Source organism: Mycobacterium sp. NPDC050041 (assembly GCF_049541695.1).
Lineage (GTDB): Bacteria > Actinomycetota > Actinomycetes > Mycobacteriales > Mycobacteriaceae > Mycobacterium.
Map to the genome: position 1 here is coordinate 570,211 of NZ_JBMVDG010000003.1, position 54,106 is coordinate 624,316.

General features: G+C 68.8%; 63 protein-coding genes (2 of these 63 running past the window's edge). 26 read left to right on the forward strand and 37 right to left on the reverse strand.

The features are described from left to right. From ACPCHZ_RS13130 to ACPCHZ_RS13145, 4 genes are all read left to right on the forward strand, one after another. A protein-coding gene (locus tag ACPCHZ_RS13130; protein WP_423485136.1) for an EamA family transporter crosses the window boundary here: on the forward strand, nt 1-1,001 show its 3' portion. It extends 46 nt beyond the left edge of the window; the window shows 1,001 of its 1,047 coding nt (coding positions 47-1,047); its start codon lies off the left edge, out of view; its stop codon occupies nt 999-1,001. Between the two features lie 23 nt (nt 1,002-1,024). Further along, nucleotides 1,025-1,693, forward strand: a complete 669-nt coding sequence (locus ACPCHZ_RS13135; protein ID WP_423485137.1) for a cutinase family protein — start codon at nt 1,025-1,027, stop codon at nt 1,691-1,693. Nucleotides 1,694-1,789: 96 nt separating this feature from the next. Further along, the gene (locus ACPCHZ_RS13140; RefSeq protein ID WP_423485379.1) at nt 1,790-2,380 is read left to right on the forward strand and encodes a cutinase family protein; all 591 of its coding nucleotides are present in this window, start codon (nt 1,790-1,792) and stop codon (nt 2,378-2,380) included. 49 nt (nt 2,381-2,429) lie between these two features. After that, nucleotides 2,430-3,110, forward strand: a complete 681-nt coding sequence (locus tag ACPCHZ_RS13145; protein ID WP_423485138.1) for a cutinase family protein — start codon at nt 2,430-2,432, stop codon at nt 3,108-3,110. Nucleotides 3,111-3,112: 2 nt separating this feature from the next. On the opposite strand, the gene truA is transcribed toward ACPCHZ_RS13145, so the two are convergent. From truA to infA, 8 genes are all read right to left on the reverse strand, one after another. Next, on the reverse strand, nt 3,113-3,976 hold the full coding sequence (gene truA, locus ACPCHZ_RS13150; RefSeq protein ID WP_423485139.1) for a tRNA pseudouridine(38-40) synthase TruA: 864 nt from the start codon (nt 3,974-3,976) through the stop codon (nt 3,113-3,115). A gap of 13 nt (nt 3,977-3,989) precedes the next feature. Further along, on the reverse strand, nt 3,990-4,649 hold the full coding sequence (rplQ, locus tag ACPCHZ_RS13155; RefSeq protein ID WP_423485140.1) for a 50S ribosomal protein L17: 660 nt from the start codon (nt 4,647-4,649) through the stop codon (nt 3,990-3,992). Nucleotides 4,650-4,708: 59 nt separating this feature from the next. Continuing rightward, nucleotides 4,709-5,761 carry a DNA-directed RNA polymerase subunit alpha gene (locus ACPCHZ_RS13160; protein ID WP_364972462.1) on the reverse strand — a complete coding sequence of 351 codons (1,053 nt, stop codon included), beginning with the start codon at nt 5,759-5,761 and terminating at the stop codon, nt 4,709-4,711. 81 nt (nt 5,762-5,842) lie between these two features. Then, nucleotides 5,843-6,448, reverse strand: a complete 606-nt coding sequence (rpsD, locus tag ACPCHZ_RS13165) for a 30S ribosomal protein S4 (protein ID WP_269893769.1) — start codon at nt 6,446-6,448, stop codon at nt 5,843-5,845. Nucleotides 6,449-6,462: 14 nt separating this feature from the next. Beyond that, nucleotides 6,463-6,879, reverse strand: a complete 417-nt coding sequence (rpsK, locus tag ACPCHZ_RS13170; protein WP_264011143.1) for a 30S ribosomal protein S11 — start codon at nt 6,877-6,879, stop codon at nt 6,463-6,465. Nucleotides 6,880-6,885: 6 nt separating this feature from the next. After that, nucleotides 6,886-7,260: a 30S ribosomal protein S13 gene (gene rpsM / locus ACPCHZ_RS13175; protein WP_264011142.1), complete on the reverse strand. Its 375-nt coding sequence runs from the start codon at nt 7,258-7,260 to the stop codon at nt 6,886-6,888. 185 nt (nt 7,261-7,445) lie between these two features. Beyond that, the gene (rpmJ, locus tag ACPCHZ_RS13180) at nt 7,446-7,559 is read right to left on the reverse strand and encodes a 50S ribosomal protein L36 (RefSeq protein ID WP_003879483.1); all 114 of its coding nucleotides are present in this window, start codon (nt 7,557-7,559) and stop codon (nt 7,446-7,448) included. Between the two features lie 29 nt (nt 7,560-7,588). Then, complete coding sequence (infA, locus tag ACPCHZ_RS13185) at nt 7,589-7,810, reverse strand: translation initiation factor IF-1 (RefSeq protein WP_003418601.1); 222 nt, start codon at nt 7,808-7,810, stop codon at nt 7,589-7,591. Nucleotides 7,811-8,126: 316 nt separating this feature from the next. Here infA and ACPCHZ_RS13190 point away from each other — a divergent pair, with 316 nt between their 5' ends. Then, entirely contained in the window at nt 8,127-8,693 is a 567-nt protein-coding gene (locus ACPCHZ_RS13190) for a hypothetical protein (RefSeq protein WP_423485141.1), read from the forward strand. Between the two features lie 3 nt (nt 8,694-8,696). Beyond that, complete coding sequence (locus ACPCHZ_RS13195; protein ID WP_423485142.1) at nt 8,697-10,268, forward strand: flotillin family protein; 1,572 nt, start codon at nt 8,697-8,699, stop codon at nt 10,266-10,268. A gap of 8 nt (nt 10,269-10,276) precedes the next feature. Here ACPCHZ_RS13195 and ACPCHZ_RS13200 read toward each other — a convergent pair whose 3' ends face one another. Further along, nucleotides 10,277-11,548, reverse strand: a complete 1,272-nt coding sequence (locus ACPCHZ_RS13200) for an alpha/beta hydrolase family protein (RefSeq protein ID WP_423485143.1) — start codon at nt 11,546-11,548, stop codon at nt 10,277-10,279. A 78-nt stretch (nt 11,549-11,626) separates the two neighbouring features. Then, on the reverse strand, nt 11,627-12,106 hold the full coding sequence (locus ACPCHZ_RS13205; protein ID WP_423485144.1) for an SRPBCC family protein: 480 nt from the start codon (nt 12,104-12,106) through the stop codon (nt 11,627-11,629). A gap of 54 nt (nt 12,107-12,160) precedes the next feature. Between ACPCHZ_RS13205 and ACPCHZ_RS13210 the strand changes: the two genes are divergently transcribed. From ACPCHZ_RS13210 to mmsB, 9 genes are all read left to right on the forward strand, one after another. Next, on the forward strand, nt 12,161-13,861 hold the full coding sequence (locus ACPCHZ_RS13210) for an FAD-dependent oxidoreductase (RefSeq protein ID WP_423485145.1): 1,701 nt from the start codon (nt 12,161-12,163) through the stop codon (nt 13,859-13,861). Between the two features lie 12 nt (nt 13,862-13,873). Further along, the gene (locus ACPCHZ_RS13215) at nt 13,874-15,379 is read left to right on the forward strand and encodes an ATP-binding protein (protein WP_423485146.1); all 1,506 of its coding nucleotides are present in this window, start codon (nt 13,874-13,876) and stop codon (nt 15,377-15,379) included. Nucleotides 15,380-15,449: 70 nt separating this feature from the next. Then, on the forward strand, nt 15,450-16,295 hold the full coding sequence (locus ACPCHZ_RS13220; protein ID WP_423485147.1) for an LLM class F420-dependent oxidoreductase: 846 nt from the start codon (nt 15,450-15,452) through the stop codon (nt 16,293-16,295). Nucleotides 16,296-16,316: 21 nt separating this feature from the next. Next, the gene (locus tag ACPCHZ_RS13225) at nt 16,317-17,183 is read left to right on the forward strand and encodes an LLM class F420-dependent oxidoreductase (protein ID WP_423485148.1); all 867 of its coding nucleotides are present in this window, start codon (nt 16,317-16,319) and stop codon (nt 17,181-17,183) included. Nucleotides 17,184-17,230: 47 nt separating this feature from the next. Continuing rightward, nucleotides 17,231-18,223 carry a dTDP-glucose 4,6-dehydratase gene (gene rfbB, locus ACPCHZ_RS13230; RefSeq protein ID WP_423485149.1) on the forward strand — a complete coding sequence of 331 codons (993 nt, stop codon included), beginning with the start codon at nt 17,231-17,233 and terminating at the stop codon, nt 18,221-18,223. Continuing rightward, nucleotides 18,220-18,822, forward strand: a complete 603-nt coding sequence (locus ACPCHZ_RS13235) for a dTDP-4-dehydrorhamnose 3,5-epimerase family protein (RefSeq protein WP_423485150.1) — start codon at nt 18,220-18,222, stop codon at nt 18,820-18,822. Before rfbB ends, ACPCHZ_RS13235 begins: the two co-directional genes overlap by 4 nt. Before the next feature lie 106 nt (nt 18,823-18,928). Then, nucleotides 18,929-20,449, forward strand: a complete 1,521-nt coding sequence (locus ACPCHZ_RS13240; RefSeq protein ID WP_423485151.1) for a CoA-acylating methylmalonate-semialdehyde dehydrogenase — start codon at nt 18,929-18,931, stop codon at nt 20,447-20,449. Between the two features lie 13 nt (nt 20,450-20,462). Beyond that, a complete protein-coding gene (locus tag ACPCHZ_RS13245) occupies nt 20,463-21,620 on the forward strand; it encodes an acyl-CoA dehydrogenase family protein (RefSeq protein ID WP_423485380.1) in 1,158 nt (385 codons plus the stop codon). A 45-nt stretch (nt 21,621-21,665) separates the two neighbouring features. Beyond that, on the forward strand, nt 21,666-22,538 hold the full coding sequence (gene mmsB, locus ACPCHZ_RS13250; RefSeq protein ID WP_423485152.1) for a 3-hydroxyisobutyrate dehydrogenase: 873 nt from the start codon (nt 21,666-21,668) through the stop codon (nt 22,536-22,538). Here mmsB and ACPCHZ_RS13255 read toward each other — a convergent pair. After that, on the reverse strand, nt 22,527-23,336 hold the full coding sequence (locus ACPCHZ_RS13255) for an HAD family hydrolase (RefSeq protein WP_423485153.1): 810 nt from the start codon (nt 23,334-23,336) through the stop codon (nt 22,527-22,529). The genes mmsB and ACPCHZ_RS13255 overlap by 12 nt on opposite strands. Before the next feature lie 98 nt (nt 23,337-23,434). On the opposite strand from ACPCHZ_RS13255, the gene ACPCHZ_RS13260 reads away from it, so the two are divergent. Continuing rightward, nucleotides 23,435-24,097, forward strand: a complete 663-nt coding sequence (locus ACPCHZ_RS13260) for a response regulator (RefSeq protein WP_264011126.1) — start codon at nt 23,435-23,437, stop codon at nt 24,095-24,097. Then, the gene (locus tag ACPCHZ_RS13265; RefSeq protein ID WP_423485154.1) at nt 24,094-25,314 is read left to right on the forward strand and encodes a GAF domain-containing protein; all 1,221 of its coding nucleotides are present in this window, start codon (nt 24,094-24,096) and stop codon (nt 25,312-25,314) included. The genes ACPCHZ_RS13260 and ACPCHZ_RS13265 overlap by 4 nt, the downstream gene beginning before the upstream one ends. 9 nt (nt 25,315-25,323) lie before the next feature. Here ACPCHZ_RS13265 and ACPCHZ_RS13270 read toward each other — a convergent pair whose 3' ends face one another. Both ACPCHZ_RS13270 and ACPCHZ_RS13275 read right to left on the reverse strand, forming a co-directional pair. Continuing rightward, nucleotides 25,324-25,761, reverse strand: coding sequence for a hypothetical protein (locus ACPCHZ_RS13270; protein ID WP_423485155.1), 438 nt, complete (start codon nt 25,759-25,761; stop codon nt 25,324-25,326). 51 nt (nt 25,762-25,812) lie between these two features. Then, nucleotides 25,813-26,307, reverse strand: a complete 495-nt coding sequence (locus ACPCHZ_RS13275; protein ID WP_423485156.1) for a MarR family winged helix-turn-helix transcriptional regulator — start codon at nt 26,305-26,307, stop codon at nt 25,813-25,815. Nucleotides 26,308-26,391: 84 nt separating this feature from the next. Between ACPCHZ_RS13275 and ACPCHZ_RS13280 the strand changes: the two genes are divergently transcribed. Then, a complete protein-coding gene (locus tag ACPCHZ_RS13280; protein ID WP_423485157.1) occupies nt 26,392-27,351 on the forward strand; it encodes an NmrA/HSCARG family protein in 960 nt (319 codons plus the stop codon). On the opposite strand, the gene ACPCHZ_RS13285 is transcribed toward ACPCHZ_RS13280, so the two are convergent. Together ACPCHZ_RS13285 and ACPCHZ_RS13290 are read right to left on the reverse strand one after the other, a co-directional pair. Beyond that, nucleotides 27,348-27,854: a MarR family winged helix-turn-helix transcriptional regulator gene (locus ACPCHZ_RS13285; RefSeq protein WP_364972633.1), complete on the reverse strand. Its 507-nt coding sequence runs from the start codon at nt 27,852-27,854 to the stop codon at nt 27,348-27,350. The genes ACPCHZ_RS13280 and ACPCHZ_RS13285 overlap by 4 nt on opposite strands. Before the next feature lie 48 nt (nt 27,855-27,902). After that, complete coding sequence (locus tag ACPCHZ_RS13290; protein WP_423485158.1) at nt 27,903-29,399, reverse strand: potassium/proton antiporter; 1,497 nt, start codon at nt 29,397-29,399, stop codon at nt 27,903-27,905. Between the two features lie 82 nt (nt 29,400-29,481). Here ACPCHZ_RS13290 and ACPCHZ_RS13295 point away from each other — a divergent pair, with 82 nt between their 5' ends. Further along, nucleotides 29,482-30,150 carry a potassium channel family protein gene (locus ACPCHZ_RS13295; RefSeq protein WP_423485159.1) on the forward strand — a complete coding sequence of 223 codons (669 nt, stop codon included), beginning with the start codon at nt 29,482-29,484 and terminating at the stop codon, nt 30,148-30,150. A 25-nt stretch (nt 30,151-30,175) separates the two neighbouring features. Here ACPCHZ_RS13295 and map read toward each other — a convergent pair whose 3' ends face one another. The 8 genes from map to ACPCHZ_RS13335 form a co-directional block, all read right to left on the reverse strand. Beyond that, nucleotides 30,176-30,970 (reverse strand): type I methionyl aminopeptidase, encoded by a 795-nt coding sequence (gene map, locus ACPCHZ_RS13300; protein WP_423485160.1) that lies wholly within the window; start codon nt 30,968-30,970, stop codon nt 30,176-30,178. Between the two features lies 1 nt (nt 30,971). Then, a complete protein-coding gene (locus tag ACPCHZ_RS13305; protein WP_364972658.1) occupies nt 30,972-31,517 on the reverse strand; it encodes an adenylate kinase in 546 nt (181 codons plus the stop codon). Then, nucleotides 31,514-32,839 (reverse strand): preprotein translocase subunit SecY, encoded by a 1,326-nt coding sequence (secY, locus tag ACPCHZ_RS13310; protein WP_364972660.1) that lies wholly within the window; start codon nt 32,837-32,839, stop codon nt 31,514-31,516. Before secY ends, ACPCHZ_RS13305 begins: the two co-directional genes overlap by 4 nt. 217 nt (nt 32,840-33,056) lie before the next feature. Next, on the reverse strand, nt 33,057-34,019 hold the full coding sequence (locus ACPCHZ_RS13315; protein ID WP_423485161.1) for a MerR family transcriptional regulator: 963 nt from the start codon (nt 34,017-34,019) through the stop codon (nt 33,057-33,059). Nucleotides 34,020-34,022: 3 nt separating this feature from the next. Further along, nucleotides 34,023-35,513: a flavin-containing monooxygenase gene (locus ACPCHZ_RS13320; RefSeq protein WP_423485162.1), complete on the reverse strand. Its 1,491-nt coding sequence runs from the start codon at nt 35,511-35,513 to the stop codon at nt 34,023-34,025. A gap of 1 nt (nt 35,514) precedes the next feature. Beyond that, a complete protein-coding gene (locus ACPCHZ_RS13325) occupies nt 35,515-36,435 on the reverse strand; it encodes a ferritin-like domain-containing protein (protein ID WP_423485163.1) in 921 nt (306 codons plus the stop codon). Further along, nucleotides 36,432-37,295, reverse strand: coding sequence for an SDR family NAD(P)-dependent oxidoreductase (locus ACPCHZ_RS13330; RefSeq protein ID WP_423485381.1), 864 nt, complete (start codon nt 37,293-37,295; stop codon nt 36,432-36,434). Before ACPCHZ_RS13330 ends, ACPCHZ_RS13325 begins: the two co-directional genes overlap by 4 nt. 2 nt (nt 37,296-37,297) lie before the next feature. Then, nucleotides 37,298-38,335, reverse strand: a complete 1,038-nt coding sequence (locus ACPCHZ_RS13335) for an alpha/beta hydrolase (protein WP_423485164.1) — start codon at nt 38,333-38,335, stop codon at nt 37,298-37,300. A 149-nt stretch (nt 38,336-38,484) separates the two neighbouring features. Between ACPCHZ_RS13335 and ACPCHZ_RS13340 the strand changes: the two genes are divergently transcribed. The 4 genes from ACPCHZ_RS13340 to ACPCHZ_RS13355 are packed head-to-tail and all read left to right on the forward strand — an operon-like array spanning nt 38,485 to nt 42,163. Next, nucleotides 38,485-39,411 carry a class I SAM-dependent methyltransferase gene (locus ACPCHZ_RS13340; RefSeq protein ID WP_423485165.1) on the forward strand — a complete coding sequence of 309 codons (927 nt, stop codon included), beginning with the start codon at nt 38,485-38,487 and terminating at the stop codon, nt 39,409-39,411. 9 nt (nt 39,412-39,420) lie between these two features. Next, nucleotides 39,421-40,332 (forward strand): class I SAM-dependent methyltransferase, encoded by a 912-nt coding sequence (locus ACPCHZ_RS13345; RefSeq protein WP_423485166.1) that lies wholly within the window; start codon nt 39,421-39,423, stop codon nt 40,330-40,332. A 9-nt stretch (nt 40,333-40,341) separates the two neighbouring features. Then, nucleotides 40,342-41,244, forward strand: a complete 903-nt coding sequence (locus tag ACPCHZ_RS13350) for a class I SAM-dependent methyltransferase (RefSeq protein WP_423485167.1) — start codon at nt 40,342-40,344, stop codon at nt 41,242-41,244. Between the two features lie 10 nt (nt 41,245-41,254). Beyond that, entirely contained in the window at nt 41,255-42,163 is a 909-nt protein-coding gene (locus tag ACPCHZ_RS13355; protein WP_423485168.1) for a class I SAM-dependent methyltransferase, read from the forward strand. On the opposite strand, the gene sppA is transcribed toward ACPCHZ_RS13355, so the two are convergent. After that, nucleotides 42,160-43,947 carry a signal peptide peptidase SppA gene (gene sppA, locus ACPCHZ_RS13360; protein WP_423485169.1) on the reverse strand — a complete coding sequence of 596 codons (1,788 nt, stop codon included), beginning with the start codon at nt 43,945-43,947 and terminating at the stop codon, nt 42,160-42,162. The genes ACPCHZ_RS13355 and sppA overlap by 4 nt on opposite strands. Before the next feature lie 56 nt (nt 43,948-44,003). Between sppA and ACPCHZ_RS13365 the strand changes: the two genes are divergently transcribed. The 3 genes from ACPCHZ_RS13365 to ACPCHZ_RS13375 all read left to right on the forward strand — a co-directional run bounded on the left by ACPCHZ_RS13365 (nt 44,004) and on the right by ACPCHZ_RS13375 (nt 47,922). Then, entirely contained in the window at nt 44,004-44,930 is a 927-nt protein-coding gene (locus ACPCHZ_RS13365; RefSeq protein ID WP_423485170.1) for an LLM class flavin-dependent oxidoreductase, read from the forward strand. A gap of 83 nt (nt 44,931-45,013) precedes the next feature. Continuing rightward, the gene (locus ACPCHZ_RS13370) at nt 45,014-46,561 is read left to right on the forward strand and encodes a DUF222 domain-containing protein (protein WP_423485171.1); all 1,548 of its coding nucleotides are present in this window, start codon (nt 45,014-45,016) and stop codon (nt 46,559-46,561) included. Between the two features lie 125 nt (nt 46,562-46,686). Then, nucleotides 46,687-47,922 carry a serine hydrolase domain-containing protein gene (locus ACPCHZ_RS13375; protein ID WP_423485172.1) on the forward strand — a complete coding sequence of 412 codons (1,236 nt, stop codon included), beginning with the start codon at nt 46,687-46,689 and terminating at the stop codon, nt 47,920-47,922. On the opposite strand, the gene ACPCHZ_RS13380 is transcribed toward ACPCHZ_RS13375, so the two are convergent. The 13 genes from ACPCHZ_RS13380 to ACPCHZ_RS13440 form a co-directional block, all read right to left on the reverse strand. Then, nucleotides 47,919-48,266, reverse strand: coding sequence for a DUF732 domain-containing protein (locus ACPCHZ_RS13380; protein ID WP_423485173.1), 348 nt, complete (start codon nt 48,264-48,266; stop codon nt 47,919-47,921). The two genes, ACPCHZ_RS13375 and ACPCHZ_RS13380, sit on opposite strands and share 4 nt — an antisense overlap. Nucleotides 48,267-48,376: 110 nt before the next feature. Continuing rightward, complete coding sequence (gene rplO, locus ACPCHZ_RS13385; protein WP_269893735.1) at nt 48,377-48,820, reverse strand: 50S ribosomal protein L15; 444 nt, start codon at nt 48,818-48,820, stop codon at nt 48,377-48,379. 2 nt (nt 48,821-48,822) lie between these two features. Further along, nucleotides 48,823-49,002, reverse strand: coding sequence for a 50S ribosomal protein L30 (rpmD, locus tag ACPCHZ_RS13390; RefSeq protein ID WP_364972694.1), 180 nt, complete (start codon nt 49,000-49,002; stop codon nt 48,823-48,825). A 1-nt stretch (nt 49,003) separates the two neighbouring features. Next, nucleotides 49,004-49,681, reverse strand: coding sequence for a 30S ribosomal protein S5 (gene rpsE / locus ACPCHZ_RS13395; protein WP_364972696.1), 678 nt, complete (start codon nt 49,679-49,681; stop codon nt 49,004-49,006). Between the two features lie 28 nt (nt 49,682-49,709). Then, nucleotides 49,710-50,117: a 50S ribosomal protein L18 gene (gene rplR, locus ACPCHZ_RS13400; protein WP_423485174.1), complete on the reverse strand. Its 408-nt coding sequence runs from the start codon at nt 50,115-50,117 to the stop codon at nt 49,710-49,712. A gap of 2 nt (nt 50,118-50,119) precedes the next feature. Beyond that, nucleotides 50,120-50,656: a 50S ribosomal protein L6 gene (rplF, locus tag ACPCHZ_RS13405; protein ID WP_364972699.1), complete on the reverse strand. Its 537-nt coding sequence runs from the start codon at nt 50,654-50,656 to the stop codon at nt 50,120-50,122. Between the two features lie 14 nt (nt 50,657-50,670). Further along, nucleotides 50,671-51,069 (reverse strand): 30S ribosomal protein S8, encoded by a 399-nt coding sequence (rpsH, locus tag ACPCHZ_RS13410; protein WP_264011091.1) that lies wholly within the window; start codon nt 51,067-51,069, stop codon nt 50,671-50,673. A gap of 98 nt (nt 51,070-51,167) precedes the next feature. Beyond that, the gene (locus ACPCHZ_RS13415) at nt 51,168-51,353 is read right to left on the reverse strand and encodes a type Z 30S ribosomal protein S14 (RefSeq protein ID WP_011558444.1); all 186 of its coding nucleotides are present in this window, start codon (nt 51,351-51,353) and stop codon (nt 51,168-51,170) included. Between the two features lie 4 nt (nt 51,354-51,357). Beyond that, entirely contained in the window at nt 51,358-51,930 is a 573-nt protein-coding gene (rplE, locus tag ACPCHZ_RS13420) for a 50S ribosomal protein L5 (RefSeq protein WP_364972703.1), read from the reverse strand. A gap of 3 nt (nt 51,931-51,933) precedes the next feature. Beyond that, nucleotides 51,934-52,251 carry a 50S ribosomal protein L24 gene (rplX, locus tag ACPCHZ_RS13425; protein ID WP_269893730.1) on the reverse strand — a complete coding sequence of 106 codons (318 nt, stop codon included), beginning with the start codon at nt 52,249-52,251 and terminating at the stop codon, nt 51,934-51,936. After that, complete coding sequence (rplN, locus tag ACPCHZ_RS13430) at nt 52,252-52,620, reverse strand: 50S ribosomal protein L14 (protein ID WP_137148880.1); 369 nt, start codon at nt 52,618-52,620, stop codon at nt 52,252-52,254. It abuts the gene before it with no gap. Nucleotides 52,621-52,856: 236 nt separating this feature from the next. Further along, nucleotides 52,857-53,552: a hypothetical protein gene (locus ACPCHZ_RS13435; RefSeq protein ID WP_423485175.1), complete on the reverse strand. Its 696-nt coding sequence runs from the start codon at nt 53,550-53,552 to the stop codon at nt 52,857-52,859. 2 nt (nt 53,553-53,554) lie between these two features. Continuing rightward, nucleotides 53,555-54,106 carry the 3' portion of an arylsulfatase gene (locus tag ACPCHZ_RS13440; protein ID WP_423485176.1) on the reverse strand. It continues 1,800 nt past the right edge of the window, so the window shows 552 of its 2,352 coding nt (coding positions 1,801-2,352); its start codon lies beyond the right edge, outside the window — the gene reads right to left on this strand; its stop codon occupies nt 53,555-53,557.

The following is a 54,106-nucleotide window of genomic DNA, read 5'->3' on the forward strand; positions in this document are numbered from 1 at the left end:
TCGGCCTGATGTTCGCCGTCGGGTCCGCCCTCGCGTTCGGCATGTCGGGCCCCCTCGGCAAGTCACTCATGGTTGCGGGCTGGAGCCCCACCGCTGCGGTCACCGCCAGGCTCGCCGGCGGCGCCCTGCTGATGGCGCTGTTCGCCACCGCCGTACGACCGGGCTGGTTTCGCGAGGCACTGACCCATCGCAGCACCGTCATCGCCTACGGCCTGGTGCCGATCGCCGGCGCGCAGCTGTTCTACTACAACGCCGTCGCCCACCTGTCGGTCGGCGTGGCGCTGCTGCTCGAGTACACCGCACCGGTCCTGGTGGTGGCCTGGCTATGGGTCACCACCAAGCGTCGGCCCAGCACGCTCACCCTCGCGGGCGCTGCCACTGCCGTCGGCGGCATCATGCTGGTGCTCGGCGTGGTCGGCGCAGGCGGACTGGCCGCCGCGCACATCAACATCGTCGGCGTCGGCTGGGGTCTGGCCGCGGCGGTCTGCGCGGCCTGCTACTTCCTGATGTCCGACAAGGTCGGCGGGCAACGGGCCGACGGCTCGGCCGGCCTGCATCCGATCACCCTTGCCGCCGGTGGGCTGGCAGTCGGCGCCGCCACCACCGCCCTGCTCGGCGTGACCGGTGTGATGCCGATGACGTTCACCGCACGCGACGCCGTCATCGCGGGATGGACCACGTCGTGGGTGATACCGGTGCTCGCCCTCGGCCTCATCCCCACCGCCGTGGCCTATTCGCTGGGCATCGTCGGCATCTCACGCCTGCGCCCGCGGTTCGCTTCTCTGGTCGGCCTGTCCGAGGTGATGTTCGCCGTGCTCGCCGCATGGCTGCTGCTCGGCGAGGCCATCACCGGAGTCCAGGCTCTCGGCGGCGCGGTGGTGCTGGTCGGCCTGGCCGTGGCCCGACTCGGCGACCGGAGCGACACTGCCGCGACGCAATCCGCGGAATGGCCGGACACATTGGGCGAGCTTCCTCACACGCAGTCCGTTGGCCGCGACTGACCGACGTGTGTGAGTATGAGCCGGTGACGTTGCTTAGCTCCGCTTCCCGTTTCGGCGCCGCCGCGGCGGCCGCGCTGTCGGCGGCCGCCCTCACCCTGGCAGGGCCCGCGCCGGTGGCCGCCGCCCAGGGTTGCTCCGATGTCGAGTTGATCTTCGCCCGCGGCACCAGCGAGCCGGGCGGCATCGGCCGGGTCGGCCAGGCACTCGCCGATCAGCTGCGGCCGCTGCTCGGTGGGCGCACGCTGAGCACCTACGGCGTGAACTATCCGGCCACCTACGACTTCCTGACCGCCGCCGAAGGTGCCAACGACGTCACCGCGCGCATCGCCTCGGTGTCGGCGCAGTGCCCCTCGACGCGATTCGTGCTCGGCGGCTACTCACAGGGCGCCGCAGTGATGGACATGCTGGCCGGCGTGCCGCCGCTGGGCAACAAGGTCGGCGACATCGGCTCGGCGCCGCCGCTGCCGGGCAATTACAACAGCAAGGTCGCCGCGGTCGCGGTCTTCGGCAACCCCTCGACGAAATTCGGCATCCCGCTCTCGGCGCGCGGCCTGTTCGCCGGCAAGAGCATCGACGCGTGCAGCGACGGAGACCCGATCTGCTCGGATGGCCGCAACCCGTTCGCCCACACCCACTACGAGTCCTCGCCCTTCGTCACCCAGGCCGCCACGTACGCGGCGGGACTGATTTAGCAACGTCGCGCGTTACACTTCGGCGTGAGCTTCGATCTTGTTCGACGCCGGGTCCTGCACCGGGCCATCGTCGTCACCGCCGCCGTCCTCTCGGCCATGGCCGCCGTCGTGGTGAGCGGACCGGCCATCGCGACGGCGCAGGACTGTCCCGACGTCGAGGTGGTGTTCGCCCGCGGCACGGACGAGGCGGCGGGGCTGGGCCGGATCGGCAACGCGTTCGTCGAGTCCCTGCGCGGCCGGGTCGGTGACCGGTCCGTCGGCGCCTACTCGGTGAACTACCCCGCGAGCTATGACTTCCTGGCTGCGGCCGCAGGCGCCAACGACGCCAGCGGCCACATCCAGTGGATGGTCGCCAACTGCCCGAACACTCGTCTGGTGCTCGGCGGTTACTCCCAGGGCGCCGCCGTCATCGACGTCATCGCCGCAGTTCCGGTGCCCGCCATCGGCTTCAATTCCCCGCTTCCGGCCAACGTGCCGGATCACGTTGCGGCCGTTGCGGTGTTCGGCAATCCGACGGCGAAACTGGGTCTCCCGCTCACCCGCAGCCCGGTTTACGGCGCCCGGGCGATCGACCTGTGCAACCCCGGCGACCCCATCTGCACCGACGGCGACAGCGTTGCCGCGCACCGCGACTACGCGGGTGCGGCGGCCGATCAGGCGGCCCGCTTTGCCGCCGGACTTCTCTAGCTTCGCCTCGCCGTCAATTTCTTTGGCTACTATCGGCTGGGTGAATGCTGTGAGCACCTTTGCCCGCCGGTGCGGCCTGGCCGCCTCCGCTGTCCTCGTCGCCGCCGGTCTGCTGGTCACGCCTGCCGCCGTCCCCGTCGATGGCGTCGCCCCCACCGCGTCGGCACAGGCCTGTCCGCAGGTCGAGGTGATCTTCGCCCGCGGACGGATCGAGTCGCCTGGAGCGGGGCTCATCGGCAACAATTTCGTCAGCGCCCTGCGCAACAAGTCTGACAGGGACATCGACCTCTACGCGGTGAACTACCCCGCCGACAGCGAGATCGACATCGGCGCCAACGACATGAGTTCCCGCATCCAGGACATGGCCGGCCGGTGCCCCGACACCCGGCTGGTACTCGGCGGCTACTCGTTGGGCGCCGCGGTCACCGACGTGGTGCTGGCCGCACCGATCGCGGCCTTCGGGTTCAAGAAGCCACTGCCCCCGGGCATGGACCAGAAGATCGCGGCCGTCGCGCTCTTCGGTAACGGCAGCGCCTGGGCAGGCCCGATCGGCGTGCTCAGCCCGCTCTACCGCGAGCGCACCATCGAGTTGTGCCACGGCGTCGACCCCATCTGCAACCCGGCCGATCCGAACACCTGGGAGAAGAACTGGGGTGACCACGCGGCCAAGGCCTACATCAACGCCGGGATGGTCAACCAGGCCGCCGACTTCGTCGCAGGCCGCATCTGACGTCAGTCGATCACGCGCAGCTCGCGGGTGACCGTGGTGCGGGCCGCCAGCTGGTCGTCGGGCGGATAATCCACACCGACCAGCGTGAGACCGTGCGGCGGCGCGGCGGCGAAGTCGCTCGACCGCCGGGAAGCCGTGAGCAGGCCCGCGCACCAACCGGGATCGCGGCGGCCCTCGCCGACCGCGAGCAGCGCGCCGACCAATGAGCGCACCATCGACCAGCAGAACGCGTCGGCGGTGACGTGGGCGGTGATCAGGTCACCGTCGCGAATCCAATCCAGCCGCTGCAGGTCGCGGATCGTGGTGGCGCCCTCGCGGTGCCGGCAGAACGCGGCGAAGTCGTGCAGGCCGATCAACGGCCGGGAGGCCACCGACATCGCGTCGACGTCCAGCGCGCGCGGCCAGGCCGTCACGAACCGGGACAGCTGCGGCATCACCCCGTACCGGGCGGTCGACAGCCGGTAGGTGTAGTGCCGGCGCAGCGCCGAGAACCGGGCATCGAAACCATCTGCGGCGCGGGCGATCTCGAGCACCCGGACGTCGTCGGGCAGGAACCGGCCCAACCGGCGCACCAGCGGGCCGAACTCGGTCTCCCCCGGCGGGCTGCGACGCGGGTAGGCGTGCGACAGCGCCGCGGCGGGCACGTCGACGTGGCCGACCTGACCGGTGGCGTGCACTCCGGTGTCGGTGCGGCCGGCGGCTCGCATCACCACCGGCGTGCGGAACACCGTGGACAGCGCCTCGTCCAGCACACCGGCGACCGTGCGCTGACCGACCTGCGCCGCCCAGCCCGCGAACGCGGTCCCGTCGTAGGCGATGTCGAGCCGAAGACGAACATGCCCGCCACCGGAGTCGATGGCGGGCATGTTCACAGCGTGTCTACTTGGCGTCGTCAGCCTTGCCGGCCTCGTCGGTCGCAGGCTCCTCGGCCGAGGCCTCGTCGGCGGTCGGATCGTCGGTCTCCGTGGACCGGGATGCCTCGGCGGCGGTGGTGTCCTCCGCCTCGGGCAGCTCGGCCACCGCGTCCGCGGTGTCGGGTGCCTCCGGGGTCGCGGCGTCATCGGCCGTCGGGCCCTCGGTGGCCTCCGGCTCGACCGCGGCCTGCGGTGCTGCCGCCGCGGCCACCGGAGCGGCCTTGGAGCCGGCCGACCGGCGCGCCCGGTTGGCCTCGGAGGTGACCGTGGTCTCCCGCACCAGCTCGATGACGGCCATCGGGGCGTTGTCGCCCTTGCGTGCCTCCACCTTGATGATCCGGGTGTAGCCACCGCTGCGATCGGCGAAGAACGGGCCGATCTCGGCGAACAGCGAGTGCACCACGTCCTTGTCGCGGATCTTCTTCATCACCTCACGCCGGTTGTGCAGCGTGCCCTTCTTGGCGTGGGTGATCAGCTTCTCCGCGTAGGGCCGCAACGCCCGCGCCTTCGGCTCGGTGGTCTTGATCCGGCCGTGCTCGAAAAGCGCGGTGGCCAGGTTGGCCAGCAGCGCCTTCTGGTGCGACGACGACCCGCCGAGGCGAGCACCCTTCGTGGGCTTGGGCATGGCGACTATCTCCTAAATGGGGCCGGTCCCCGTATCAGGTAGGACCGGGACGAATTGACTTAGAGCTGTTCGGTTTCGGCGAAGTCCTGATCGGCGTCCAGGTCGTAGCCCGCGTCGCTGTTCCAGGTGCCGGTGGCGGCGTCGTAACCGGCGACCTCCGACGGATCGAACGTGGCGGGGCTGTCCTTGAGCGAGAGACCCAGCTGGTGCAGCTTGATCTTCACCTCGTCGATGGACTTCTGGCCGAAGTTACGGATGTCCAGCAGATCGGACTCCGTGCGGGCGACGAGCTCGCCCACCGTGTGCACACCCTCGCGCTTGAGGCAGTTGTAGGACCGCACCGTCAGGTCGAGGTCGTCGATCGGCAGCGCGAAGCTGGCGATGTGATCGGCCTCGGCCGGCGACGGCCCGATCTCGATGCCCTCGGCCTCGACGTTGAGTTCCCGTGCCAGACCGAACAACTCGACCAGCGTCTTACCGGCCGACGCCAGTGCGTCGCGCGGCGTGATCGAGTTCTTGGACTCGACGTCGAGGATCAGCTTGTCGAAGTCGGTGCGCTGCTCGACACGGGTGGCCTCCACCTTGTAGGTCACCTTGAGCACCGGCGAGTAGATCGAGTCGACCGGGATGCGGCCGATCTCGGCGCCCGACGCCTTGTTCTGCACGGCGGGGACGTAGCCGCGGCCACGCTCGACGACGAGCTCGACCTCGAGCTTGCCCTTGTCGTTCAGGGTGGCGATGTGCATCTCGGGGTTGTGCACCGTCACACCGGCGGGCGGCACGATGTCACCCGCGGTGACCTCGCCCGGACCCTGCTTGCGCAGGTACATGGTCACCGGCTCGTCCTCCTCGGACGACACGACCAGGCCCTTGAGGTTCAGGATGATGTCGGTGACGTCTTCCTTGACACCCGGCACGGTGGTGAACTCGTGCAGCACACCGTCGATGCGGATGCTGGTGACCGCGGCGCCCGGGATGGACGACAGCAGCGTGCGCCGCAGCGAGTTGCCCAGCGTGTAGCCGAAGCCCGGCTCCAGCGGCTCGATGACGAACCGCGAACGGTTCTCGGCGACGGTCTCTTCGGACAGTGTGGGGCGCTGAGAAATCAGCATGTTCTTCTATCTCCTTCTCGGCATCCGCTATTTGATGCCGGTCAGTGAACTGCGACGCCCGGGATCGGGCGTGCAGAGGTGTTACTTCGAGTAGAACTCGACGATGAGCTGCTCGGCGAGCGGCACGTCGATCTGCGCCCGCTCGGGCAGCTGGTGCACCAGGATGCGCTGACGCTCGCCGACGACCTGCAGCCACGACGGGATCGGACGGTCACCCGCGGTCTCCCGCGCGATCACGAACGGATCGGTGTTCAGCGACTTGTCCTTGACGTCGATGATGTCGTACTGCGACACCCGGTAGCTCGGGATGTCGACCTTGACACCGTTGACGGTGAAGTGGCCGTGGCTGACGAGCTGACGCGCCATGCGGCGGGTCCGGGCGAGCCCGGCGCGGTACACGACGTTGTCGAGCCGGCTCTCCAGGATCTGGAGCAGGTTCTCGCCGGTCTTGCCCGCGACGCGGTTGGCCTCTTCGTAGTAGCGACGGAACTGCTTCTCCATCACGCCGTAGGTGAAGCGGGCCTTCTGCTTCTCCTGCAGCTGCTGGCGGTACTCGCTCTCCTTGATCCGCGCACGGCCGTGCTGGCCGGGCGGGTAGGGGCGCTTCTCGAAGGACTGATCTCCACCGACGAGGTCGACGCCGAGACGGCGGGACTTGCGGGTGGCGGGTCCGGTATAACGAGCCATTGGTCAGATCCCTTCTAGACCCGGCGCCGCTTGGGCGGACGGCAACCGTTGTGCGGCTGCGGCGTGACATCGGAAATGGCACCGACCTCGAGGCCGGCGGCCTGCAGGGATCGGATGGCGGTCTCGCGGCCCGAACCCGGACCCTTGACGAACACGTCGACCTTCTTCACACCGTGCTCCTGCGCCTTGCGGGCCGCGTTCTCGGCGGCCAGCTGAGCGGCGAACGGCGTCGACTTGCGCGACCCCTTGAAGCCGACGTGCCCCGACGACGCCCAGGCGATGACATTGCCCTGCGGATCGGTGATCGACACGATGGTGTTGTTGAACGTGCTCTTGATGTGCGCGGCGCCGTGCGGGACGTTCTTCTTTTCCCGGCGACGGGTCTTCTGGCCCTTCTTGGGGCCGGCCGCGGCCTTCTTTGCAGGTGGCATCGGGGGTTACCTGGCCTTCTTCTTGCCGGCGATGGTGCGCTTGGGGCCCTTGCGGGTACGCGCGTTGGTCTTGGTCCGCTGGCCGCGCACCGGCAGCCCGCGGCGGTGCCGCAGGCCCTGGTAGCAGCCGATCTCGATCTTGCGGCGGATGTCGGCCTGAACCTCGCGGCGCAGGTCACCCTCCACCTTGATGTTGGCTTCGATGTAGTCGCGCAGCTGGGTGACCTGATCGTCGGTCAGGTCCTTCGTGCGGTGGTCGCGGTCGATACCAGTGGCCGACAGGATCTCCTGCGACTTGGTACGGCCGATGCCGTAGATGTAAGTGAGTGCGATCTCCATGCGCTTGTCGCGTGGGAGATCGACGCCCATCAATCGGGCCATGGGTGTGCCATTCCTTTTCTTGGCGGAGGTCTTTTCCCAGCCCGTTCCCTGCTACTGCCGACGAATCGACGCTGTAGTTAGGGGTCCGGCCTCCGACCGGACGTGATCGAGCGGCGTATCCGCTCGGTGGTGCTGGGAGGTCAGCATTCAGTTGTGAGGTACTGCGGCGCAGCCGCCGGGGCGTGTCAGCCCTGGCGCTGCTTGTGTCGCGGATCGGAGCAGATCACCATGACCCGCCCATGCCGGCGGATCACCCTGCACTTATCGCAAATGGGCTTGACGCTCGGGTTCACCTTCACGGCTTATCGATCCTTCTTCTGTCTCGGGCTTACTTGTAGCGGTAAACGATGCGGCCCCGGGACAGGTCGTAGGGAGACAGCTCCACTACGACGCGGTCCTCGGGCAGGATGCGGATGTAGTGCTGCCGCATCTTGCCGCTGATGTGGGCGAGCACCTTGTGTCCGTTCTCCAGCTCAATGCGGAACATCGCATTGGGCAGGGGTTCGACCACGCGGCCCTCGACCTCTATGGCACCGTCTTTCTTGGCCATGAGTTCTCGGAAGTCCTCCGTGTCCTGTCTTGGTATTGGCGCCGTTCGGCGCAGCAATCGAATCGACTACAACGTGAGCCAGTAGTCGGATATTCCGGAACAGGGGCACGCAAGAGTCGGCGCGGCTGCCGCACCGTTGGTCAATACTACCCGCTCGGCCGCCCGCCCCAAAATCGTCCGACCAGCGCCGCAGCCGCGCCCCGTGCGGCCGCAGCCGTTCATCGGCCGGTGCGACGACCATGCGTGCGTCGTCGCGACGCGAGCCTACGTCGTTCGCCGGTAATTGGTGTGCCAGACGTCTCCGCGGTCACCGAGAATGGACGATGATCACCCTGTTCATGTATTCGTCCGCCCGGAGGATCCCGTGACCGCTGTGTACCTCGCGGCGTTCGTCGTCGGGGCTGTCGCGGTGCTGTCGGCGCTCTTGCTCGCCGAGGTGGGACACGGCGACGGGATGCCGTTCCTGAGCCTGACGGGGTTGTCGGCCGCAATTCTCGGGGCAGGCGCAGGCGGCCTGATCGGCACCTGGACCGGACTGCCCGCCGTCGGTTCCGCGGCAGCGGCCGGTGGCGCCGCCGTGGTCATGTACGGCCTGCTGCAGGGCGTGCTGCTGCCCTACCTCCGCCGGCAGGAGGCCAACTCGCACCGCGGCCGGTCCTCCTACGTCGGCCTGCTGGGCACCGTCACCCTCGAAGTGCCTGCCGAGGGCTGGGGCGAGGTGTCGTTCGTCGACGCCGACGGCAACCGGGTGCGTTCCCGGGCCCGCACCGAAGAGCCGACGGCGCTGCCCAAGTCCACCCAGGTCTACATCGCCGACGTCGACGCCGAGTACGTCCACGTCGTCGCCGTCCCGGATCTCGACCATCCGTCCGAAAGGTTCTGACCCATGTCCGTGCTGATGATCGTGATCGTCGCGGTGATCGCGGCCCTGCTGCTGTTCGTCGCGCTCCCGGTGATCTACGTGAAGAACTACATCAAGGTGCCGCCCAACGAGGTGGCCGTGTTCACCGGCCGCGGCACCCCGAAGGTGGTCCGTGGCGGCGCGCGATTCCGCGTGCCCGGTATCGAACGCGTCGACATCATGAGCCTCGAACCGTTCAACGTCAGCATCAATCTTCAGAACGCGTTGTCCAACAACGGCGTTCCGGTCAACGTCGAGGCGGTCGGGCTGGTCCGCATCGGCTCGTCCGAGGAGGCCGTGCAGACGGCGGTGCAGCGCTTCCTCACCTCGGACCTCAACGAGCTGCAGCGGCAGATCAACGAGATCCTGGCAGGCAGCCTGCGCGGCATCACCGCCACGATGACCGTCGAAGACCTCAACTCCAACCGCGACACCCTGGCGCGCAGCGTGGTCGACGAGGCCGGCGGTGACCTCGCCCGCATCGGCATGGAGGTCGACGTCCTCAAGATCGCCGGGATCTCCGACCGCAACGCCTACCTGGAATCCCTGGGTCAGCGCCGCATCGCCGAGGTCAAGCGCGACGCAGCCATCGGCACCGCCGAGGCCGAGCGCGACGCCCAGATCCAGTCGGCGAAGGCCCGCCAGGCCGGTTCGGTCGCCCAGGCCGAGGCCGACACCGCGATCGCGTCCGCCAACCAGAAGCGCGACGTCGAACTGGCCCGCCTGCGCGCTCAGACCGAGGCCGAGAACGCCCAGGCCGACATGGCGGGACCGCTGGCGAACGCGCGCGCCCAGAAGGACGTCGGCATCGCCACCGAGCAGGCAGAGGCCGCCCGCGTCGAGGCCCGCATCGAGGTCGAGCAGCGCCGCGCCGAGCAGGCCCAGGCGGCGCTGCAGGCCGACGTCATCGCACCGGCCGAGGCGCAACGGGCGGCCGACATCGCCCGCGCCGAAGGCCAGCGCCAGTCCACCATCCTGGGCGCCGAAGCCCAGGCCGAGGCCGCGGTGCGGGCCGGGCAGGCCGAGGCCGACGCCCGCAAGGCAGCGGCCGACGCGCTGCGCGTCGAGCGGCAGGCCGAGGCGGACAGCCTGCAGGCCAAGCTGGTCGCCGAGGCCGCGGGTAAGAAGGAGCTCGCCGACGCGCTGCGGGTCGAGCAGCTCGCCGAGGCGGCGGGCATCGAGGCCAAGCTGGTGGCCGAGGCGACGGGTAAGAAGGAGATCGCCGCCGCGCTCAACAACTACAGCGCCGACGCGGCCCGGCTGCTGATGCTGCCCGACGTGCTCGCGTCGGTCGTCAAGGCCACCGAGGCGGCCGCGATGCCACTGGCCTCGGTCGACCGGTTGTCGATCATCGGCGGTTCGTCGGACACCCAGGACGCGGTGGGCGGGCTGCTGGGCGTCAGCCCGCTGGCCGTCGCCAAGATCGTCGAGTCCCTCAAGTCGTCGGGGATCGACGTGGCCGCGATGCTGAACCGCACCGGGTCGACGGACGCGGCCGGTTCCGACGGCCAACCGACGCAGCCGAACTCTCATCCGGTCGCGCCGCCAGCGTCCTGATTACCTGATCAGCCCGTCAGCGCGCCGGTCGGTTCCGCAGCGCCCGGCGGGAGCGCGGAGACCAGGCCGGACTGCGTGAGCGCGTCGGTGACGAAGCGCTGCACCGGTCGGGACCGGAAGAACCCGGCGTGCCCGCCCCGATACCACTCGATGTCCGGGCGTCCCCAGTGCTCCCACAGGCGACTGACCTGCTTGCGCGGGTGGACGACCTGATCGGCGAGCCCGGCGTAAATGAACCGGCCCGCCGCCGGCACCCGCGGTTCCAGCGCCAGCGGCGAGATCATCCGGCCGAGCGGCGCTGCGAGCTCGATGGTGCGGCGGCGAGGGTCGTCGCGGCGCAGGCCGGAGTGGCGGCCCAACAGTTCGACGAGATCCGCGACGGGCACGCCGAGGACCGCGCAGACGAGGTCGTCGTCGAGGCTGGCCACCAGCGCGGAGATGAAACCGCCCAACGACATTCCGTACACACCGATCGGCGCGTCCGGCTGTTGGCGCCGGATCCACGACAGCAGGCTGCGGACGTCGTGGACAGCGTGAGCGGTCGCGTGGATGTCGTCGAGCACGTCCTCGCCCGGGAACACCGCGCCCTTCGGCAGCCCCGCCGCCCGGGGACCGTGCATGGGCAGCACCGGCAACATGACGTTCAGGCCGAGCGTCTCATGCAGGTACCAGGCTCGGAACAACGTCAGATCGATTGCGGCGCGACCCATTTCGGTACCGTGCACGCACATCAGCCACGGCCGCGGGTCAGGATGCCGCAGCATCAACCCGTAGCCCCGCGACATCGCCCGGTAACCCAGCCAGCGATCGCCACCGGGTTCACCGGGCAACGGCCGGTATCCACTCTGCCAACGCAGTCGCGCATACGAGCGGTTGCGCCGCCGCACCGGGCTGACCTCCACATCGGTCAGCGGCTCGGGTGCAGCGAAGTACCGCTCGGGCTCGTCGAGCAGTCCGCGCTCACCGTAGAACTCGAGTGCCGCCTCGACTTCGCCGTTGATGCGTTCGAAACCGAGCGCGCCGCTGACCGGCCGGCGTGCCCGCAGCCCGAGTAGGACGACCTCGTCGCGGAACGCCTCGGCGGCGAGAGCGACGGTGGGACGCGCGATCGGCATCTGGTCCGGCCCGTCGCCCAGGTAGTCGCGCCAGGACTTCGCGTAGTAGCCGCCGGTGCGGGTCAGCGGCGCCAACACGGTGCGCAGCGGCCCCGATCCGGGCAACCGCGGCACGACAGAGCGGCCCGACTCCCGTCCGGCCTCATCGTCGTTGCGTGATCCCATGCGTTAGAAGGTAGCCACGCAGCCGCGAAGTATCCGGGAGGGCTTGCTCACAAGCGGGACAAACCATGACGTGTCTCTCTATTCACCGACTCGATCCTCGGCGGTTCGCTTGATCGCGGCCAGCGTGGCGGGGATGCCGCTCTTCGCCGCGTCGCTGCGTTTGGCGATCTCCGCCTCCGCCGCCTCGCCGAACCGCTCGTGGAAGCCGGCGATGCCCCTGGGCAGGAACGACCACGACTCGGTGAGCAGCGTGCCCGCCGGATCGTCCTCGGCGGCCATCGTGAACCCCCAGCGCGCCCAGCCGTCGTTCACCTCCCAGGCGAACTCGCGGCCCGCATCGGCGGCCACCACCTGACTGCGCGTCTCCCAGGTCCGCTCCGGAGTGACGTTGCGGCCGACGAACCACGCCCCCACCTCCGGACCGCCGCCGTCCTCCCACCAGCACGCCTTGCACACCGGACTCCACTCCCCCATCCGGGTGATGTCGGAGACCAGCGCATAGACCTGCTCGGGCGGGAGCGCCACATGGATCGCGTCGGAAAACTCGAGATCGGTCACGCTGGCAGCGTACGACCCGGTATCCGCTGGACGACCGGCGCATAATTACCGGTGATGACGCGACCTGATCACCAGAACCGAAAACCTGCGATTCTCACCGTCGACGACGACCCGGCGGTGTCCCGCGCAGTCGCGCGGGATCTGCGCCGCCACTACGGCGAGCGGTACCGCATCGTGCGCGCCGAATCGGGCGCCGACGCCCTCGACACCCTCAAGGAACTCAAGCTGCGCGGCGACACCGTCGCGGTGCTCGTCGCCGACTACCGGATGCCGCAGATGAGCGGCATCGAGTTCCTCGAGAAGGCGATGGAGTTCTTCCCGCTCGCGCGCCGGGTGCTGCTGACGGCCTACGCCGACACCCACGCCGCCATCGACGCGATCAACGTCGTCGATTTGGACCACTACCTGCTCAAGCCGTGGGATCCGCCGGAGGAGAAGCTCTACCCGGTGCTCGACGGCCTGCTCGAGGAGTGGCGCGCGGTGGGCGACCGGGCGATGCCGTACACCAAGGTGATCGGGCACCGGTACAACGAGCGCTCATGGCAGGTGCGGCAGTTCCTGGCCCGCAACGAGTACTCGTTCCGCGCGATCAACGCCGAGGACGACAAGGGCAGGCAGCTCCTCGAGGCCGCGGGCGTCGACGGAAGCAGGCTGCCGGTAGTGATCACCGAGAAGGGCGAGACACTCGTCGAGCCGACCGACGCCGAGCTGGCCACCCTGCTCGGCCTGTCGACCACCCCTCAGCTGGACATGTATGACCTCGCGGTGATCGGCGGCGGCCCGGCCGGGCTGGCGGCCGCGGTGTACGGCGCGTCCGAGGGGCTGCGGACCGTGCTGATCGAGAAGTCGTCGACGGGCGGGCAGGCCGGCCGCAGCTCGAAGATCGAGAACTACCTGGGCTTCCCGACCGGCGTCTCCGGAGCCGAACTCACCACGTCGGCCCGCAGGCAGGCCGAGCGCTTCGGCGCCGAGGTGATCACCACGCAGGAGGCGGGCCGGCTCGAGGTCAACGGCATCGGCGCCGCGCATTCGATTCGCCTGCCGGACAACACCATCGGCGCCCGCGCCATCATCCTGGCCACCGGCGTCGAGTACCGCCAGCTCCAGATCACCGGCTGCTGGGACGATCCCGACGACCCGGACTGCAACTACGTCGGCCGCGGCGTCTACTACGGGGCCTCGGTGTCCGACAACAGCGAGTGCCAGGGTGAGGACGTCTACATCGTGGGCGGCGCGAACTCGGCGGGACAGGCCGCGATGTACATGGCCGAGACGGCCAAGTCGGTCACGATGCTGATCCGGGGGCCGTCGCTGGAGGCGGGGATGTCGCAGTACCTCGTCGACCGGATTCTCAAGAAGGACAACATCCGGGTGCGCACCTGCACCGAGGTGAAGGACACCCTGGCCGAGGACGGCCACCTGGCCGGCCTCGTCCTGATCGACAGGCAGTCCGGCGAGACCGAGACGGTGAGCTGTGACCGGATGTGCTGCTTCATCGGCGCGACACCGCGCACCGACTGGCTGGAGGCCGCGGGAATAGCCCGCGACGATCACGGTTTCATCCTGTCGGGACCAGATGTGACCAAGGTCAGCGGATGGATGCTGGAACGTCCGCCCCATCACCTGGAAACAAGTGTGCCCGGAGTGTTCGTTGCAGGAGACGTGCGTTCCGAATCCGCCAAGCGCGTGGCGGCGGCCGTCGGCGAGGGTTCGATGGCCGTGATGCTGGTGCACCGCTACCTGGCGGAAGCGTAGGAAGGAAGTCCGATGGGCTCACAGAACGGTGAGGAGTGCGTGCGCGAGGAACTCCGCACGCTGTTCCTCTTCGAGGACCTCTCCGATGAGCAGCTGGACATCCTCTGCCAGGCCGGCCACATCGAGACCTTCCCCGCCGGGCCGATCAGCATGGAGGGCGAGCCCGCCACCTGCTTCTACGTGATGATCGACGGCGAGCTGATCATGTCGAAGCGCTCGGGCGGCGTCGACATCCAGACCAACCGGACCTCGCAGCGCGGCGTGTACTTCGGCGCGTGGTCGGCCTACATCCCCGGTGAGGAGCAGAGCTACCAGGCCTCGGTGCGGCTGACCAAGCCGTCGCGGTGCTTCGTGCTGGACTCGAACGACTTCGCCCGCTTCATGCAGACCCAGTTCCCGATGGCGGTACACCTGCTCGAGGGTCATCTCGTCGGTGGCAGGCGGCAGAGTCAGATCATCGGGCAGCGGGAGAAGCTGCTGGCGCTGGGCACCATCACCGCGGGCCTGACGCACCAACTCAACAATCCGGCAGCCGCCACGGCGCGGGCCGTCTCCGACCTCAGGGAGACGGTCGGCAAGATGCGGCACAAGCTGTCGATGCTCGCCGACGGCAAGTTCTCCCCCGAAGCGCTGCGCGTGCTGGTCCGCATCCAGGACGACGTCGCCGAGCAGGTGGCCAAGAACCGCGGCGTCGAACTGTCGGCGCTCGAGGCGTCCGATCGGGAGGACGCGATCGGCGACTGGCTCGAGAACCACGACATCGTGGGCGCCTGGGACTACGCACCCACCTTCGTCGAGGCCGGTCTGGACACCGATTGGCTGGAGAAGGTGCTCACCTCGGTGGACGAGGTGGACGCCACCGCGTCGCTGCAGGCCGCGGTCGGGTGGCTGAAGTACACCATCGACAACGAACTGCGGATGAACGAGATCGCCGAGGCCAGCAAGCGCATCTCGGCGCTGCTCGCCGGGGCAAAGCAGTATTCGCAGATGGATCGCGGCTCCTATCAGAGCGCCGACGTGCACGAGTTGCTCCGCAGCACGATCATGATGTTCGGCGAGAAGATCGGCCATCAGGGCAAGGGCAGGCCCATCACCATCATCAAGGAGATGGACAAGACGCTGCCCGAATTGCAGTGCTACCCAGGCGATCTGAACCAGGTGTGGACCAACATCATCGACAACGCGATCCAGTCCATGGACGGGCACGGCACCCTGACCATCCGGACCAGCCGGGAGAGCGAGCAGATGATCCGGGTCGAGATCTGCGACGACGGCCCCGGCATCCCCGAGGACATCGTCGACCGCATCTTCACCCCGTTCTTCACCACCAAACCGTTCGGCGAGGGCACCGGCCTCGGCCTGGACCTGGCGTGGCGGATCGTGGTGGAGAAGCACGCGGGCAACCTGTCGGTGCAGTCCCGCCCGGGCGACACCCGATTCATCGTGTGCCTGCCGCTGGTGGCACCGCCGCCGGTGACGCCGACGCCCGGCGAACTCTCCGCCGCAGGCACCGAATGATCGTGGGCGGAGTTCAGCTCGAACTGAGCCGAACGGAATAGCACTCACCCGGCCGGAGGTTGTCGCCACCATGACCAAACCAGACATGGGCCGTTACGGCGTCATGGGGCTCTACTCCCAGTTCGCGCAGCTCACTCCGGCGCAGCTGCGCGAGATCGAGGCGCTCGGCTACGGCGCCATCTGGGCGGGCGGATCGCCGCCGGCCGAACTCGAGTGGATCGACCCGATCCTCGGCGCCACCGAGAAGCTGCAGCTGGCCACCGCCATCGTCAACGTGTGGAGCGCCGCCCCGGGCCCGATCAGTGAGTCGTTTCACCGCATCGAGGCCGCCTACCCCGGCCGGTTCCTGCTGGGCATCGGCGTCGGCCACCCCGAAGCCGACTCGGAGTACAAGAAACCCTTGGCCGCGCTGAACGACTACCTCGACAAGCTCGACGAGTACGGCGTCCCGAAGGACCGCCGGGTGGTCGCCGCGCTCGGTCCGAAGGTGCTCGAGCTGTCGGCGCACCGGTCGGTGGGTGCGCACCCGTATCTGACCACCCCCGAGCACACCGCCACGGCCCGTGAGGTGATCGGCGCCGAGGCATTCCTGGCACCGGAGCACAAGGCGGTGCTGACCACCGATCCGGAACGTGCCCGCGCCGTCGGCCGCAAAGCCCTCGAGATCTACCTCGACCTGCAGAACTACCTGAGCAACTGGAGACGTCTCGGGTTCGATGATCAGGATCTGGCAAAACCGGGTAGTGACCGTCTGGTGGACGCCGTCGTCGCCTACGGGACACCCGGCGACATCGCCGCGCGACTCGCGCAGCACATCGACGCCGGCGCCGACCACGTGCCGGTGCAGGTGCTGACCGGACCTGACAAGCTGGTGCCCGCACTGGCCGACCTGGCTGGGCCGCTCGGCCTGCAGTGAACCTGAAGGGACTCGAATCGTATGAGTGAGGCTTCGACCAGCGAGGGCGTGTCGCTCAAGCCCGGACTGGGCCGCTACGGCGTCTGGACCGGTGGGGCGCCGGCACCCGAACAGGCCGCGGAGATCGAGAAGCTCGGCTACGGGGCGCTGTGGGTGGGCGCATCACCCGCGGCCGACCTGTCGTTCGTCGAGCCGATCCTCGAGCAGACCGAGACACTGCAGGTCGCGACGGGCATCGTCAACGTCTGGGCGTCGTCGGCCGAGGAGGTCGCGGAGTCCTATCACCGCATCGAGGACGCGTACCCGAACCGGTTCCTGCTCGGCGTCGGCATCGGCCATCCCGAGCACACCGATGAGTACCGCAAGCCCTACGACGTGCTGGTCGAGTACCTCGACAAGCTCGACGCCGCGAAGGTGCCGACGAGCCGCCGGGTGATCGCCGCGCTCGGGCCGAAGGTGCTCGAGCTCTCGGCGCGGCGCAGCGCGGGTGCGCACCCGTACCTGACGACGCCGGAGCACACCGGCCAGGCCCGCAACCTCGTGGGCCCGACGGTGTTCCTCGCGCCCGAGCACAAGGTGGTGCTGGAGACCGATGCGGACGAGGCGCGCGACGTCGGCCGGCAGACCGTCGAGTTCTATCTCGACCTGCGCAACTACGTGAACAACTGGAAGCGGCTCGGCTTCACCGACGACGACGTCACCAAGCCGGGCAGTGACAAACTGATCGACGCGGTGGTCGCATACGGCACCGCGGAGCAGATCGCGTCGCGCCTCAACGAGCATCTCGACGCGGGCGCCGACCACGTGACCATCCAGGTGCTCGGCGGCAAGGACGCGCTCATCCCCACGCTGACCGAGCTCGCCGGTCCCCTCGGACTCAAGAGCTGACCCGCGCGGGGTGAGCACGCGCCACGGCGCCCGATAGGGTCGAGACCATGCGATTGCTGGTAACTGGCGGCGCCGGATTCATCGGCGCCAACTTCGTCCATCGTGCAGTCAGCGAGAACGCGGCGTCGGTCACCGTGCTCGACGCGTTCACCTATGCGGGCAGCCGTGAATCGCTCGCGTCGGTGCACGACGCGGTCGACGTCGTCGAGGGTGACATCACTGACTGCGCTCTGATGGACGATCTCGTCGCGAAGTCGGATGCCGTCGTGCACTTCGCCGCCGAGACCCATGTCGACAACGCACTCGCCGACCCGGAGCCGTTCCTGCGCACCAACGTCATCGGCACCTACACGGTGCTTCAGGCGGTTCGCCGTCACGGCGTCCGACTGCACCACGTGTCCACCGACGAGGTGTATGGCGATCTGCCACTCGACCACCCGCAGCGATTCACCGAGGCGACGCCCTACAACCCGTCGAGCCCGTACTCGTCGACCAAGGCAGCGGCCGACATGCTGGTGCGGGCGTGGGTGCGGTCCTACGGAATTCGCGCAACGATCTCGAACTGCTCGAACAATTACGGCCCGTTCCAGCACGTCGAGAAGTTCATCCCGCGCCAGATCACCAACATCCTCACCGGACGCCGCCCCAAGCTCTACGGCAGCGGCGCCAATGTTCGCGACTGGATACACGTCGACGACCACAACAGTGCGGTGTGGCGCATCCTCGAGCGTGGCGACGTCGGCCGCACGTACCTGATCGGCGCCGAGGGGGAACGCGACAACCTGTCGGTGATGCGCACGCTGTTGACGATCATGGGACGCGAGCCCGACGACTTCGACCATGTCACCGACCGCGCCGGCCACGACCTCCGCTACGCCATCGACCCCTCGGTGATCTACAACGAACTGGGTTGGGCCCCGAAACACACCGACTTCACCGACGGGCTGCGCGCCACCGTCGAGTGGTACCGGACCCACGAGTTGTGGTGGCGGCCACTGAAAGACGCCGTCGAGGCCCGCTACGCGGAGCGCGGCCAGTGACCGTTCGCGAGCTCGCGGTGCCGGGCGCATGGGAGATCACGCCGACCGTGCACACCGACAACCGCGGTGCATTCTTCGAATGGTTCACCGACCGCAGCTTCCGCGGGTTCGCCGGGCACGGGTTCGACCTCGCCCAGGCCAACTGCTCGGTGTCCGCGGCCGGGGTGCTGCGCGGCGTGCACTTCTCCGAGCTCCCACCGAGCCAGGCCAAGTACATCACCTGCATATCCGGCGCGGTGCTTGACATCGTCATCGACATCCGGTTGGGCTCACCCACTTTCGGTCGGTGGGACTCGGTGGTGCTCGACGACCACAACCGCCGGTCGATGTACCTCTCCGAGGGCCTGGGCCATGCGTTCCTGTCGCTGCGCGACGGGTCCACCGTGGCGTACCTGTGCTCGACGGCCTACGCCCCCGACCGGGAGCACACGATCAACCCGCTCGACCCCGCCCTCGGCGTCGACTGGAGCTACGACGGCGAGCTGGTGCTCTCCGATCGCGACGCGGCGGCGCCCTCCCTGGCCGAGGTCGAGGCGGCCGGGCTCCTGCCGAAATGGGCGGATACCCAGGCCTACGTCGAGGAACTGCGTCGAAGCTGACGTCAGGGCTCGATCGTCGTCTCGGCGCAGCCCCTTGCATCCCGCCCGCTCGATTTACTAGGATATCCAAGTAATCAGCCATCGTCGGCGCGTAAGGGCACATTCCATGAGCACACAGATTCCACACTTCATCAACGGCCAGCGCACCAGCGGCCAGTCCACCCGCACCGCGGATGTGCTCAATCCCAGCACCGGTGAGGCCCAGGCCCAGGTGCTGCTGGCCTCGGCGGCCGATGTGGACGCCGCGGTCGCCGGCGCCGCGGAGGCGCAGCTGCAGTGGGCGGCGTTCAACCCGCAGCGCCGCGCGCGGGTGATGATGCGCTTCGTCGAACTGGTGAACCAGAACGTCGACGAGCTGGCCGAACTGCTCTCCCTGGAGCACGGCAAGACGGTGGCCGACTCCAAGGGTGACATCCAGCGCGGCATCGAGGTCATCGAGTTCTCGATCGGCATCCCGCACCTGCTCAAGGGTGAGTACACCGAGGGCGCGGGCACCGGCATCGACGTCTATTCACTGCGCCAGCCGCTCGGGGTCGTCGCCGGGATCACCCCGTTCAACTTCCCGGCGATGATTCCGCTGTGGAAGGCCGGCCCCGCGCTGGCATGCGGCAACGCGTTCATCCTCAAGCCCTCCGAGCGTGACCCGTCGGTGCCGCTGCGGCTCGCCGAACTGTTCCTCGAAGCCGGCCTGCCGCCAGGGGTGTTCCAGGTCGTGCAGGGCGACAAGGAGGCCGTCGACGCGATCCTGCACCACCCGCAGATCCAGGCCGTCGGCTTCGTCGGCAGCTCCGACATCGCGCAGTACATCTACTCCACCGCCGCGGCCAACGGCAAACGCGCACAGTGCTTCGGCGGCGCCAAGAACCACATGATCGTGATGCCCGACGCGGACCTCGACCAGGCCGTCGACGCGCTCATCGGCGCCGGATACGGCAGTGCCGGCGAGCGGTGCATGGCGATCAGCGTCGCGGTGCCCGTCGGCAAGGAAACCGCGGACCGCCTCAGGAACAAGCTCGTCGAGCGCGTCAACCAGTTGCGCGTCGGACACAGCCTGGATCCCAAGGCCGACTACGGGCCACTGGTCACCGGTGCGGCACTCGAGCGGGTCCGCGACTACATCGGCCAGGGCGTGGAAGCAGGCGCCGAAGCCGTCATCGACGGCCGCGAACGTGCCAGCGACGATCTCACCTTCGACGACCAGAACCTGCAGGGCGGCTACTTCATCGGCCCCACTCTGTTCGACAACGTCACGCCGGACATGTCGATCTACACCGACGAGATCTTCGGCCCGGTGCTGTGCATCGTGCGCGCCTCGAATTACGAAGAGGCACTGGCTCTTCCGTCGGAGCACGAATACGGCAACGGAGTGGCGATCTTCACCCGCGACGGCGACACCGCCCGCGACTTCGTGTCCAAGGTGCAGGTCGGCATGGTCGGAGTCAACGTGCCCATCCCGGTGCCGGTGGCCTATCACACCTTCGGCGGCTGGAAACGCTCCGGCTTCGGCGATCTCAACCAGCACGGCCCGGCGTCGATCCAGTTCTACACCAAGGTCAAGACCGTCACCCAGCGCTGGCCGTCGGGCATCAAGGACGGCGCCGAATTCGTCATCCCCACGATGAAGTAGCGCACCCATGGACCTGTTCGGCCTCGACGACGACGAACGCGTGATCGCCGAGACGGCGGCCGCATTCGCCGAGAAACGCCTGGCGCCAAGCGCTCTGGAGTGGGACGAGTCCCACCACTTCCCCACCGACGTGTTGCGGGAGGCCGCCGAACTCGGCATGGCGGCGATCTACTGCCGCGACGACGTCGGTGGCAGCGGGTTGCGCCGCATCGACGCCGTGCGGATCTTCGAGGCCCTCGCCGCCGCCGATCCGACGATCGCGGCGTTCCTGTCGATCCACAACATGTGCGCGTGGATGGTCGACACTTTCGGCACCGAGGAACAGCGCAAGTCCTGGGTGCCCCGGCTGGCGTCGATGGAGGCCATCGCCAGCTACTGCCTCACCGAACCGGGCGCGGGTTCCGACGCGAGCGCGCTGCGCACCAAGGCCGTGCGCGACAGCGACCACTGGGTACTGGACGGGGTCAAGCAGTTCATCTCCGGGGCGGGCAGTTCCGACGTCTACGTGGTGATGGCGCGCACCGGAATCGACGGCCCGCGCGGCATTTCGGCGTTCGTGGTGCCCAAGGACACGCCCGGGCTGAGCTTCGGCGCCGAGGAGCTGAAGATGGGCTGGAACGCCCAGCCCACCGCACAGGTGATCCTCGAGGGCGCCCGGGTGCCCGCCGACGCGCTGCTGGGCGGGGCCGATGGTGAGGGCGCGGGCTTCGGGATCGCGATGAAGGGCCTCAACGGTGGCCGCATCAACATCGCGGCCTGCTCGCTGGGCGGTGCACAGGCGGCCTACGACAAGGCGACCGGATATCTCGCCGACCGGCAGGCCTTCGGCGGGGCGCTGCTCGACGAGCCCACCATCCGGTTCACGCTGGCCGACATGGCCACCGCGCTGCAGACGTCGCGAACGCTGCTGTGGCGGGCGGCGACGGCGCTCGACGACGACCACCCCGACCGGGTCGAGTTGTGCGCGATGGCGAAGCGTTACGTCACCGACTCGTGCTTCGAGGTGGCCGACCAGGCTCTGCAGTTGCACGGCGGATACGGCTATCTGCGGGAGTACGGCTTGGAGAAGATCGTCCGGGATCTGCGGGTGCACCGCATCCTGGAGGGCACCAACGAGATCATGCGCGTGGTGATCGGCCGGGCGGCGGCAAGCCGGGCCCGCGCGTCGTGACCGGAGAACCTGACATCAGAGCGAAGCGACAGGGGACATAGACAGATGGCGACGATCGCGTTTCTGGGACTGGGCAACATGGGCGGCCCGATGGCGGCGAATCTGCTCGCCGCCGGTCACGACGTCCGCGGCTTCGACCCGGTCGCCGCGTCCAAGGCGGCCGCACAGGCCAAGGGCGCCACGGTGTTCGACAGCGGCGCAGCCGCCGTCGCCGAAGCCGACGTGGTGATCACCTCGCTGCCCAACGGCGACATCGTGAAGGCCTGCTACGCCGAGGTGCTGCCCGCGGCCAAGCCGGACACCCTGTTCATCGACACCTCCACGATCTCCGTCGACGACGCGCGCACCATCAACGGCCAGGCGGCCGACCTCGGGTTCGCCCAGATCGACGCGCCGGTGTCCGGCGGCATCAAGGGCGCGACCGCGGGCACCCTCGCGTTCATGGTCGGCGGTGAGGACGCGGCCGTCGAGCAGGCCCGCCCGGTGCTGGATCCGATGGCGGGCAAGATCATCCACTGCGGCGCGTCCGGCGCCGGTCAGGCCGCGAAGCTGTGCAACAACATGGTGCTGGCCGTGCAGCAGATCGCCATCGGCGAGGCGTTCGTGCTCGCGGAGAAGCTCGGCCTGCCCGCGCAGTCACTGTTCGACGTGATCACCGGTGCGACCGGCAACTGCTGGGCCGTGCACACCAATTGCCCGGTGCCGGGGCCTGTTCCGGCGTCACCCGCCAACAACGACTTCAAGCCGGGCTTCGCCACCGCGCTGATGAACAAGGATCTCGGGCTGGCGATGGCGGCGGTGCAGTCCACCGGCTCGGCCGCACCCCTCGGTACACACGCCGCCGAGATCTACGCGGAGTTCGCCACCGATCACGCCGACAAAGACTTCAGCGCGGTGATCGAGAAGCTACGCGGCTGAGCGGTGCCGACTGCTCCAGCGCGCGTGCAGGCGCTGACAGTCCGCGAGTCGCAGCGCACCGGTGCCCGAGCCGATGTAGTCGGCACGCACCGCGGCCGCGGCCGGGATGTCGCAGCCGCCGGCGCCGTCGATCAGCACGGTCGCCATCCCGACGGAGTTCGCCCGTCGCAGGCCCGCGGGCGACCCCGCGATCGCCAGGACGCTGCGAGCGGGCAGTCCCAGTTCGGCGAGTGCGTGCTGATGCGCCTCGCCGCAGTGCGCCGGCGTGCTGACGTCGTCGGCGGTGACCAGCACCTCGACCAGGCCCTCTCCGACCAGTTGGCGCACCAGCGACTCCACCACGGCGCGGCGCCCGCTGGACACCACCGCGACCGGCACGCCGGCGGCATAGGCGTCCTGCACCAGGTCGACCAGTCCCGGCCGGGGCGCCAGATCGGCCTCGGCGATCATCTCGTCGAACATCATCGCCTTGGTGGCGCAGATCTCGTCGGCGAGCAGTTCGGTCAGCACGTCGCACTCGGTGCCGACGCAGCGCTTGCGTAGTTCCGCGGTGACGCGCTGCCTCTCGTCGCTCAGTGCCAGCAGCTGGCGGTACCGGCTGACGGACCAGCTGAACGGCATCCCGTGCGCGGCGAAGGCGGCGTTGAAGACCTTGCGGTGTACTTCGAACTCGACGTCGGCCAGTGCGTCGAGGTCGAAGACGAGGGCCTGTAGCCGGGAGTCGTCGGCGTCGGCGGCGCTGCCACCGTCCCACCAGAAGCGACCGGCGCGCCATGTTCTCTGCTCTGTGGAGGGCATGCGACAACAGTGGTCTACGTCACAGGGCTGCGCCTCCCCCATTGGGGGGATTGGCGGCGCGAAGTTGCGCTACCACGCTGGGCGGCGGCCCTAAGGTGATGGCCATGGCCTCCCCGGTGCGCCTCGTGCTGGTCGACGACCACGAGATGGTCATCGAAGGCCTCAAGGCCATGCTCGCCGCGTTCGACGACCGGGTCACGGTGGTCGGACAGGCCGTCGGGGCGGAGCGCGCGGTGGGCGTGATCGACGACCTCAAGCCGGACATCGTGCTGTGTGACGTGCGGATGCAGGGCGCCAGCGGCCTCGACCTCTGCCTGCAGCTGCGCGAGCGGGACCCCGCCCAGAAGGTGGTGATGCTGTCGGTCTACGACGACGAGCAGTACCTGTTCCAGGCGCTGCGGGTGGGCGCATCGGGATACCTCCTCAAGAGCATCGGCAGCGATGAGCTGGTGCGCCAGCTGGAGTTCGTGCACGGCGGCGAAACCGCGATCGACCCGACGATGGCCGCACGGGCGGTCGACACGGCGGCCCGGCTGCAGCGCGACGAGTTCTGGCCCGGTGCCCGGCAGGGCCTCACCCAGCGGGAGAGCGAGATCCTGTCCTACGTCGTCAACGGCCTGTCCAATCGCGGCATCGCCGGGAAGCTGGTGATCGGCGACGAGACGGTCAAGAGCCACCTGAGGTCGATCTACCGCAAGCTCGGTGTCAGCGACCGCACCGGTGCGGTGGCCACCGCGCTGCGCGAAGGCATCTACCGGTGAGGCCCCATGCGGTGCGCGACCTCGGTCAGTACGCGCTGGCCGCCGACCGGGAGCTGGCCTTGCTGCGCGAGTTGATCCAGGCCGCCTCCAGCGGTCCGGGTGTGGAACCGCTCGCCGCCGCGGCCGCCAGGATGATCACCGCCGCCACCGCCACCGACGTGTGCTTCGTACACGTGCTCGACGACACCGAGCGGTCGCTGACACTGGCCGGCGCGACGCCGCCGTTCGACAGCGAGGTCGGCAAGATCCGGCTGCCACTCGGGCAGGGCATCTCGGGCTGGGTGGCCAGCCATCGCGAACCCGTGGTGATCGCCGACGAGAAGGAGTCCGATCCGCGCTACATGCCGTTCGAGTCGCTGCGCGGGCGTGACTTCACGTCGATGGTGTCGGTGCCGATGGAGACAGACCCCGGCGGTCTGGTCGGCGTGCTCAACGTGCACACCGTCGCGCGGCGGGAGTTCGCGGCCCGCGACGTCGAACTGCTGCTGGTCATCGGGCGGCTCATCGCCGGTGCGCTGCACCAGGCCCGTCTGCACCGTCAACTGGTGGCCCGCGAACGCGCGCATGAGAACTTCGTCGAGCAGGTGATCGAGGCGCAGGAGATGGAGCGCCGGCGGCTGGCCGCCGACATCCACGACGGCATCTCGCAGCGGTTGGTGACGCTGTCCTACCGGCTCGACGCGGCCGCCAGGGCGGCGGATCCGGCCAGTGCGGCCGAGCAGCTGGGCATGGCCCGCGAACTCGTCGACCTGACACTGGGCGAGGCCCGCGCCGCCATCGGGAACCTGCGGCCGCCGGTGCTCGACGACCTCGGGCTGGCGGGCGGGCTGGCCAGCCTGGCCCGGTCGATTCCCCAGGTGGAGATCCAGGTCGACCTCGCCGAGGTACGGCTGCCCGACCACATTGAGCTGGCGCTGTACCGCATCGCGCAGGAGTGCCTGCAGAACGTCGTGAAACATGCGCGGGCCGCCACCGCGCGGCTCACCTTCTCCGTCGCCGACGCGCGTGACGTCGCCAAACTCGAAATCGTGGACGACGGAGTCGGTTTCGACACGTTCGAGCACCCGCTGGGCAGCGACGAGATGGGCGGCTACGGCCTGCTGTCGATGGCCGAACGCGCCGAGATCGTCGGCGGCAGACTCAACATCCGGTCGCGGCCCGGGGCGGGCACCGCGGTGACGGCCACCATCCCGTTGCCGGCGAATTCGCCCGACTGAGACCGCCGCTCAGATCCCGAGTTTGGGCCCCTCTTCCGGGCATTCGTACTTCACCCCGACGCGCACGATCACGTCGAGGATCTCCGGCGAGAGCGTGCTGCCCATCTGGATCAGCACGTCGACGACGTCCTGAACCGAATCGTTGAAGCTGCTACCCGCCATGATGCAGGCGAGTGCTATCTGCTCGGCGATCGCGTCGTCGGAGCCCTCGATGCCCGCGGCGCGCACCTCTTCGAAGGCTTGTGGTGGCAGGGAATTCGATCCGCCGGCAGGCGCCTCGCTGGTGGGGGTCGTCGTCGTGGTCCTCGTCGTGGTCCTCGCGGTGGTGGTCAGCGGCTCGACGTCGTTCGGGGCGGTGGCTTCACCGCGGACCGTGTCGCCGCACGCCGCCACGGCCACCAGCGCCACCACCGACAGGGCGAGGCCGAGGCGTTTCGTGATCGTCATGCGAACCTCCGTCTACCGGTTCCGGCCTGTCGGGTGCCTGTCCGCCGAACCCTAGTGCGCGGACGCTTCAGTTGTCGCCGGTGCAGTCGCCTCCTGGTGCGCGGTGATCGCCGCGGTGACGTCTTCGGCGATGGAACGCATGGTGTCCAACCGGTCCGGCCCGAGCACATCGATGAAGAGCTGCCGCACCCGGGCAGCGTTGGCGGGCGCCGCCGCCTCGATCGCCGCCCGGCCCGCATCGGTGAGGACGATCTCCGGATAACGCCCGCTGCCCGCCTGCCGCCGGACGAGGCCCCGTTCTTCCATCCGCCGCAGGTGGTGCGACAGCCGGCTCTTCTCCCACTGGGTGGCCCGCCCGAGATCGACGGCGCGCATGCATGTCCCAGGCGACTCGGACAGGTTGACCAGCACCTCGAAGTCCGCTTCTGACAGGCCGAAGTCCCGCTGCAGCGTGCGGCCCAGATACCGCTCGAGGCGATGCTGCATCTCGACGTAGGCACGCCAGGCGTGTTGTTCTCGGCCGGTCAACCGCCGTTCGTCGGACATGACACCGATCGTAGCCGACCAGGTTGACATATCAACCAGAACGCTCTACCTTCGAGGTTGACACATCAACCTAAGGAGCTCGACATGACGGATGACCGAACGGTGGCAGTGGTCGGTGCCACGGGTGCACAGGGCGGTGCAGTGGCGCGCGCGCTCCTCGCCGATTCCGGCTTCACCGTGCGCGCGCTGACCCGCAACGCCGACTCGGCAGGCGCCCAGCGGTTGGCGGCGGCCGGAGCCGAGGTCGTCGAAGCCGACCTCGACGACCGCGCGAGCATCGTCAAGGCCTTCGCCGGCGTCCACGGCGCCTACATCGTGACGAACTACTGGGCCCAACGGTCCCCGGAGGACGAGGCCGCGCGCAGCAGAGGTGAGATGGAACTCGCCCAGGCCGACGCCGCGGCATCGGCGGCTGCTGAAACCGGCGTGGCGCACGTGATTTGGTCATCGCTCGAGGACACCCGAACGTTCTTCGGCGACGACGACCGCATCCCGACGGTGGAGGAGCGGTACAAGGTGCCGCATTTCGACGTGAAGGCCGAGGCCGATGCGTTGTTCCGTGAATACGGCGTGCCGACGACGTTGCTACGCAGCACGTTCTACTACGAGAACTTCACGGGAGCCACGGCACCGGTTCGCGAGGGCGGCCGGTTGATCCTCACCGCACCCCTCACCGACCGCCCGGTGCCCGGCATCGCCGTCGACGACATCGGCCGGGTGGCTTCCGGCATCTTCAGCCGCGGCGAGTTCATCGGGGAGACGGTCAGCATCGCCGGGGATCACCTGACCGGCCGGCAGTACGCCCAGGCCCTGTCCGACGCGCTCGGCGAAGAGGTCGAGTACCGCCCGACCGGCTTCGACGAGTTCCGCGCACAGGGATTTCCCTCCGCGGTCGAGATGGGCAACATGTTCCAGTACTACGCCGAGAACTCCGAGCAGTTCTCCGCGGTACGCGACCTCGAGCTGGTCCGCGAACTCGACCCGCAGCTGCAGTCGTTCCGCGACTGGCTGACGGTGCACCGCGGCGAGATCGGCGGCTCCTAGAAGTCACCGGCGTGGCGGCGCAACGTCTCGATCGACGCGGCCAGCGCCCGGGATTGCTCGCCGGACAGCCCGATGTCGGCGAACACCTCGTTGTTGAGCGTCACCGTGGCGTCCTCGACCGTCGAGCGGCCGAGGTCGGTGATGCGCACCAGCGTGGTGCGTCCGTCGGTCGGATGCGGGATGCGCTCGACCAGGCCGGCGGCCTCCAATCGCCGAATCGCATGGGTCACGCTCGTCACGTGCACCTGCAGCCGGTCCGACGCCTTGGTGATCGGCAGGGCGCCGCTGCGGCTGAACGCCAGCAGCCGCAGCAGCTCGAAGCGCGAGAAGCTCAGGTCGTAGGGCCGCAGCGCCGTCTCCACCCGGGCCAGCAGGATCTGGTGGGCGCGCATCACCGACGTCACCGCCACCATTCCGTCGGCGACCTCGCCCCAGCCGGCGTCCTCCCAGTTGGCGCGCGCCAAGCCGATCGGGTCGGGGCGATCGGAGGGTCGGGGGGCCACGCCTCTTCATACCGCATCCGCGGGCGGGCTCACGGTGCAGCGCGCAGGTCAGTCGGGTAGCCCGTACTCGCCGAACCAGTGCGCCAGCCGGCCGCGCCGGCTCACCGCCCGCAGCCGGCGTTCGGCGGCCTCCCGCGTCTTGGAGGTGGTCACGATCAGCAGTTCGTCGCCGATCTGGATGCGGGTCTCGGGCTGGGGGACGAACGGCCGGGCCTCGCGGATGATCAGCGTGATGACGCTGGGATCGGGCAGCCGCAGTTCGAGCACGGTGACGTTGCGCAGCGACGAGCCCGGCGACACGGTCATCGTCAGCAGTTCGGCCTCGAGCACGTCCAGCGGCGCCGACTCGACCATGATTTCGCGGGTGGCGTCCGGCGAGATCAGCCCGAGCCGGTTGGCGACCGTCCGCAGACCCGGTCCCTGCAGCAGCGTGAACACCACCACCAGGATGAAGACGATGTTGAGCAGCCGCTCGCTGCCGGGAACGCCCTCCACCACCGGGTAGGTGGCCAGCACGATCGGCACCGCACCGCGCAGCCCCGCCCACGAGATGAACGCCTGGTCGCGCCACGGCACGCGGAAGTAGAACAGCGACAGCACCACCGACACCGGACGCCCGACCAGCAGCAGGATGAGGCCGACGACGAGGGCGGGCACCAGGTCTCGCGGCAGTTCGTCCGGCGACACCAGCAGGCCGAGCAGCACGAACAGCCCGATCTGGGCGAGCCAGCCGGAACCTTCGGCGAACGAGCGGATCGCCGAGCGGTGCGGCAGTCCGGAGTTGGCCAGCACGAGGGCGGACAGGTAGGCGGCGATGAACCCGCTGGCGTGCAGGGTTCCGCCCGCGGCGAAGGCGAGCATCGCCAGCCCGAACGTCGCGAGCGGGTAGAGGCCCGACGCGGGCAGTGCGATGCGCCGCAGCCCCGCCGCGCCGACGAAGCCGCACACCAGTCCGATCGCGATACCAACCCCGAGCTCGTAGACCAGCGTGAACGTGATCTCACCGGGCGACAGGTCGAGCGGCGTGGTGCTGAACAGCAGCACCAGGATGATCGCCGGGGCGTCGTTGAAGCCGGACTCCGCCTCGAGCAGGCCGGACACCCGCCGCGGCAGCGGCACCACCCGCAGCACCGAGAAGACGGCGGCGGCGTCGGTGGACGACACGATGGCGCCGAGCAGCAGCGAGAGCTGCCAGTCCAGGCCGAGAAGCAGGTGCGCGCCGACGGCGGTGATCCCGGTGCTGACCGCCACGCCGACGGTGGCCAGCACACCGGCGGGCGCGATGACGTCGCGGATGTCGGAGAACCGCGTCGTCAGGCCGCCTTCGACCAGGATGATGCCCAGCGCCGCGGTGCCGAGCGCCTGCGCTAGCTGGGCGTCGTCGAACTGCAGCCCGACGCCGTCCTCGCCGATGAGCACGCCCACCCCGAGGAACAGCAGCAGGCTGGGCAGGCCGGCGATCGTGGCGAGCCTGGTCGCCGCGATGCTGGACAGCACCACGAGTCCGCCGACCAGCAGCGTCACGTACAGCTGCTGAACCGTCATGTCCCCGCCAGTATCTCAGTACCGATGCCGCGCCGCGCCCTCCGGTCGGTCACCATAGGTTGACACGGCGAAGGAGAACACCATGCGTATCGCGATTGCCGGAGCGGGGGCGGTCGGCCGGTCGGTGGCGAACGAGCTCGTCGAGAACGGCCACAAGATCCTGCTGATCGAGCGCAATCCGGCGAAGTACCAGCCGTCCACGGTGCCCGGCGCCGACTGGTTCCTGGCCGATGCGTGCGAGCTGGCGGCGCTCGAGGAGGCTGCGCTGCAGACCTGCGATGTGGTGATCGTCGCAACCGGTGACGACAAGGTGAACCTGGCCGCCGCGCTGCTGGCCAAGACGGAGTTCGGGGTGCCGCGGGTGGTGGCCCGGGTCAACGACATGCGCAACGAGTGGCTGTTCACGGAGTCCTGGGGTATCGACGTCGCGGTGTCAACCCCGCAGGCCATTGCGGCGATCGTGGAGGGCGCCATCGACGTCGGTCACCTGGTGCCGCTGATGGGACTGCGCGGTCGGGCGGACGTGTCGACGCTGCGGCTACCCCGCGAGGATCCCGGCGACAACCCGTTCATCGGGCGGCGGCTGCGCGACGTGGCGCTGCCCGCGAACAGCGCGCTGGTGGCGATCGTGCGCGACGAGCAGGTGATCCTGCCGCCGCACGCGGACGTGCTGCGCGCCGGTGACGAGTTGTGGTTCGTCGCCGACGCCGACGCCGAGGACGTGATTCGCGCGGCGGTGCACCGGGCGTAGGTCTCGCGCCGGCGGGATGCGACGGTCAGGCGGTGAGGATGCGTGGCCCGTCGTCGGTGACGGCGACAGTGTGCTCCCAGTGCGCCGCCCGTGAGCCGTCGGCGGTGACGACCGTCCATTCGTCGGCGAGCACGATGGTCTTGGTCGTCCCCAGCGTCAACATGGGTTCGATGGCCAGCACCGAACCGGGCGCCAGCAGCGGCCCACGCCCAGGTGCGCCCTCGTTGGGCAGGAACGGGTCCATGTGCATCTGCTGCCCGATGCCGTGGCCGCCGTAGCCGGCCACGATGCCGAACGCACGGTCGTGGCGCTGTTCGGCGGCGTGGGTCTCGACCTCGATGGCGTGCGACACGTCGGTGAGCCGGTTGCCGGGCAGCATCGCGGCGATGCCGGCCTCCATGGCCGAGCGGGTGGCCTCCGAGAGGTTGTGGTCGGCGTCGATCAGCGGGCCCACCCCGAAGGTGACCGCGGAATCGCCGTGCCAGCCGTCGAGGATGGCGCCGCAGTCGATGGACACCAGGTCACCGGACGCCAACAGCTCGTCGCCCGACGGGATGCCGTGCACCACGCGGTCGTTGACCGACGAGCAGATGCTGGCGGGGAAGCCGTGGTAGCCGAGGAACGACGGGATGCCGCCGCCGTCGCGGATCACCGACTCGGCGACCCCGTCGAGCTCCTTGGTGGACACCCCGGGTGCGGCGGCGGACTGCACGGCGCGTAGCGCGGCGGCGACCAGCGCGCCGGCCGCGGCCATCGCGTCGAGTTCCCCGGCGCTGCGCTGCGCGACGACCTTGCGGCTGCGCAGTCTCAGCCCGGCCACGTCACTTACCGAGTGCGCGCAGCGCGCGGGCGAAGACCTCGTCGAGCGAACCGACGGCCTCGACGGTCTTCAGCTCGTCGCGGTAGTACTCGAGCAGCGGCTCGGTCTCGTCGCGGTACACCTTCATCCGGTTGTGGATGACCTCTTCGGTGTCGTCGGCGCGGCCGCGGTCCTTGAGCCGGGACAGCAGCTCGTCCTCGGACACCTGGAACTCCAGCACGGCGTCGAGCTGCAGACCGTGCGCCTCCAGGATGTCGTGCAGCGCCTTGGCCTGCTCCACCGAGCGCGGGAAGCCGTCCAGGATGAACCCGTCCTTGGCGTCGTCGTCACCGATGCGGTCCTCGACGAGCGCGTTGGTGAGGCTGCTCGGGACGAGGTCGCCGGCGTCGAGGTAACGCTTGGCCTCCTCGCCGAGCGGGGTCTTCTCGCTGATGTTCTTGCGGAAGAGGTCCCCGGTGGAGACGTGCGGGATACCGAGCTTCTCGGCGAGCTTCTTCGCCTGCGTGCCCTTGCCCGCCCCCGGCGGTCCCAGCAGAACGATCCTCACTTCAGGAACCCTTCGTAGTTGCGTTGCATGAGCTGGCTCTCGATCTGTTTCACGGTGTCCAGGCCCACGCCGATCATGATGAGGACGGCGGTGCCACCGAACGGCAGGTTCTGTACCGTGCCGGTGTTTCCGATCTGCAGGAACAGGTTCGGCAGGACGGCGATCACACCGAGGTAGATCGAGCCCGGCAGCGTGATCCGGCTCAGCACGTAGCGCAGATAGTCGGCGGTCGGCTTGCCCGGCCGGATGCCGGGGATGAAGCCGCCGAACTTCTTCATCTCGTCGGCCCGCTCGTCGGGGTTGAACGTGATCGACACGTAGAAGTACGTGAAGAAGATGATCAGCCCGAAGTAGACGGCGATGTAGACGGGGCTGCTGGGGTCGGTCAGGTACTCCGCGACGATCCGTTCCCACCAGCCGGTGCCCGGGCTGCTGCTCCCGCTCTGGATCAGCTGGGTGATCAGGTGCGGGATGTAGATCAGCGAGGACGCGAAGATCACCGGGATGACGCCGGCCTGGTTGACCTTCAGTGGCAGGTAGGTCGACGTGCCGCCGTACATCTTGCGGCCCACCATCCGCTTGGCGTACTGCACCGGGATGCGGCGCTGACCCTGCTCGACGAAGACGACGCCGATAATGATGATCAGCGCGGCGATGAGGACCAGGGTGAAGACCATGCCGCCGCGGCTGTCGAGGATCGACTTGCCCTCGCCGGGGATGGCCGCGGCGATGCTGGCGAAGATCAGCAGCGACATGCCGTTGCCGATGCCGCGCTCGGTGACCAGCTCGCCCATCCACATCACCAGCGTGGCGCCCGCGGTCATCACCAGCACGATGATGATCAGCGCGAAGATCGACTGGTCGTTGATGATGTCGAGGGTGCAGCCCTGCAGCAGCCCGCCGTTGGCGGCGAGCGCCACGATGCTGGTGGACTGCAGGACCGCCAGCGCGACGGCCAGGTAACGCGTGTACTGCGTCATCTTGGCCTGGCCGGACTGGCCTTCCTTGCGGAGCTGCTCGAAGCGTGGGATCACCACCGTGAGCAGCTGCACGATGATGCTCGCGGTGATGTAGGGCATCACGCCCACCGCGAAGATCGACAGCTGCAGCAACGCGCCGCCGGAGAACAGGTTGATCAGTGAATAGATCTGACCGGAGTCACCGCCGCTGACCTGCTCGATGCACTGTTGCACGTTGGGGTAGTCGACACCGGGAGACGGCAGCTGTGCGCCGGCCCGGTAGAGGATCACCACGCCGAGCGTGAACAGGATCTTGCGTCTCAGGTCGGCCGTCCGCAGTGACGAGATGAAAGCCGAGAGCACTCTTCCTCCTGCGCAGCCGACCTCTCAGCGCGGCGTGCCAAATGGGGCTGGATTCGTCCAGCGTATTGGTCAAATGTGCGCGTCAGCCCCGCGGGCGCACAGCCTGCGGAAGTCGCGCGTGAAACAGTCTACGAGAGTAACAGTTGGGCATCGTCATCCCCGCATCGTTGACCAGGCCAGCCGGGGTATCGGCGCCCCGGTCCGCGGGGCACGCCGGTCACTGTCCGTCCTGGTGCGCGTCGGCCGACTGGTCGATGAGGTCGTTGAGGATCCGCCCGGCCAGCGTCTCGATCTCGGCCTCGATGGAGGCGGCGAGCGTCGCGGCCACCTGGGCGACGGCCTGCGTGCGGAATCGCACCAGCATGGTGATCAGCTCGGCGATCTCGGTGTCGGCGGGCAGCCCCTCCCCCGGCCGGATCCGCTCGGTGACGTGTTCGGCGCCGGTCCGCACCAGGATGTTGCTGATCTCCGTGACCGGCGCCAGCGTCTCTTCGTAGACGTCGATCAGCTTGTCGATGCCGATGCCGTAGCCGCGGATCTCGTCGAACGCCTCGAGCAGCTTGGGCCGCACGATGGTGGCCTTCGGGTCGGAGTCGGCACCGGATTCGGGGGCCTCCGGCGGGATCTCCGGGTCGAGCCGGATCAACCGCAGCGCCACCAACCGGTCGAAGGCCGCCGGGTCGCCGACCAGTTCCTCGGCCCGGGCCCGGGTGGTGGTCTCGGGCTTCTCGGCCGCCCAGGTGCCCGCCAGTGCGGTCTCCAGCCCCAGCACGTCGCCGATGCTCTTGCCCTGCTCCCAGGCGCTGAGCATCTCGTCGACGTGGGCCAGGGTGTAGCCGCGGTCCAGCATCGAGGTGATCAGCCGCAGCCGGGTCAGGTGGGTGTCGTTGAACACCGCGATGCGGCCGACCCGAAGCGGCGGGTGCAGCAGTCCGCGGTCGCGGTAGACCCGCACGTTGCGGGTGGTGGTGCCCGCCAGCCGGGCCAGGTCGTCGATGCGGTACTCCCCGGCGGTCCCGGTGTCGAGCGCTTGGCGCACGGCCGCGTCGAAGAGCTGCGAGACGGCCGTCTCGATGAGGTCGCGGGACTGTCTGCGGACCCGCCCCGGCGCCTTGCGCAGGGTGGCCAGGATGGCGGTCACCGCCCCCGCCTGGTCGCGCGGCGGCCGCTCGCGGGCCACGGTTCAGGCGCTGGACCGGGCGACCGCGCGGCCGTCGGCCACCGCGTGGTAGTCGCCGATCCGGAAGTCGCGCATCTGTCGAAGATACTGCGTGGCGAATCCCGGGTACATCGACGCGTTGAACCCGTCCTCGGTGAGGTACCAGCTGGTGCACCCCGACATCCACGTGGTGGCGCCCAGCCGCTTCTGCAACCGCTCGTTGTAGCGGCGCTGGACGTCGCGGCGGACGTCGAGGTAGCGCCAGCCGCCGTCGAGGATGGTGGTGATGGCGCGCACGGCGTAGTCGATCTGACCTTCGACGTACACCAGCAGCGAGTTGTGACCGGGCCCGGAGTTCGGACCGGTCATGAAGAACAGGTTCGGGTAGCCGTGCGCGCTGGCGCTCTTGTAGGCCTGCGCGCCGCGCCGCCACTCGTCCTGCAGCGATCTGCCGCCGAGTCCGGTCACCGGATACGGCGGCCCGGTCAGGTGTACGTCGTAGCCGGTGGCGAAGACGATGCAGTCGAGGTGGTGTTCGATGCCGTCGCTGGTGCGGATGCCGACGGGGCTCACAGTCGCGATGGGCCAGTCGATGAGCTTGCAGTTGTCTTCCTGCAGCGCCGGGTAGTAGTCACTCGACATCAGCATCCGCTTGCAACCCGGCGTGAAGTCCGGGGTGAGCTGGCGGCGCATCCACGGGTCCTTGACCTGGCGGTGCAGGTGGGCCTTACCGAGCCGGGCCACCAGAGAGGTCAGCGGCGAATTCCACACCAGTGCCGTCGCGGTGGCCTCGTGTCCCCAGAACAGGGCCTGACGCGCGATCTGTTGTGTCGCAGGCACTTTGGCGAACAACTCCTGTACCACCGGCGGCACCGACACGTCCAGGCGGGGCAGCACCCAGCCGGGGGTGCGCTGGAACACCTTGACGAAGCCGGCGCGTTTGACCAGTTCGGGCACGATCTGCACCGCGCTCGCGCCGGTGCCGATCACCGCCACCCGCTTGTCGGTGAAGTCGTAGTCGTGGTCCCACCTGGCGCTGTGAATGGTGTGGCCGCGGTAGGTGTCGAGGCCGCGGATGTCCGGCGCTTTGTGGTCGGGCAGCGGGCCCGACGCCAGCACGACGGTGCGGGCGCGGTACCTCTTGCGGCCCGCCATCACCGTCCACTCCCCTGCGGTCTCGTCGAAATGCAGGCCGGTGACCTCGACGCCGAACCGGATGTGGCTGCGCAGTCCGGAGTCGTCGACGAGTTCCTCGATGTGGCGGCAGATCTCGTCGGCCGGTGAGTACGCCCGCGACCAGGCCGGGTTGGGGACGAACGAGAACGAGTAGAGCAGCGACGGGATATCGCAGGCCGCACCGGGATAAGTGTTGTCGCGCCAGGTGCCGCCGACCCGGTCGCTGCGCTCGAGGATGACGAAGTCGGTGACGCCGGCCTCGCGCAGCTTGATGGCCGACCCGATGCCGGTGAAGCCGGCGCCGACTATCAGCGTGTCGTGAACCGTGGTGCGCGCCATGTCAGGCCGCCGGCTCGTAGGTGAGTTCCTTGAACCAGCTCGGGATCGGCCGCAGCAGCTTGCGCGGGTACAGGTCGGACGCCCGCACCATCGGGTTGGCCAGCCAGTGGTACGGGTGGCGCGGGTTGACCACCATCCGGCCGTGCAGCTTGAGCATCTGGTAGGTGGGCACCCGCCAGGTGAACTCGGCGCGGCCGCCGAGTTCCTTGAAGCGATTCATCGCCTTGTACAGCCGCTCCGGTTCCAGTCCCATGTCGACGATGTTGTTGCGCATCCGGTTGAGCAGCGGGACGTACATGATCATGCCGATGACCAGGCCGGGAGTGGCGAAGCTACCGACGAAGTCGACGGCCAGCTTGCGCGCTTTCGCGTGGCCGATCATGTTGAGCACCTCGAAGTCCACCGCGATGTGCCGGGACTCGTCGTTGTTGATCTTCTCGAAGACCTTGTGACACACCGGGTCCTCGACCTCGTCGAGCAGGAACTTGAGCAGTGCGCCGTCGAGGGCCACCTCGAGCATCGGGATGACGGTGCCCAGCACGGACAGCGACATGTCGTCGGAGTACTTGTCGAGCCACTCGATGACGAGCCTGATGTTGACGTTCGGCTCCGGCATCTCGCCGTCCTCGAGCATGCCCCACCGCTTCATCAGCGCGAGTTCGGCGTTGGCGTGCCGCTGTTCCTCGGCATGGAAGTACCGGTAGATCTCGGCCAGCGTCGGTGTCGGCGCCTTCTTGGCCAGTGCGGCGAATCCGCGGGCGCCGACGTTCTCGATCCAGCACAGGTCGGCCATGAATGCCTTGAGCTTCGGCCGGAATTCGTCGCTGATCGTCTCGGCGCCGGGGGCCTCCCAGTCGATGTCGGCCAGCGCCCACTGCCGGTCCTTGATCTTGGCCAGCATCGCGTCCATGTCCATGCTCATCTGATGATCTCCTTGCTCTGCGTGGGGAGGTTGATGCGCGACACCAGGCCGACCGCGCGGGTGTAGACGCCCGGTGTGAGTCGTTTGACCGCCCAGCCCATCCGGGCGTCGAGCTGGGGCATGCAGTACAGACCGCCGCGATCGTGGGTGTCGAGGCACTGCCGGGCCACCCGGGTCGCCGACATCCCGGTCCACCGCATCAGGGTCTCGGCGAGGCGGGTCGACTCGTCGGAGATCCGTCCCGCGGCCACGATGTTCGTCTTGACGAACGTCGGGCACAGCACGGTGACTCCGACGCCGGTGCCGGACAATTCGGCGGCCAGCGTCTCCGACAGCGACAGCACGCCCGCCTTGCTGACGTTGTAGGCCGCCATCCCCGGCGCGGCACCGAAGGCGGCGGCTGATGCGACGTTGATGATGCCTGTGGAGAGGCCTGAGGCAGCCGCCTCGCGCAGCACCGGCGCGAAGACATGGGAGCCGTGGATCGGCCCCCAGAGGTTGATGCCGAGCGTCCACGACCAGTCCTCGAGGGACACCTCACCGATCGGCGCGCCGCCCGCCCCGACGCCTGCGTTGTTCACCACCAGGGTCGGTGCCGCGCCGAACCATGACTGGGCCTGCGCGGCAAGCTCTTCGACGTCGCCGATCGCCGACACGTCACACCGCACGGCGATCGCCCTACCGCCCTGGTCGGTGATCGCGTCGACGGTGCGCTGGGCGGCGATCTCGTCGATGTCGGAGCACACCACCTGCCCGCCGCGGTCGGCCAGCTCGACGGCGAACGCCGCGCCGATGCCGCTGCCCGCGCCGGTGATCACCGCCCGCGAGTCGCGGCTGCGCCTGTCGCCGAATCCCAACATCGTCATCCCACTTTCTCCGTGTCCTTTGCGTCCGCGTCCGCGTCGGTCTCCCTACTGCGCAACGCCGTACCGATGAACCCCGATACGTATCGCATGGCGTGCACCGCCTCCGGCGACAGCCGCGGCAGGGCCTGGAAGACGTGCACCTGGTCCGGCCAGATCTGCAACTCGCAGTCACCGCCCGCGGCCCGGATCTCGTCGGCCAGCCGGTGGGCGTCGGCGGCCAGCATCTCGGCACCGCCTGCCTGGATCAGCGTCCGCGGCAGCACGGGACCCGCGGCCACGTCGAGGGCCAGCCGGCGATCCGTGGGATCGGTGTCCGGACAGTACATCCGGACGAGTCGGGCCGCGTCGGCCGAGCGGATGGCGGGGTCGGCGCGCAGCCGCTCCCGTTCGCGGGCCAGACCGAAGGTCAGGTCGAACAGCGGGGAGAACAGCACCATGGCCGCCGGGTGCCGCTGCGCCACCTCGGGGGTGAGCAGCAGGTCCACCGCCAGGTGGCCGCCTGCCGAGTCGCCGGCCACCACCAGCCGCCCTGGTTCGAATCGCTGCTCGTCGAGCAGCCAGTCCCAGCCCGCGCGCACGTCGTCGGCCGCAGAGGGGAACCGGTGCTGCGGCGCGAGCCGGTAGTCGTCGCAGAACACCGGCAACCCGGTCAGCGCCGACAACCACGCGGTGAGCCTGCGATGCGTGCGCAGCGAGCACAGCGCATATCCACTTCCGTGCAGGAAGTAGACCGCCGCGTCGCCGCGGGCCACCCCGCGGGCCCGGACCCATTCGCCGCGGACCCGCCTGCCGTCGGCGGTGACGGTGTCGACCGGTTCGACGACGGCGCCCGCGAGCGAAGGGCCGAACGCGTCCATCACCCCGGCGACGATCCACCGGGACATCCGCAGGCCCCATGCCCGCTCGGGCGGCAGCACCGCGCTGATCTGCCGCAGGGTCACCGCGCTCATCGCGGCCGCCGCACGGGACCGCCGGGATCCGCGCCGACGGATCGGGGATTCGGCGGCCGCCGCGATGGGAGACGTCGTTGTCATCCGACTGAGTCAACACTCAATGGTGACATTGGTCAATGACAACATTCGCTGTTGGCGGTGTTGGCCCGGCTTTCAGGAGTCGTTCAGGTTCGTTGGGTACTGTCGATTACATCAGCTAAGTAACTTCTCGACGTGCAGAAGAGGGAGACATGGCGCGCACTGACAACGACACCTGGGACCTGGCTTCGAGCGTAGGGGCCACCGCAACCATGGTGGCCGCCGCCCGCGCCGTCGCAACCAGGGCCGACGATCCGGTCATCGACGATCCGTTCGCCGAGCCCCTGGTCCGCGCGGTCGGCGTCGAGTTCTTCACGAAACTGGCCAGCGGAGAACTGCAGCCCAGCGAACTCGACCCCGAATCGACCGGCGGCGTTGGCAACATGGACCGATTCGCCGACGGGATGGCCGCACGCACGCGGTTCTTCGACGACTTCTTCCTCGACGCCGCGCGCGCCGGAGTCCGGCAGGCCGTGATCCTTGCGGCGGGTCTCGACGCGCGTGCCTACCGGCTGCCGTGGCCCACGGGCACCGTGGTGTTCGAGATCGACCAGCCTGAGGTGGTCGAGTTCAAGACCCGCACGATGGCCGATCTCGGCGCGGCCCCGAGCGCCGACCGACGCACCGTCCCAGTGGATCTGCGTGACGACTGGGTCGGCGCACTGACCGCCGCGGGCTTCGACCGCACCGCACCGACGGCGTGGATCGCCGAAGGACTGTTCGGCTACCTGCCGCCCGAGGCGCAGGACCGGCTGCTCGACCAGATCACCGAGCTGAGCCCGGAGGGCAGCCGGATCGCCGCCGAGGGTGTCGTCCACCAGGAGGACATCGACGAAGACGAGCTACGGTCCAAGATGAAGGCCGTCTCCGACCAGTGGAGCAGGCACGGCTTCGATCTCGACTTCTCCGAGTTGGTCTACACCGGCGAACGCGCCGAGGTGGCGGCCTACCTCGAGGGCAGCGGCTGGAGCGCCGAGAGCATCACCGCGAGCGATCTGCTCGTGCGGGTGGGCCTGGCACAGGCCGACGGTGACAACGCCAACTTCGCCGACATCCGTTACGTCTCCGCCGTCAAGTAGGGGCACCCGATGGCACGAACCGACTCCGACAGTTGGGATCTGGCGACCAGTGTCGGCGCGACGGCGACCATGGTGGCCGCGGCCCGCGCACTCGCCAGCCGGGAACCCGGCGCGCTGATCGACGACCCGTATGCGGCGCCGTTGGTGCGCGCGGTCGGCGTGGACTTCTTCGTCAAGCTCGTCGACGGTGAGCTCGAGCTGCCCGCCGACACAGAAGAGGCCCGCGCCGCAGCGCAGGTGATGACCGAGATCATGGCGGTGCGGACGCGGTTCTTCGACGACTTCTTCGTCGAGGCGGCGACCGGCGGGGTCCGGCAGGCGGTGATCCTGGCCTCCGGCCTGGATTCGCGTGCCTACCGGCTGCCGTGGCCGGCGGGCACCCTGGTCTACGAGCTCGACCAGCCCGAGGTGATCGAGTTCAAGACGCAGACCCTGGCGGGGATCGGTGCACACCCGGCCGCCACCCACCGCCCGGTCGGCATCGACCTTCGTGACGACTGGCCGGAGGCATTGCGCGCAGCGGGATTCGACGCCACCGCGCCCACTGCCTGGAGCGCCGAAGGCCTGCTGCGCTATCTGCCACCCGATGCCCAGGACCGGCTGTTCGACAACATCACCGCGCTGAGCGCACCGGACAGCCGGTTGGCCACCGAGGACCACCCCGACGCCGGGGTGGGGATCGGCGAGAAGGCCGATCGGCTCGGCCGCCAGTGGAAGGACCACGGGTTCGACGTGAACCTGTCGCAGCTGTTCTATCCCGGTGAACGCACACCGGTCGTCGACTACCTGCGCGAGCGCGGCTGGGCCGTGCGGTCGCGCTCCCGCCCCGAGGTGTTCGACGGCTACGGCCGGGAGTTCCCCGACACCGACGAGCTGGCGGCACTACGGGATTCGCTGGCCGTCACCGCTGTTCGAGAATAGGAGACCGCAATGACCCGGACCGACGGCGACAGCTGGGACCTGGCATCGAGCGTGGGCGCCACCGCGACCTCGGTGGCCGCGTCGCGGGCACTGGCCTCCAAGGGCCCCGACGCACTGATCGACGACCCTTGGGCCGACGTCCTGGTCAGGGCAGTCGGGCTCGAATCGTTCGTCCGGGTGGCGGACGGGCAGGTGCACGTGGCCGGTGACCCGATCCTCGACCGCAGGCGGATGAGCGAGCAGATCGCGGTGCGCACGCGTTACTTCGACGACTTCTTCACCGACGCGGGAGCGGCAGGCGTGCGGCAGGCGGTGATCCTGGCGTCCGGGCTGGACACCCGCGCCTACCGGCTGGACTGGCTGGCGGGCACCGTGGTGTTCGAGATCGACCAGCCGCAGGTGATCGAGTTCAAGACCCGCGTGCTCGCCGATGCCGGCGCCACACCGGCCGCCGACCGCCGCACCGTCGCCGTCGACCTCCGGGACGACTGGTCACAGGCGTTGCGCGACAGTGGTTTCGACGCGCAGACGCCGACGGCCTGGATCGCCGAGGGGCTGCTGGTGTACCTGCCGCCCGATGCGCAGGACCGGTTGTTCGACAACATCACCGCACTCAGTGCACCGGGCAGCCGGCTGGCCACCGAGCACATGGACACCACCGCACTGCCCGAGAATTGGGCCGCGGAGCTCACCGAGCGCGCGAAGCGCGTCGGCTCCGACATCGACCTGGCCGCACTGTTCTACACCGGTGAGCGCACCCCGGCCGGAGTGTACCTCGCCGATCACGGTTGGCAGGTCAGCACGGTGTCGAGCACAGAGGCCTACGCCGCCAACGGTTTCGCCTTCCCCGAGGACGACCTGCTCCGGGTGTTCGGCGACTCGGGCTACCTCTCGGCCACCCTCACGACGTAGCGTGATGCACGTGGCACGTGCAGATGATGACAGCTGGGACCTGGCGTCCAGCGTGGGCGCGACGGCGACGATGGTGGCCGCAGGCCGGGCCGTCGCCAGCCGCGACCCGCGCGGGCTGATCAACGACCCCTTCGCCGCTCCCCTGGTGCGCGCGGTGGGAATGGAGTTCTTCACCAAGATCGCCGACGGCGAGTTGGAGATGTCCGACCTCGACCCGGAGTCCGCACCGCGGGTGCAGGCCAACATCGACGAGATGGCGGTGCGCACGAAGTTCTTCGACGACTACTTCGAGGCGGCCACCAGGGGTGGGATCCGCCAGGCGGTGATCCTGGCGTCCGGCCTGGACTCGCGGGCCTACCGGCTGGCGTGGCCGGACGGCACCGTGGTCTACGAGATCGACCAGCCCGAGGTGATCGAGTTCAAGACCCGCACCCTGGACGGTATCGGCGCGACGCCGACCGCACAGCGCCGCGCGGTCCCCATCGATCTGCGCGAGGACTGGCCGGCCGCGCTGCGCGCCGCGGGATTCGACGCCGGTGCGCCGACCGCATGGTGCGCCGAGGGTCTGCTGATCTATCTGCCGCCCGAGGCGCAGGACCGGCTGTTCGACGACATCGACGCGCTGTCGGTGCCGGGCAGTGCCGTCGCCACCGAATTCGTCCCGGCCTTGCGCGATTTCGATCCGGAGAAGGCGCGCGCGGCGACCGCGGAGTTCCGCAGGCAGGGCCTGGACATCGACATGCCGTCGCTGATCTACCACGGTGAACGGCAGAGCGCGGCGGAGTACCTGACGGCCAAGGGATGGCGGATGGACAGCACGCCGCGCTCGGAGTTGTTCGCGCGCTACGGCCTTGCGGTCCCCGACCTGGGCGAGGACGACCCGCTGGGCGAGATCGACTACGTCAGCGGCCACCGCTAGAAGCGGTGGTCCCCCAGCCACAACGCGTTCACCCCGGACAGCGACCGTTCGGCCTGACCGAGCATCCCGACCACCGACCGGCTCACCAGCGCGCCGAGCGCGTCGGGCAGCGACGCGGCGGCGGGCTGTGACGACTGCCTTGGCCGCAACATGTCCATCAGCGAGGAACCCGGGTATCCGACCAGGCGCACATCGGCGTCCGCGTCGAGACCGGCGAGCACCTTGGCCCGGTTGATCGCGGTGCGCAACCCGCCCAGTTCGTCGACCAGGCCGTGCTCCTTGGCGTCGGCGCCCGTCCACACCCGGCCCCGCGCCACCGCCTCGACGGCCTCCTCTGACAGCTTGCGGCCGGCGGCCACGCGTTCGACGAAGTCGGTGTAGGACATGTCCGCCTCGGCGACGACCTGGGCGTGCTGCTCGTCGGTGAACGGGGCGTTGGGTGACCAGGCGTCGGCATTGGCGTTGGTGCGCACCGAATCCGAGCCCACACCGAGGCGGTCCTTGAGTTCGCGCGCCACCAGCTTGCCGGTGATGACGCCGATCGATCCGGTGATGGTGCCGGGATTGGCGACGATCGCGTCGGCGTCCATCGAGACGTAGTAGCCGCCGGACGCGGCCACCGCGCCCATCGAGGCGACCACCGGCGTGCCGTTGCGGCGCACCCTGACCACCTCACGCCAGATCGTCTCCGACGCCGTCACCGACCCGCCGGGGCTGTCCACGCGCAGCACGATCGCCGACACCGAGTCGTCGGCCGCGGCCTCACGCAGCGCCGCCGCGATGGTGTCGCCGCCTGCGCTCGAATTGCCCAGTGGCAGCAGCCCGGGGCCGCCGCGGCCGCTGACGATCGGGCCGTCCAGGGTCACCACCGCGATGGTCGGCTTGCCCTTGCGGCCGGGAAGCGAAGGCGCGGGGCGGGGCACGGTGGCCCGGGCGTAGCGGGACAGGAACAACCGCGGTGGGGCGTCGGGGCCGTCGGGATCACCGGACTCGGGCGAGATGTTCTGTGCGCCGGACAATTCGGCGATCCTGGCGTACGCCTCGTCGCGGAACCCGATACGGTCCACCAGTCCGGCGGTGACCGCGGCGTCGCGCAGCAGTGGCGCCTTGTCGGCCAGCGCGTCGATGCCCGCACGGTCGATGTGGCGCGATTCCGCGATCGCGCCCCACACCTGCGACTTGAGGCTCTCGATCAGCCGGCTGTCGGCCTCGCGGTGGGCGTCGGTGTAGCGATCCTCGGTGAACACATTGGCGGCCGACTTGTACTCGCCGAGCGCGATGAACTGCGCCTCGATGCCGGCTTTGTCCAGCGCGTCGCGCAGGAACATCGCGTTGGTGGCGAATCCGACCAGGCCGACGGTGCCCGACGGCTGCATCCACACCTCGCGAAACGCCGAGGCCAGGTAGTAGGACAGCGTGGCGGGGTACGCCTCGGCCCACGCCAGCGTGGGCTTGACGTCGCTGAACGCCGAGATCGCCTCGCGCAGCTCCTGCACCGGGCCGGCAGCCCATACCGGGAACTGCACCCGCGCGATCAACCCGGCCACGCGGTCGTCCTCGGCCGCGCGGTGGACGGCGGCCACGACCTGGCGCAGCACCGGGGGACGCCCGCCACTGGAGATCATCGCGAGCGGATCGAATCCGTTGCTCTCCTTGGGCACCGACTGCAGATCGAGTTCGAGGATGCACCCGTCGGGAACACCGTGGTGACGTGCGGTGTCGACGCGACGGACGAGCCCGCGCAGGTCGTCGGCGCCGGGGATACCCGGAAGGAAAGCGGCCATGATTCGAGGGTACCGATTGCCCCAGGACCGCCTGTCCGGCCTCGTACGGTGGTCGGGTGCGGTTCTCCATCGCGATACCCCAGTTGGACCCCGACGGCTTCGACGCGGACGGGGTGAAGGATTTCCTGAAACGTGCCGAAGACCTGGGGTTCGAGGGCGGGTGGGTGCTGGAGCAGGCGATCGGGCCGACACCGGCGCTGGCGCCGCTCGAGCTGCTCGCGTACGCCGCCGCCTGCACCAGCCGACTGCGGCTCGGAGTCGGGGTGATGCTGACGGCGCTGCACGATCCGCTGCAGTTGGCGGCGGCGGTGACGACGGTCGACCGGCTCAGCCACGGCCGGCTGGATCTCGGTGTCGCGGCAGGCGGCAAGCGGCGCAAGTTCGAGGCGTTCGGCGTCGAGCGCGCCACGTTCGTCAGCAGCTTCACCGAGGGCCTCGAACTCATGAAGGCGGCGTGGTCCGACGAGCCGCGGGTGACGTTCCACGGCCGCTTCCGGGACGTCGACGATCTACCGATCCAGCCCAAGCCGGTGCAGCGTCCGCATCCGCCGATCTGGTTCGGCGCCAACGCCCCGAAGGCGCTCGCCCGGGCTGTGCGGCTGGGCGACGCGTTCCTGGGTGCCGGCTCGTCGACCACCGCGGCATTCGCCGACGCGGTCCTGGTGGTGCGCCGCGAACTCGACGAACAACGCAGGGACGCCGAACAGTTCACGATCGGCAAGCGGGTGTACCTGGCGGTCGACGACGACGCGGATCGGGCACGGGAGCGTGTGCAGACCGGCCTGCGCCGGATCTACGGCGGCATGGCGGGAATCGAGGATGTCCCGGTCGCGGGCACGCCCGACGACGTGGCGCGCGGGCTGCGTGAGGTGATCGACGCGGGGGCGCAGATGGTTCTGCTCAACCCATTGGGTGCCGACGTCGCCGAGGACCGCGAGCAGATGGAACGGCTTGCCGCAGAGGTTCTTCCACAGTTGCGCTGAGTTTGGCGCGGTTGTCCACAGCTTCGGTCTCGCACTTCCCCGTGTCAGACCCCTCTGCAATAATCGAATGTATGTTCGATCCGATGCAGGCAAGTTTCGACCAGGTGCTGGCCGTCACGCGCCCGGAGTCGGTCGAAGCGCGCGAACTGCTCTCCGCCGTGGTGGCGGCGGCGCGCCGGGAGAACCAGCAGGCCGCGGCCCGGTTGACCGCGATCGGCGAGTTGTATGCGGTGCGGTTCGCCGAGCGCGATGAGCTCAGCGACCAGTGGGCCGTGGACACCGAATCCGAGGTGGCCGTCGAGATCGGCGCGGCACTGAACATCGCCTACGAGCGGGCCAAGGACCAGGTCAGCCTCGCCCGCGGCCTGCGTGAACGCCTACCGTTGGTCGCGGCGATGTTCCGCGCCGGTGCGCTGACCCTCGACATCGTCGACACCCTGCTGCACCGCACCACCCTGATCACCGACCCCGCTGTGTTGACCCACGTCGACGCCACCCTGGCCGGTGCGGCGGCCCGGTTGATGAGGCTGAGCTACGGCCAGGTCTGCGGGTACATCGACCGGATCATCGCCACCCACGATCGCGATGCGGTGCGGCGCCGCCAGAAAGCCGCCGACGAACGTGAGGTGTGGGTCGTCGACGGCCTCGACGGGATGAGCAGTTTCGGCGGCACCATGCCCACCGCCGGGGCCCGGGTGTTCGACAACCGCCTCGACGCGCTCGCCGACACCGTCTGCCCCGATGATCCCCGCACCAAGAAGCAGCGCCGCGTCGACGCCATCGAAGCCATCGCCACCGGCGCCGAACACCTGGGCTGCCGATGCGGCAACCCCGACTGCCCGAACAGGAACGCGATCGCCGCCCCGTTCGTCATCCATGTCGTTGAGGGACCCGACGAGCACGCCGCCACCGAAGCCCAGCCCGCCGCCGCGGCCGCCGACACCGACGCCACTGCCCATTCGGGTACCGCTGACTCGGTGGCGAGCCTGGTTCACCACGACGGCCTCCTGCCGCCCGAACAGCTCACCGGCCTCGCCGAGCACGCCACCATCCGGCCACTCATCCACCCCGGCGACGCCGCCCCCGAACCCCGCTACACCCCGTCACGCAATCTGGCGGAGTTCGTGCGGTGCCGCGACATGGGCTGCCGATTCCCCGGCTGCGACGTGCCGGCCTTCAGCACCGACATCGACCACACCATCCCCTACAGCCAAGGCGGACCGACCCAGGCATCAAACCTCAAATGCCTGTGCCGCCTACACCACCTGATCAAAACGTTCTGGGGCTGGCACGACCAACAACTAAGGGACGGCACCGTCATCTGGACCAGCCCCGCCGGGCAGACCTACACCACCACACCCGGAGCGGCGCTGCTCTTCCCGCACCTGTGCACCCCCACCGCCGCAGCCATCATCACACCGCGGACAGGGGACCCGTGCGGTGAACGCACCGCGATGATGCCCAAACGCCAACGCACCCGAGCCCAGAACAAAGCCGCCCGCATCGCCGCCGAACGCCAAGCCAATCGCGAACACCGCGAAGCCCGCCGCCAAGCCCGCCGACACGCACTCGACAAACTCTTCGCCCTCCAGCCACCACCCCAACCCGGCGACGAACCCCCACCCTTCTAGCCACACCACGGCCCAACACCGCCGACACCACCACACGTCGGCGGTAACCGCCTGCGCGGAGCACTCGAATCCCTCTCCCCCGCAGCACGCGGTGCCCTACTCTGCCGTCAAGGCGGGAGGTCAACATGGTGCTCAAGGTCGCGGTATCACCGGACGACATTCACGGCGACGCCGACGAGGGCTACGGCAAGGTCGCCGACGCGTTCCGCGCGAACTTCGCCGCCCGGCAGGAGGTGGGCGCCGCCGTCGCGGTCTACCGCGACGGCGTCAAGGTGGTCGACATGTGGGGCGGCTACCGCAACGGCTTCACGAAGCAGCCGTGGCAGCGCGACACCATCGTCAACATGTTCTCGACCACCAAAGGCATTGCGGCGCTGACGACTGCGGCCGCGGTGTCGAAAGGCCTCTTCTCCTACGACGACCGGGTCGCCGACCTCTGGCCCGAATTCGCTCAGGCCGGAAAAGCCGACGTCACGGTGCGCCAGCTGCTCGCCCATCAGGCCGGTCTCTGTGCCCTGACTCCGGCACCCACACTTGCCGACGTCGCGGACACCCAGCGTCTCTCGGCGATGCTCGCCGCCCAGAAACCCGCCTGGGTGCCCGGCACCCGACACGGCTATCACGCCATCACCCTGGGCTGGTACCAATCCGAATTGATCCGCCGCACCGACCCCGCGGGCCGGACGCTCGGTCGGTTCCTCGCCGACGAGATCGTCACACCGCTGGGTCTCGACCTGCACATCGGACTGCCCGACACCGTCAGCACCGACCGCATCGCCCTCGTCCACTACTGGAAACGCTGGGAGACGCTGCTACACATGAACGTGATGCCGCCGGGCTTCCTCGCGACGTCTCTCAACCCCGTCGGCCTCACGGCGCGAACGGTCGGTGTGCCCAGAGACATCAACGCTTTCGACGGCGCGTACAACCGACCGGACGTGCGGGCCGTCGAGATCCCGTCCGTCAACGGCCACGGCACCGCCGATTCCGTCGCCCGGCTCTACGGTGACGCCGCCACCGGCGGCGCCGAGATCGGCTTCGACACCGGCACGTTCGAAGCACTCACGGCGCACGCCGTACCACCCAGCAAGGGCTCGAGCGACAGGGTCATGCATGTCGACGTCGCATACTCACTCGGGTTCTGCAAGCCGATCTCACCGCACTTTTCGTTCGGCTCATCGGAGAAAGCTTTCGGCACACCAGGATTCGGCGGCTCCTTCGGCTTCGCCGATCCCGACACCGCTACCGGTTTCGCGTACGTGATGAACCGGCAGGGATTCCATCTGTACAGCGACCCGCGGGAACTCGCGATCCGTCAAGCACTGTTCCGCGACGTGCTGCAGACGCGTCCGCAGAACTAGCGGCCGGTGAGGCGGCGGTGCTGCGGGCAGTAAACGGCCACCGACGCCCGCATGAAGCCGACGGCCTCCTCACGGGTCATGTTGCTGTCCTCCAGCGTGGACACCACGCCACGCACCACCGGCGCCGGGTTCGGATTGGCGGCCAGCTGCTGGGTGATCGCCTCGCAGACCGCGCGCCCCATCGCCGGGAGGTCGGTTCCAGGTGCGCCCTTCAGGCCCATCTCGGTGATCACTTTCTGAAACCGATCGTCGTTGCTGTCGGCGTGGGCGATTGCCGTGCCACCGCAGACCGCGAAGCCGGCGACGGCAAGCGCGGCGGCGGCCGAACGGAAGTACCGGTTCATGGTCTGCTCCTCGATTGGCAGTCGCTGTGTGATCGCGCCCGCGCCGTGCAACGTTACGTCAACGACAAAGGCCCCGCACGCGGGAAGCGTGCGGGGCCTCTGATCGAATGTCAGAGCTCGGTGGCCGATCCGCCTGCGGCGGTGATCTTCTCGCGAGCACTGCCGCTGAACTTGTGGGCGCTGATATTGACGCTGACCGACACCTTGCCGTCGCCCAGCACCTTCACCAGCGTGTTCTTGCGCACCGCACCGGCCGCCACGAGTTCATCGAGGCCGATGTCGCCGCCCTTGGGGAACAGCCGGTCCAGATCGCCGACGTTCACCACCTCATACGAGGTGCGGAAGCGGTTCTTGAAGCCCTTGAGCTTCGGCAGCCGCATGTGGATCGGCATCTGGCCGCCCTCGAACGTCGCCGGGACGTTCTTGCGGGCCTTGGTGCCCTTGGTGCCACGGCCTGCGGTCTTGCCCTTGGAGCCCTCGCCGCGACCGACGCGCTGCTTGGCCTTCTTCTCGCCGGGCGCGGGCCTCAGGTCATGGAGCTTGATCGGTGTCATTCTCAGACCTCCTCTACGTCAACGAGGTGGTGCACGGTCTTGATGAGTCCGCGGGTCTGCTCGTTGTCCTCACGGACCACCGTCTGGCGGATCTTCCGCAAGCCGAGCGTGCGCAGACTCTCCCGCTGGTTCCAGCGCGCACCGATGGTGCCGCGCACCTGGGTGATCTTCAGTTCAGCCATGTCATGACGACCCTTCACGTGCAGCAGACGCGGCCAGCGCGTCAGCCTCACGACGGTGCCGCAACATGCTGGCCGGGGCGACATCCTCGATGGACAGCCCACGCCGGGCAGCCACCTCTTCCGGACGCTGGAGCATCTTCAGCGCGGCCACGGTGGCGTGCACCACGTTGATCGCGTTGTCGCTGCCCAGCGACTTCGCCAGGATGTCGTGCACGCCGGCGCATTCGAGCACCGCACGGCACGCACCACCGGCGATCACACCGGTACCGGGGCTGGCCGGACGCAGCATCACCACGCCTGCGGCCGCCTCACCCTGCACCGGATGCGTGACGGTGCCACCGATCAGCGGGACGCGGAAGAAGCCCTTGCGAGCCTCCTCGACACCCTTGGCGATCGCGGCGGGAACCTCTTTGGCCTTGCCGTAACCGACGCCGACCATGCCCTTGCCGTCACCGACGATGACCAGGGCGGTGAAGCTGAATCGCCGACCACCCTTGACCACCTTGGACACCCGGTTGATCGCGACGACGCGCTCCAGGTAGTTGCTCTTGTCGCCGCCGTCGCGGCCGCCGCGTCCACCGCGGTCGTCACGACGACCCCGGTTGTCGCCGCGATTGTCGCGGGAGCCTCGCTGGTCGGACGTCGCCGGCCCGGCCGCTCCTGCTGCCTGCTCGGCCATCATGCAGTCCTTCCGTTGCTGTCAATCATCAGAACGTGAGCCCGCCTTCGCGAGCCGCATCGGCGAGCGATGCGATCCGTCCGCCGTAGGTGTATCCGCCGCGGTCGAACACGACCTTGTCGATACCCGCGGCCTTGGCGCGCTCCGCGATCAGCTGACCGACGCGAACGCTGTGGGCCTTCTTGTCGCCGTCCACCGCCCGCACGTCGGCCTCGATCGACGAGGCCGCCGCCAGGGTGGTGCCGGTGAGGTCGTCCACCAGCTGCACGTGGATGTGCCGTGACGAACGGTGCACCACCAGGCGCGGCACGTCGGCGGTACCGGCGACCTTCTTCCGCAGCCGCGCGTGGCGACGCAGTCGCGACGTCCGGCGCGTCTGGGAGATGTTCTGCCCCACGGGCTTGCGCGTGGTGGGGGCTTCTGTCTTCGCAGCCATCTCTACTTACCTGTCTTTCCGACCTTGCGGCGGATCTGCTCACCTTCGTAGCGGATCCCCTTGCCCTTATAGGGGTCGCTCTTGCGCAGGCGGCGGATGTTGGCCGCGATCTGGCCGACCTTCTGCTTGTCGATGCCCGTGATCGAGAACTTCGTCGGCGTCTCCACCGCGAAGGTCACACCCTCGGGCGCGTTGATGACGACGGGGTGGCTGTATCCCAGCGCGAACTCCAGCGTGTTGCCCTTGAGCACCACGCGGTAGCCGACGCCGAAGATCTCCATCTTGGTGGTGTAACCCTCGGTGACACCGGTGACCAGGTTGGCCACCAACGTCCGCGACAGCCCGTGCAGCGAGCGGTTACGCCGCTCGTCGTTGGGCCGGGTCACCACGATGGCGCCGTCGTCCTGTGAAACCTTGATCGGCTCGGCCAGGGCCACGGCCAAGGTGCCCTTGGGGCCCTTCACCGAGACGTTCTGACCGTCGATGGTCACGTCGACCCCGCTGGGGATGGTGACCGGCTGCTTACCAATGCGCGACATGATTCAGTTCCCCCTCACCACACGTAGGCGAGGACTTCGCCGCCCACGCCGCTTCGCGCTGCCTGGCGGTCGGTGAGCAGGCCCGACGACGTGGAGATGATCGCCACGCCCAGGCCGCCGAGCACCCGGGGCAGGTTGGTTGACTTTGCGTAGACCCGCAGGCCGGGCTTGGACACCCGGCGCAGACCCGCGATGCTTCGCTCGCGGCTGGGGCCGTACTTCAGCTGCACCACAAGGGATTTGCCGACGCGGGCATCCTCGGTGCGGAAATCGGAGATGTAACCCTGCTCCTTGAGGATCTCGGCGATGTTCGCTTTGATCTTCGAGTGGGGCAGTGTCACCTCGTCGTGGTACGCCGAATTGGCGTTGCGCAGACGTGTCAAGAAGTCTGCGATCGGGTCCGTCATTGTCATGACAGCCGGTTCACCTTCCTCGCGGCGGTTCCCACTGTGGTCAGTTCCATCGGGGGCCTACCGCAACCTGTTTGGATTGGTCTGATTTGAAAGCCGGCTTACCAGCTGGACTTCTGCACACCGGGCAGTTCACCCGCGTGCGCCATTTCGCGCAGGCAGATGCGGCACAGCCCGAACTTGCGGAACACCGCGTGGGGACGGCCGCACCGCTGGCAGCGGGTGTAACCCCGCACCTTGAACTTCGGCTTCTTGTTGGCCTTGTTGACCAGCGCCTTCTTTGCCATCTGCTCAGTTCTCCTTGAACGGAAAGCCCAGCGCCCGCAGCAGCGCTCGTCCTTCGTCGTCGGTGGTCGCCGTGGTGACGACGGTGATGTCCATGCCGCGGGGACGGTCGATGTCGTCGATGTTGATCTCGTGGAACATCGACTGCTCGTTCAGACCGAAGGTGTAGTTGCCGGTGCCGTCGAACTGCTTGGGGCTCAGGCCGCGGAAGTCACGGATACGCGGCAGCGCGATCGAGGTCAGCCGGTCGAGGAACTCCCACATCCGGTCGCCGCGCAGCGTCACACGCGCACCGATCGGCATGCCCTCGCGGAGCTTGAACTGCGCGATGGACTTACGGGCCCGGCGGATCTCCGGCTTCTGGCCGGTGATCAGCGCCAGGTCGTTGACCGCGCCGTTGATCAGCTTGGCGTCGCGGGCGGCGTCGCCGACACCCATGTTGACGACGACCTTCACCACGCCGGGGATCTGCATGACGTTGGCGTAGCCGAACTCCTTGTTCAGCGCGTCCTTGATCTCTTCGCGGTAGCGCTGCTTCAGGCGGGGGATGGTCTTCTCTGAGTTCTCAACAGTGGTCATTTACTAGATGTCCTTGCCGTTGCGCTTCGAGACGCGGACCTTCTTGCCGGTCTCGTCGTCGAAGCGGTAGCCGATGCGGGTCGGGTTGCCGTCGGAGTCGATCACCATCACGTTGCTCACGTGGATCGCCGCCTCCTGCGTGACGATGCCGCCCGAGGACGCGCCCCGCTCGTTCGCCGACTGCGCGGTGTGCTTCTTGATCCGGTTGACGCCCTCGACGAGGACCTTCTCGCGGGTCGGGTAGGCCTCGATGACCTTGCCCTTGGCGCCCTTGTCCTTGCCGGAGATGACCAGCACCGTGTCGCCCTTGTGGACCTTCATCTACAACACCTCCGGGGCAAGCGAGACGATCTTCATGAAGCGCTTCTCACGCAACTCGCGGCCGACCGGGCCGAAGATGCGGGTGCCGCGCGGGTCGTTGTCGGGCTTGATGATGACGGCGGCGTTCTCGTCGAACTTGATGTAGCTGCCGTCGGCGCGCCTGCGCTCCTTGACGGTGCGGACGATGACGGCCTTGACGACGTCGCCGCGCTTGACGTTGCCGCCGGGGATGGCGTCCTTGACGGTCGCCACGATCACATCGCCGATGCCGGCGTATCGCCGACCCGAGCCACCGAGCACACGGATGCACAAGATCTCCTTGGCACCCGTGTTGTCGGCGACCTTCAGCCGCGATTCCTGCTGAATCACTCGATCTCCTGACCTGGGTTATGTCTGCACGCCAGATACCGACCTGGTCGTACGCGGTCTTGCGTCACCGAAGAGCACGCAGGGCCCATCCGAATGGATCGGCCGAGGTCTGCCCAAGGCAACCCGTTGATTCTAGGTGAGGACCTGCGGAGAACCAAATCGTCGCTGGTCAGCGATCACGGCCGCGGCTGCGGAGCCCGCCGTGGGCGGCGGCGCAGCGCCCGCATAGTCGTGGTTCAGGGTAGTGCGACGCCGAAGTCCCCGGTGAACACCTCGGCCGCGGCTTCGAAACCGTCGGCCCCCATCGGTGCCGTGACGTGCACGGCAGCCAGGTACATGCCGCCGTCGGGGGTCCAGATGTGCACGATGCGGTCCCGGTATTCGATGGCGTCCTGCTCGGTGTCGGACAGCGTGCCCATCAGTTCCTGGCCGCTGTAGTCGCAGAGCTCGCCGGGCAGCACGCTGACCGCGCTGATCGACGAGTCGGCCACCAGCCGGTCCGAGTAGGTCTCGAACGCGTAGGCCGGCTCCTCGTCGGTCGCCGTCACGGTCACCAGGGCCTTGATGTCCTCGGGACCCGCGATCAGCACCCCGTCTGCGCTGGGCTGCGGCGGCCCGAAGCCGTCCGGGACCGCCACGGTGATGATCGGCGCGGCGGGGCCCGGTCCGGGCACCCTCGCCTCGGCGGCAGGCCGCGCCTCCGGCGCACAGGTCACCGTTCCCGGCGGCACCGGCACCCGATCGGTCGGGACGACGCCGAAGTCGATCGGCCCGGACGGCGGCGTGAACGTCGGAATGCTCGACGACGAGGGCTGCGACGACTCCGATGCATCCGGCGGCTGCGACGCCGCCACTGCCGTGCCGTCGTCGGTTCGCGAGCATGCCGTCGCCAGGCACACCACGGCCAGCGCAGGCGCGAGAGTTCTCTTCATCATCAGTCCCTCGCGAAAGCCCGCGCGAAGTCGCGGTCCAGGTCGGCATACGGTGTGCCCGAGACGTCGACGTTCACCAGCGTGATGGTGCCACCGGTGAACGGGAACGGCGCGGTGTAACTGCGCGACACCGGTGAGCCGGTGTTGCGTCCGACCGACAGGCTCGCACCCGCCAGGCCGAATGTGCCGGGGTGCACCTCCATGCCGGCCAGCTGGGCGACCAGTTCGTCGTCCAGGTAGAGCGTCGCCTCGCCGAGTGGGGTGTGGCTGCCCTCGACCGTGCCGGTGCGGACGAAACCGACGCCCAGCGTGTGCCGCCCGGGCGCGACGACCGCAGGCGAGGACATCGTCTGCTCCTTCTCGCCGAGGAAGTTGTACACGTAGTGCAGCCGGCCGTCGGCGAAGAACAGCACGTGGCCGCCGTGTGCGCCACCGTGTTTGAACACCACACCCGCCGCGTCCGCGTCGTCGAGAAGCACGTCGGCGCGTACCGCGAACGACCGGCCCTGGATCTCGACGGCGGCGCCGACGCCGACGTCGGCGGTGCCCGGGTA

What these genes read in the sequence shown, in the direction of transcription:
- ACPCHZ_RS13140 (WP_423485379.1), top strand. Translation starts at nt 1,790, where the DNA reads ATGGCCGCCGTCGTGGTGAGCGGACCGGCCATCGCGACGGCGCAGGAC.
- truA (WP_423485139.1), bottom strand. Translation starts at nt 3,976, where the DNA reads ATGCCCGCCATCGACTCCGGTGGCGGGCATGTTCGTCTTCGGCTCGAC.
- rplQ (WP_423485140.1), bottom strand. Translation starts at nt 4,649, where the DNA reads ATGCCCAAGCCCACGAAGGGTGCTCGCCTCGGCGGGTCGTCGTCGCAC.
- ACPCHZ_RS13160 (WP_364972462.1), bottom strand. Translation starts at nt 5,761, where the DNA reads ATGCTGATTTCTCAGCGCCCCACACTGTCCGAAGAGACCGTCGCCGAG.
- rpsD (WP_269893769.1), bottom strand. Translation starts at nt 6,448, where the DNA reads ATGGCTCGTTATACCGGACCCGCCACCCGCAAGTCCCGCCGTCTCGGC.
- rpsK (WP_264011143.1), bottom strand. Translation starts at nt 6,879, where the DNA reads ATGCCACCTGCAAAGAAGGCCGCGGCCGGCCCCAAGAAGGGCCAGAAG.
- rpsM (WP_264011142.1), bottom strand. Translation starts at nt 7,260, where the DNA reads ATGGCCCGATTGATGGGCGTCGATCTCCCACGCGACAAGCGCATGGAG.
- infA (WP_003418601.1), bottom strand. Translation starts at nt 7,810, where the DNA reads ATGGCCAAGAAAGACGGTGCCATAGAGGTCGAGGGCCGCGTGGTCGAA.
- ACPCHZ_RS13190 (WP_423485141.1), top strand. Translation starts at nt 8,127, where the DNA reads ATGGACGATGATCACCCTGTTCATGTATTCGTCCGCCCGGAGGATCCC.
- ACPCHZ_RS13195 (WP_423485142.1), top strand. Translation starts at nt 8,697, where the DNA reads ATGTCCGTGCTGATGATCGTGATCGTCGCGGTGATCGCGGCCCTGCTG.
- ACPCHZ_RS13200 (WP_423485143.1), bottom strand. Translation starts at nt 11,548, where the DNA reads ATGGGATCACGCAACGACGATGAGGCCGGACGGGAGTCGGGCCGCTCT.
- ACPCHZ_RS13210 (WP_423485145.1), top strand. Translation starts at nt 12,161, where the DNA reads ATGACGCGACCTGATCACCAGAACCGAAAACCTGCGATTCTCACCGTC.
- ACPCHZ_RS13215 (WP_423485146.1), top strand. Translation starts at nt 13,874, where the DNA reads ATGGGCTCACAGAACGGTGAGGAGTGCGTGCGCGAGGAACTCCGCACG.
- ACPCHZ_RS13220 (WP_423485147.1), top strand. Translation starts at nt 15,450, where the DNA reads ATGACCAAACCAGACATGGGCCGTTACGGCGTCATGGGGCTCTACTCC.
- ACPCHZ_RS13225 (WP_423485148.1), top strand. Translation starts at nt 16,317, where the DNA reads ATGAGTGAGGCTTCGACCAGCGAGGGCGTGTCGCTCAAGCCCGGACTG.
- rfbB (WP_423485149.1), top strand. Translation starts at nt 17,231, where the DNA reads ATGCGATTGCTGGTAACTGGCGGCGCCGGATTCATCGGCGCCAACTTC.
- ACPCHZ_RS13240 (WP_423485151.1), top strand. Translation starts at nt 18,929, where the DNA reads ATGAGCACACAGATTCCACACTTCATCAACGGCCAGCGCACCAGCGGC.
- mmsB (WP_423485152.1), top strand. Translation starts at nt 21,666, where the DNA reads ATGGCGACGATCGCGTTTCTGGGACTGGGCAACATGGGCGGCCCGATG.
- ACPCHZ_RS13255 (WP_423485153.1), bottom strand. Translation starts at nt 23,336, where the DNA reads ATGCCCTCCACAGAGCAGAGAACATGGCGCGCCGGTCGCTTCTGGTGG.
- ACPCHZ_RS13260 (WP_264011126.1), top strand. Translation starts at nt 23,435, where the DNA reads ATGGCCATGGCCTCCCCGGTGCGCCTCGTGCTGGTCGACGACCACGAG.
- ACPCHZ_RS13270 (WP_423485155.1), bottom strand. Translation starts at nt 25,761, where the DNA reads ATGACGATCACGAAACGCCTCGGCCTCGCCCTGTCGGTGGTGGCGCTG.
- ACPCHZ_RS13275 (WP_423485156.1), bottom strand. Translation starts at nt 26,307, where the DNA reads ATGTCCGACGAACGGCGGTTGACCGGCCGAGAACAACACGCCTGGCGT.
- ACPCHZ_RS13280 (WP_423485157.1), top strand. Translation starts at nt 26,392, where the DNA reads ATGACGGATGACCGAACGGTGGCAGTGGTCGGTGCCACGGGTGCACAG.
- ACPCHZ_RS13290 (WP_423485158.1), bottom strand. Translation starts at nt 29,399, where the DNA reads ATGACGGTTCAGCAGCTGTACGTGACGCTGCTGGTCGGCGGACTCGTG.
- ACPCHZ_RS13295 (WP_423485159.1), top strand. Translation starts at nt 29,482, where the DNA reads ATGCGTATCGCGATTGCCGGAGCGGGGGCGGTCGGCCGGTCGGTGGCG.
- ACPCHZ_RS13320 (WP_423485162.1), bottom strand. Translation starts at nt 35,513, where the DNA reads ATGGCGCGCACCACGGTTCACGACACGCTGATAGTCGGCGCCGGCTTC.
- ACPCHZ_RS13325 (WP_423485163.1), bottom strand. Translation starts at nt 36,435, where the DNA reads ATGAGCATGGACATGGACGCGATGCTGGCCAAGATCAAGGACCGGCAG.
- ACPCHZ_RS13330 (WP_423485381.1), bottom strand. Translation starts at nt 37,295, where the DNA reads ATGTTGGGATTCGGCGACAGGCGCAGCCGCGACTCGCGGGCGGTGATC.
- ACPCHZ_RS13335 (WP_423485164.1), bottom strand. Translation starts at nt 38,335, where the DNA reads ATGACAACGACGTCTCCCATCGCGGCGGCCGCCGAATCCCCGATCCGT.
- ACPCHZ_RS13340 (WP_423485165.1), top strand. Translation starts at nt 38,485, where the DNA reads ATGGCGCGCACTGACAACGACACCTGGGACCTGGCTTCGAGCGTAGGG.
- ACPCHZ_RS13345 (WP_423485166.1), top strand. Translation starts at nt 39,421, where the DNA reads ATGGCACGAACCGACTCCGACAGTTGGGATCTGGCGACCAGTGTCGGC.
- ACPCHZ_RS13350 (WP_423485167.1), top strand. Translation starts at nt 40,342, where the DNA reads ATGACCCGGACCGACGGCGACAGCTGGGACCTGGCATCGAGCGTGGGC.
- sppA (WP_423485169.1), bottom strand. Translation starts at nt 43,947, where the DNA reads ATGGCCGCTTTCCTTCCGGGTATCCCCGGCGCCGACGACCTGCGCGGG.
- ACPCHZ_RS13370 (WP_423485171.1), top strand. Translation starts at nt 45,014, where the DNA reads ATGCAGGCAAGTTTCGACCAGGTGCTGGCCGTCACGCGCCCGGAGTCG.
- ACPCHZ_RS13375 (WP_423485172.1), top strand. Translation starts at nt 46,687, where the DNA reads ATGGTGCTCAAGGTCGCGGTATCACCGGACGACATTCACGGCGACGCC.
- ACPCHZ_RS13380 (WP_423485173.1), bottom strand. Translation starts at nt 48,266, where the DNA reads ATGAACCGGTACTTCCGTTCGGCCGCCGCCGCGCTTGCCGTCGCCGGC.
- rplO (WP_269893735.1), bottom strand. Translation starts at nt 48,820, where the DNA reads ATGACACCGATCAAGCTCCATGACCTGAGGCCCGCGCCCGGCGAGAAG.
- rpmD (WP_364972694.1), bottom strand. Translation starts at nt 49,002, where the DNA reads ATGGCTGAACTGAAGATCACCCAGGTGCGCGGCACCATCGGTGCGCGC.
- rpsE (WP_364972696.1), bottom strand. Translation starts at nt 49,681, where the DNA reads ATGGCCGAGCAGGCAGCAGGAGCGGCCGGGCCGGCGACGTCCGACCAG.
- rplR (WP_423485174.1), bottom strand. Translation starts at nt 50,117, where the DNA reads ATGGCTGCGAAGACAGAAGCCCCCACCACGCGCAAGCCCGTGGGGCAG.
- rplF (WP_364972699.1), bottom strand. Translation starts at nt 50,656, where the DNA reads ATGTCGCGCATTGGTAAGCAGCCGGTCACCATCCCCAGCGGGGTCGAC.
- rpsH (WP_264011091.1), bottom strand. Translation starts at nt 51,069, where the DNA reads ATGACAATGACGGACCCGATCGCAGACTTCTTGACACGTCTGCGCAAC.
- ACPCHZ_RS13415 (WP_011558444.1), bottom strand. Translation starts at nt 51,353, where the DNA reads ATGGCAAAGAAGGCGCTGGTCAACAAGGCCAACAAGAAGCCGAAGTTC.
- rplE (WP_364972703.1), bottom strand. Translation starts at nt 51,930, where the DNA reads ATGACCACTGTTGAGAACTCAGAGAAGACCATCCCCCGCCTGAAGCAG.
- rplX (WP_269893730.1), bottom strand. Translation starts at nt 52,251, where the DNA reads ATGAAGGTCCACAAGGGCGACACGGTGCTGGTCATCTCCGGCAAGGAC.
- ACPCHZ_RS13435 (WP_423485175.1), bottom strand. Translation starts at nt 53,552, where the DNA reads ATGAAGAGAACTCTCGCGCCTGCGCTGGCCGTGGTGTGCCTGGCGACG.